This window comes from Exiguobacterium sp. s191 (assembly GCF_018618955.1).
Taxonomy (GTDB): Bacteria; Bacillota; Bacilli; order Exiguobacteriales; family Exiguobacteriaceae; genus Exiguobacterium_A; species Exiguobacterium_A abrahamii.
In genome coordinates, this window is the sequence record NZ_JACSNC010000001.1 from 1,423,333 (window position 1) to 1,480,557 (window position 57,225).

Here is a 57,225-nt window from a genome sequence, read left to right on the forward strand (position 1 = left end):
TTTCAATCCTCTTGTGTTTGTACGAATGTCAAAACATCTTCAACGAACGTCCGGCTCCCTGCTAGCACACTCGTTTGTTCGAGAAATGACATCGATTCACCTGTGATCGTTCCGACACGCCCACCGACCTCTTCAATCAATAACTGACCGGCTGCGTAATCCCAAGGCATATTACGCATCGTGATATACCCGTCAACACGCCCTGCAGCTGTCCATGCGAGTTCAAGTGATGCTGCACCGATTGCTCGTACACCTACTGCGTGTCGTACGAGTGGCGCAAGACGATCCGTATTGATTCGACGATTTGGTGTCACCCAGGTCGCGTTCATACAGATGATTGCTTCTTTAACACTCCGCTCCTCAATTTGTGGTAGTCGTATGCCGTTTTGATAAGCACCATGCCCTTTGATGACATGGAACAACTCGTCCGCCATGACATCGTAGACGAAACCATAGCGTAACTCACCATCCACCATAATCGCGATCGAGATGGCAAACATTCGTTTTTGACGAATGAAGTTCATCGTTCCATCGATCGGATCAACGAACCAGATCGTGCCTTCGAGTGTATCGGGTCGAGCGATTCGCCCTTCTTCCCCATAAATATGATGATTCGGATAGCGATCTAAAATACCTTGGATCAATAAATCCTCGACGGCTTGATCAATCTCTGTCACTAAATCGCTTTTTCCGGTTTTTTGTTCGACGTGATACGAACCATCAATTTTTTCGCGAATGTACTTTCCCGCTCGTTTGATCAAATCTATCGCATCCAACTCAATCTGCATTTGAGTTCACTCCTTCATCGTTGTTTCCAGCTTCTTCTATAGTAACAAAAAAAGAAAACCAGCGAACAGTTCGCTGGTTGAAGAGTTGATATTTTATTATAAGGTAGAGATCGGAACGTTGAAATCAAGCTTCAAGACGTACCATCTCTTGACGATATTTTTCGAGGCGCTCTTTACTTGCGCCAACAGCTTCTGCGTCACTTGCCACCATCGCATCGTGTAATGTAGCAAGCTCATAATCGATTTCGAGACGCAATACAGGAATGCGTTTTTCTGCATCTTTTCTCTTGTATGCTTCTATCACTTGTTTCACAGTAACCACACTCCTTCGCGGGATAAACAGAGGTTTAATTTGTCAGACAATTGCGACTTATTAGTGGATTGAATCTATAATAGTACGATTCAACTTAGATGTAAAGCATCTAATTTTAAAAAATACAGTTTCACATATTTGTAAGACCAACGTCTTGTATGTAGTATATAGCCGCTTCCTTTCCACTTTAAACAAATGTTGATCATTTCCCGCACATTTCCAGTCGGATTAAAAGATAAGACTCCTATACGATCGCATAGAAGTCTTATCTTCATGATCCAATTATTTCTTCATACGAACAATCGGTTCTTCCTGACGTTTCGCTTGTTGCATCGTCCGATAACTCGAGCAACCGGTCTCTTCCATATAAAACTGATCCCACTGTTTTTCCTCGGATTTCGAGGTGACGATTTGCTTGAATTCACGATACGCTTCGAGCAATCGTTGTCTTTCAACACCTGTCTCATACGCTTGCTCGACTAAATTAAAGAAGTCGATGACTTTCACGATTTCTTCAGTCGACCAATCGGAATTGAGCGGATAATTCAATGCCATCATTCCCACTTCCTTTCTGCACTTTTCTATTTTACACGGAAAAGAAGCATAAAACAGTTGCAACCGTACGAAAACTTGTTATAGTTAGCTTGTTTGATTGTATTTTTATTCGGTTTTAAGGGGGGAAATCTGGTGCAAACAAAAAGCTTAACACAGCTCGATACACCTTTATTCGATGCGCTACTTGCGCATGCGAAACGTCAACCAATTCAATTTCATATTCCCGGTCATAAAAATGGTCAAGGAATGGATCCAGCCTTTCGATCGTTCATCGGTCAGAATGCGCTCGATATCGATTTAATCAATATCGCTCCCCTTGATGATCTCCATCATCCAAAGGCAATCATTAAGGAAGCTCATCAATTGGCAGCTCAAGCCTTCCATGCCGACGAAACGTTCTTTTCCGTACAAGGAACTTCAACGGCCATCATGGCGATGATCATGAGTGTCGTCGGTCCTGATGATAAAATTCTCGTTCCTCGGAACGTGCATAAATCGGTGATGTCAGCTATCGTTCTTTCTGGTGCGCATCCGATTTTCATTCATCCTGAATTCGATGAGACATTCGGAATCGCACACGGTATCACACCAAGCGCGGTAGAACGTGCCCTTGCACTTCATCCCGATACAAAAGCAGTTCTCGTCATCAACCCGACCTATTTCGGCGTTGCTGGTGACTTAGAGAGCATCGTCAAGCTTTCCCATAGTAAAGGTATTCCGGTACTCGTCGACGAAGCACACGGCGTCCATATCGCATTCCACGAAGATATGCCGTTGTCAGCGATGCAAGCAGGAGCTGATCTTGCCGCAACCAGCGTGCATAAACTCGGTGGCTCACTTACAGGAAGCTCTGTCCTGAACGTTCGTCGCGGACTTGTCTCTCCAGATAAAGTTCAAGCAGTGCTCTCGATGTTGACGACGACATCGACATCTTACCTGTTGCTCGCTTCTCTTGACTGCGCTCGGCGTCATCTTGCGATCAACGGTGAAGCGATGAATCGTCGGGCCCTTGAACTTGCGACACGGATGCGCTTTGGATTAGCGAAGCTTCCTTATCTCGCCGTTTTCGGTGAATCCGATCTGCATTCGAGTGCTACGTTCGCTTTTGATCCAACGAAAGTGCTTGTTTCCGTCAAAGGACTTGGTATTTCTGGTCACCTCGTCGAAGAGTTCTTACGCGAAGAACATCGGATCGAGGTTGAACTTTCTGATTTGAATAACATTCTTGTCATCATCACGTCTGGTGATTCGGAAGAGACGATTGACGCCTTCTTACATGCGATGTCATTACTTGTCGCACGTTATCAAAATAATGGCGCCGAAACAACTGATCATTCGATTGTTCTTCCAGATATCCCAGCGCTTGCTCTCAGTCCTCGTGATGCGTTCTATGAAGAGACAGAGACGATTCCGTTGGTCGATGCGGTCGGACGGATTTCAGCTGAATTCATGATGGTATATCCACCTGGTATTCCTATCTTCATCCCAGGGGAGATGATCACGGCAGACAACCTTGCTTATATTAAAGAAAACATCGAAGCCGGTCTTCCGGTTCAAGGTCTCGAGGATCATTCGCTCGAGACAATCAAAGTCATTCAACAATCGAATGCGATTCGTTAAAAATGCAAAAGCAGCCATCCTCATTACTCAGGATGGCTGCTTTTTTGAACCTTTCATTCGCCGTATTCATCGTTTGGTGAACAAGGAATGAATGCTGCAAGTGCTTCACCGATTACTGCGACATCCTCTCGTTCAATCGCAAATGTACGAATTAAGACCTCTCCATTCAACACATCCTGTTGATCGAGTAACGCTGACTGACCACCGGTTAAACTGACGACGAGTACTTTCCCGAAGAATTGTCCCGTACAGACGACAGCAAAATCATAGCGGGCGAGTGCAGTCGTCCAGCCGACAAAACGAACCTTATCCATTTCCGATACGTAATACAGCTCCTCTAAGGTAGTCACGGATTCCATGTGCGTCCACCCTCTCCGATTTTTACTTTTTCTTTTCCTTTTTTGTATCAAGACCAAACAAAAAAACACCTCATACACGGTCGGCTCCCCGTGTATGAGGTGTTTCGATATTATTTAATGATGTGGATTGGGCTACCGATTGCAACTTCAGCAGTTTCCATTGCGATTTCACCGAGTGATGGATGTGCATGGATTGTGAGTGCGATATCTTCAGCTGTCATACCAGACTCGATTGCGAGTCCCATTTCAGCGATCATATCAGATGCGCCTGTACCAGCGATTTGCGCGCCGATCAAGAGACCATCTGATTTACGAGTGATCATTTTCAAGAAGCCGTCTGGCTCGTTGAGTGCAAGTGCACGACCATTCGCAGCGTAAGGGAATTTAGACGCGATGTAATCGAGTCCTTCTTCTTTCGCTTGTGCTTCCGTGTAACCGACTGTAGCGAGTTCTGGATCTGTGAAGACGACCGCTGGAATCGCGCTGTAGTCGAGGTATGCAGGGTGTCCTGCAGCTGCTTCAGCAGCAATTTTAGCTTCGAACGAAGCTTTGTGTGCAAGTGGTGGTCCTGGAACGATATCACCGATTGCGTAGATGTTTTCGTTTGAAGTACGGCACTGATCGTCGATTTCGACAAGACCACGGTCGCTGACTTTGACTTCTGCCATTTCAAGACCAAGATCACCAGTGTTCGGACGACGACCGACAGTGACGAGGACGTAGTCCGCTTCAACTGTTTGTGCTTCACCGTTGACTTCAAATGTTACTTTAACGCCATCTTCCGACTCTTCTACACTTTGAGCAAGTGCTTCGTTGTGGATTGTGATGTTACCTTTTTGTTTGAGCTTTTTCTTAACGACTTGCGTCATAGCAGGCTCGAAACCAGAAAGGATGTCTTTTGTTCCTTCAAGAATGACGACTTCTGTATCGAAGTTCGCATACGCTGTACCAAGCTCCATCCCGATGTATCCGCCACCGATGACGATTAGTTTTTTCGGGATTTCAGGAAGGTTCAATGCGCCTGTTGAAGAAAGGACGCGTTTTGACCATTTGAAAGCTGGAAGTTCGATTGGAGTCGAACCTGTCGCGATGATACATTTCTTGAATTTGTAAGGAGTCGAAGAATCTTCGTTGATGATACGGACTGTATCTTCTGATTGGAAGTAAGCTTCCCCAACGACAGTCTCGACTTTGTTCCCTTTAAGAAGACCACTAACGCCGCCAGTCAATTTGTTGACGACAGATTGTTTCCAAGATTGAACTTTCGAGAAATCGACAGTTGCATTCTCAGAAGTGATCCCCATATCGCTTGCACCTTTAGCATGCTGGAAGTTATGTCCTGCAGTGATCAAGGCTTTTGATGGGATACATCCAACGTTTAAGCAAACACCGCCGACGTTTTCACGTTCAACGATTGTTACTTTCATACCGAGTTGCGCGCCGCGGATTGCAGCAACGTAACCACCAGGGCCAGCCCCGATTACGAGTAAATCTGTTTCTTGTGCGAATTCACCTACTACCATTGCTTATCCCTCCATGATGAGAAGTTGTGGGTCGTTCAATAGGCGTTTAACTAAGTTAAGCGCGTTTTGTGCAGTTGCACCATCGATGAGACGGTGGTCGAAGCTGAATGAAAGTGCAAGAACTGGTGCAGCAACGATTTCGCCGTTTTTGACGACTGCTTTTTCAGCGATACGGCCGATACCGAGGATTGCAACTTCTGGGTGGTTGATGACTGGTGTGAACCACTGACCGCCAGCAGAACCGATGTTAGTGATCGTGATTGATCCACCTTTCATCTCTTCGCCAGAAAGTTTACCTTCGCGTGCTTTACCAGCAAGATCGTTGATGTCGTCAGCGAGTGAGAAGATCGATTTACGATCTGCATCTTTAACGACTGGTACGACAAGACCGTTGTCTGTATCTGCAGCGATACCGATGTTGAAGTAGTTTTTGTAGACGATTTCTTCGTTTACATCGTCGATTGATGCGTTGATTGCTGGGTATTTTTTAGCAGCAGCAGTCAATGCTTTTACGACGAACGGAAGGTAAGTCAATTTCGTACCTTGAGCAGCCGCAACTTCTTTGAAGTTTTTACGGAGTGCTACGAGGTTCGTAACATCGACTTCGTCCATGAGTGTTACGTGTGGAGCTGTATGTTTCGAGTTAACCATTGCTTTCGAAATCGCTTTACGGATTCCTTTGATTTTCTCGCGTGTTTCAAGTTCAGGTTGAGCAGCAACGTATGGCTTAACTTCTGTTTTTGGTGCAGAAGCAGCTGCAGCTGGTGCTTTTTCTTCTGTTGCTGGTGCTTCAGAAGTTTGACCACCGTTTGCGAATGCATCGATGTCTTCTTTGACGACACGACCGTTGTCTCCAGAACCTTGGACTTCACGGATGTCGACACCTTTTTCACGTGCATATTTACGGACAGATGGCATCGCGATAACGCGTTCTGATTTATGGATTTGAACCTCGTTTGGTTTGTCTTCCACTTTTTGATCCGTATCTTGAACGTCTTTCGCGTTGTCTTCAGCTTTTGGTTGCTCTGCTTCTTCAGAAGGAGCAGAACCTTCGCCTTCGACTTCGAAAGTGATGAGGACGTCGCCAACAACAGCTACGACACCTTCGTCAACTTTAACTTCTTTAACAGTACCATCAACTGGTGATGGGATTTCAACGACTGCTTTATCGTTTTGTACTTCAAGAAGAACGTCGTCTTCCTTGACAGTGTCGCCCGCTTTTACGAACCACTTTACGATTTCACCTTCATGAATACCCTCACCGATATCCGGCAATTTGAATTCAAATAAACCCATTTGAATATGCCTCCTTTTAGTTCACTCTTCTAGTCGATTGTTATCTGTAAAAACGGAAGCAAGGAGAGAATGGACCCCTCTCCTTATTTTCCGAAATGCTCTTAGAAATTGTAGACAGTTTTGACTTTCTCAACGATATCTTTGTGATCTGGGATCCAGACGTCTTCACCTTGTGCGAATGGGAAGATTGTATCTGGAGCAGCAACACGAAGAATTGGCGCTTCGAGGTCAAGGATTGCACGTTCTTGGATTTCAGTTGCAACCATTGCAGCGATACCCGCTTGTTTTTGTGCTTCTTGAACGACGACGACACGGTTTGTTTTCTTGACAGAAGCAAGAATCGTATCGATATCGATTGGGCTGATTGTCATCAAGTCGATGATTTCGACGCTGATGTTTTCTTTTTCGAGCTCTTCAGCTGCTTTAAGTGAAGCGTGTACCATCGCACCGTAAGTGACGATTGTTACATCTGTACCTTCACGTTTTACATCAGCTTTTCCAAGTTCGATCGTGTAATCGCCCTCTGGCACTTCACCGCGGAATGAACGGTAGAGTTTCATGTGCTCGAGGAATACGACTGGGTCGTTGTCGCGGATTGACGCGATCAAAAGACCTTTTGCATCGTAAGGTGTTGAAGGAATGACAACTTTAAGTCCTGGTGACTGAGCCATGAGTCCTTCGAGGTTATCTGCGTGAAGTTCCGGTGTTTTAACACCGCCACCGAATGGTGAACGGATTGTAACAGGTGCACTGTATGTGCCGCCTGAACGGTAACGGAGACGCGCAAGTTGTGCTGCGACTGAATCGAATACTTCGAATACGAATCCGAAGAATTGGATTTCCATGATTGGACGGAATCCTGTCAGACTGAATCCGACAGCAAGACCACCAATACCTGATTCCGCAAGTGGTGTATCGAAGACGCGGTCTTCGCCGAGCTCATCTTGAAGACCTTCTGTCGCACGGAATACCCCACCGTTTTTACCGACGTCTTCACCGAACAAGAGAACTTGTTCGTCGCGTTTCATCTCGACGCGCATTGCGTCAGTGATCGCTTGGATCATCGTCATTTGTGCCATGGGTTATTTCGACTCCTTTGCTGTATACTCATCAAGCTGCTCTTGCAGGTTTTGTGGAAGCTTTTCAGCCATCACGTTGATGAAATCTGTAACTTTTTGTTTTGGTTCTTTGTCAGCTTGTGCAAGTGCTTCCTTAACGTCAGCTTTTGCTTGCTCGATGACTTCATTCTCTTTATCTTCGTTCCAAAGACCTTTTGCTTCCATGAAAGCACGGAAACGGACGAGTGGATCTTGTGCTTGATACTCATCATCCATGTCTTTTGTACGGTAACGTGTTGGATCATCACCAGCGAGTGTGTGTGGTCCATAACGGTAAGTCAATGTTTCGATCAATGTCGGAACACCGTTGAGTGCTTCAACACGCGCTTGTTTCGTAGCTGCGTATACAGCAAGAACGTCCATACCGTCGACTTGGATACCATTGATCCCAGCAGCGACAGCTTTTTGAGCGATTGTTTTCGCCATAGATTGTTTTTCAACAGGTGTCGAGATTGCGAAACGGTTGTTTTGAACGACGAAGATTGCAGGTGCTTTGAAAGCTCCAGCGAAGTTCATACCTTCATAGAAGTCACCTTGTGAAGAACCACCATCACCTGTGTAAGTGATTGCGACTTGTTCTTTACCGCTTTTCTTAAGACCGAGAGCAACACCAGCCGCTTGAACGATCTGCGCACCGATGATGATTTGTGGCATTAAGACGTTAACACCCTCAGGGATCTTACCACCTGTGATGTGACCGCGTGAGAACAAGAATGCTTTGTAAAGTGGGAAGCCATGGAAGACCATTTGTGGAATATCACGGTATCCAGGAAGAATCCAGTCATCTTTATCCAAAGCGAATTGTGTACCGATCATTGACGCTTCTTGTCCAGCTACTGGAGCGTAGAAACCAAGACGTCCTTGACGGTTAAGTGAGATTGCACGTTGGTCCCAGATACGTGTGTATACGAGACGGCGCATTAATTCCGTAAGCTCTTCATCCGAGAGGTCTGGCATAGCGTCTTTATTGACGACTTCACCTTTCTCGTCAAGAATGCGGAACGTTTCAAAGTTTTCTTCCACGTTTTTAAACATGTTTACGTTCATCTTTTCACCTCATCCTTTCACTGCGTTCAGCGAAATATTCCTCTGACTGATTTGCCCACATGACAATAGTGTCCAAAAAACGAAGTCCCGTGTGACTATCCTTTGAACATGTGTCTGTGTACCTATTCAGTTGAGTAAACTGTATTATCATGAATCGACACGTTATAGTGTCTTGTTCATTACGTTACAAGTATAAATCTGTAACACCTTAAAATCAAAGGAAATGTTTTATTTTTTTCGCGTTTCACATTGTGAATTCAATCACAAAACTAGAATATTCCATCTTCTGTATCATTCGATATTTTCCTACTGTGTTAGTTGTCATCATTCCCCACTTTCCTATGCTATACTTTTTGTAGACGAAAGGAGTGTTGTTCATGATCACCATGAATGAAATCGTACGCGAAGACGTTCCTGCTCTTCACGAACGGTCAGTAGAAGTGACCTTCCCTCTCAGCGATGAGGATAAGGAAACGATGCGACTCATGCGCGAGTTCCTCGCCAACAGTCAAGATGATGAAATTGCGAAGAAATACGATTTACGAAGCGGCATTGGACTTGCAGCACCACAAATCGGTGTCAACAAGCGCATGTTCGCGATCCGCTTACCGGATGGTGATGATTTATTGGAATTTGGTATCTATAATCCAAAAATCATCAGTCATTCCGTCGAGCAGACCTATTTAACAGGCGGCGAAGGATGTCTGTCCGTCGATCGTGAAGTCGAAGGACATGTACCGCGCTATATGCGTATTACCCTAACTGGCATCGATCATAACGGAAATCCTATAAAATTACGTTTAAAAGGGATGAAAGCAATCGTCTGCCAGCATGAATACGATCATCTAGATGGCGTCATGTTCTATGATCGGATTGATAAAAAAGAACCGTTCAAGGAATACGGTCCTGCCACGTAATAAAAAAATCCTCGTTTCCGTTTTCGGAGACGAGGATTTTTTTGAATCAGACTTCCATGATGATCGGCATGACCATTGGATGACGTTGTGTTTTTTCTGTTAAATACGGTGTGAGCGTATCATTGATGACTTGTTTGATGTCCGTCCATTTCGTATTACGGTTCGCAAGCGATTGATCAAGCGAACGCTTGAGAAGACGTTCAGCATCTTTAATCAAGTTACCCGACTCCCGCATGTAGACGAAACCACGCGAGATGATGTCCGGTCCAGAGACGAGACGATTCGTCTTCGAGTCAAGCGTCACGACGACGACGACGAGTCCCTCTTCTGAGAGAATACGGCGATCGCGTAAAACGATGTTTCCGATGTCTCCGATTCCTTTTCCGTCGACATAAACGGCATTCGCTTGAATCTTCCCAGTGATAGCGGCTGCATTCGCATCTAATGCGAGTACTTCACCGTTATCCATGACGAAACAGTTCTCTTCCGGTACACCAGCATCCATCGCAAGCGACATATGCTTCTTCAGCATCCGGTATTCCCCGTGAATCGGCATGAAGTATTTTGGATTCAATAGACGTAACATGAGCAACTGCTCTTGTTGACTACCATGACCTGATGTATGGATATCATTCAGTTTACCGTACATGACATCTGCACCAGCTTTATATAGCTGATTGATCGTCTTTCCGACAGAAACGACGTTTCCTGGGATTGGTGACGAAGAGAAGATGACGAGATCATCCGGAATGATCGAGATTTGACGATGTGTTCCGTTTGCGATGCGGCTAAGTGCAGCCATCGGTTCTCCTTGTGAACCAGTACAAAGGATCGTCAACTCATTTGATTTATAACGTTTCATCTCGTTCGGCTCAATGATCGTACCCTTCGGCGCTTTGATGAAATCAAGTTCTTGACCAATCATCATGACCTTGTCCATGCTACGTCCGAAGACGACGATTTTCCGTCCTGCTTCTACAGAAGCATTGACGACTTGTTGCAGACGATAGATATTCGACGCAAACGTCGCGAAGATGATCCGTCCTTCCGCTTTACGGAAGATGTCTGAGATCGTTTCCCCAACGACACGTTCACTCATCGTAAACCCTTCCACTTCTGCGTTCGTTGAGTCCGATAGAAGACACAATACGCCTTCTTTACCGAGTTCAGCCATTTTCGCTAAATCAGCCGGCTCTCCGACTGGCGTGAAATCGAACTTGAAGTCTCCTGTATGCACGATGTTCCCTTGTGGTGTTTTGACGACGACACCGAACGAATTCGGAATCGAGTGTGTCGTACGGAAGAACGAGATGCTTGTCTTCCGGAACTTGATGACCGAATCTTCATCGATCTCATGCAGTTCCGCGTTGCGAAGCAAACCATGCTCTTCTAACTTCACCTTGATGAGACCCATCGCAATCTTCCCAGCGTAAATCGGTAAGTTCACTTGTTTAAGCAAGAAAGGCAGACCACCAATGTGATCTTCATGACCGTGTGTGATGAAGACGCCTTTGACCTTATCCTTGTTCTTGATCAAGTACGTGTAATCTGGAATGACATAGTCGATTCCAAGTAATTCATCTTCTGGGAACATGACACCCGCGTCAATGACGATGATCTCATCTTGGAATTGAACGACATACGTGTTCTTCCCGATTTCCCCGAGTCCACCGAGTGCGAAAACGGCGGCCTGATGGTTTTTGACGAACTTCATTCGAACGTCGCAACCTTGAAATCAGGATGTTGTTGTTCGTATGTCAAAAATTCTCCGCTGACTTCGCGGATGAACTCGATGTTGATATCTTTGAGGTGGTCAATCGTTGATCGCACGTCACGAATGCTTTCCCCTTCTACATACATTGTTTCTGTCCGTTCACGAACAGGTGCTTCCGAACGAAGCGGTTGGTAAAATACTTTAAAAATCATGCCTAGCAACTCCTTATCAGTACATTGTTTTTTGTCCTTAGTACAGTATACACGATACATGGACTATTTTTCATCCTTATTCGGCATGTTCCCTTCCGGCAACACGCTTTTGGTTATGCTATACTTTCACATGAACAGGTCATTTCGACCAATTAAAAAGAGAAGGTGAAACCATGGCAAATCAGAAAGTAGTCTTTTTCGATATCGACGGAACCTTATTGCATGATGGTCATTTTGTTCCGGAATCAACAAAACAGGCAATTCGTAAGCTTCAAGAAAATGGTGTCTATGTAGCCCTTGCAACTGGACGCGGACCTGCGATGTTGTCTGGAATCCGTGAACTACTCAACATCGATACGATTATCGGCTATAACGGGCAAATCGTCGTTCATCAAAATGAAATCATCTACAAACGTCCACAACCTAAAGCCGATTTGACACACCTGACGCAACAAGCAAAAGAAAACGGACATACACTCGTTTATCTCGGTGAAACAAAAGGCTTCACGACGAAATCAAATGATTTTCATGTCGTTGATTCGCTCGGCGATCTCGACATGCCGCTACCAATTCACGATGAAGAAGCGTTCTTATCGCATGATGTTTTCCAAACGCTCGTCTACTGTACGGCCGAAGAAGAAGCGGATTATGTTAAACGGTATGATGCCTTCGATTTCATTCGTTGGCACCCACACGCAATGGATGTCATCAATGTCGGTTCCTCGAAAGCAGAAGGGATCAAACAATTCCTGAAATTGACGAATATTCGCCGCGAAGATACCTTTGCATTCGGTGATGCCTTAAACGATTTAGAGATGCTCCGCTACGTTGGAACCGGTATTGCGATGGGCAACGGACTTCCGGAAACGAAAGCTGCTGCTGATTATGTCACGAAACCAATTCTTGAGGACGGTATCGCACACGGATTAAAAGAATTCCAACTCATTTAATTAGGTATAAGTAAATGTAAAGCTGAGGCGCGCCTCAGCTTTTTTTAGTTCTTCACTTTATGAATCGCACGCTCTAGACGGTCGAGGTCCTCATTTTCACCAATGACGACGAGATAGTCCCCTTTTTCAATCATTTCATCCGCTTGTAAAGAAATCAGAACGTTTTCCCCACGTTTAATGGCGACGACGTTCGCTCCGTATTTGCTCCGTAGATCCAGGTCAATCAATGTTTGTTTTGCCATCCGGTCACTGACTTTAATTTCAACGATCGAAAATTCTTGAGATAAATCGAGATAGTCAAGAATATTGGAACTCATTAAACCATTCGCAATCCGCACTCCCATATCCCGTTCGGGGTGAACGATGAAATCTGCTCCGATTTTTCGTAATACTTTTTCGTGGTAATCGTTCGTCGCTTTGACAGTAATTGATTGTACCCCGAGCTCTTTTAAGATCAATGTCGTCAAGATGGACGCTTGAATATTTTCCCCGATGGCAACGATGACATGATCGAAGTTTCGGATTCCTAGACTCTTTAAGACGTTCTCATCCGTCGTATCCGCGATGACGGAATGCGTCGCAATTCCCATGAATTCATTTACGCGCTCCTCGTCGGAGTCAATCGCTAAGACATCATAGCCATTTTTCGATAATTCACGGACAATCGAGCCACCAAAGCGCCCTAGTCCAATTACTGCAAACTCTCCATTCATTTTCACAACTCTCCTTCACAATCGCTCTTCCTTAGTAGTGTACCCGATTCAATTTAAAAATACTATAAACGCCCCTGCGATTCGCAGAGGCGTTTATTCATCCATTATTTTGAGGATTTCCCACGTACATAATCGTTATCGAACAGGAAGAGTCGTAAAATCAAGTACAACGCCGGAATCAAGAGTAAGAGTCCGAAGATGAAGACAACGACGAGTGCGGAAGCCATTGTTTCGTTAACGACCGCTTTGTTGATATCGATATATGGATACAAGATGTATGGTAAGTGCGTATAACCGTAACCAAACCATGCCACTCCATACTGTAGCATGACCGCGACGAAAGCAATTCCGTAATTCTTTTTCATGTAGACGAGTGTCACCGCAACGAGGAAGAAGATGAAACTAGCAGCGAACCACCACCAGTTCCCGTTTAAGATGTTCTCATAGTGCCATGCCGCTTGATTTTTCAATCCAAAGAAGACGAGTGCACAGACAAGAATCGTCGGACCACTCCAGAAGAGTGCCCATTTACGAATTAGCGGAGTAGCCCCTTCATCCTTCGCTTTATCTGCGTAGAACAAGAGGAACATCGCACTGATATAGAGGACGGATACGATAGCGAGTGCTACGACCGACCAAGAGTAAAAGTTCGTAAATAATTTTGTTCCTAAAAACTCGACTGTTTCATTCGTTTTACGAATGAAACCACCTTGACTGATCGTCAATGTCGTTGACATCGCCGCCGGAATCAATAGACCAGTTGCTCCATATAAGAACGTATAGAACATGCTGTCGTTTGATCCATAATTGGCAAATGCATAGAAGCTACCACGAATCGCAATCAATACGAGAACGATCGAGGCTGGCACGAGCAGTGCCGTACCGAAATAGTAAGCGGTATCCGGGAAGAACCCGACTAGTCCGACGAAGAAGAATACGAAGAAGACATTCGTTACCTCCCACACTGGTGAGAGATAACGAAGAATCAATCGATTCGTTAAATGATCCCGCTTCGTATATTTTGAATAAAAGGCGTAAAATCCAGCACCGAAGTCAATTGAGGCAACGATGAGATATCCGTACAGGAAAGTCCAGAGGACCGTAATTCCTAGTGTTTGAACGTCCAAATCGTTCCCTCCTTACTTGTTATCATCCACGAACATAGCTTCCCCACGTGCGTGGTGGTTTTCAGCAAGTTCTTGAAGTTCTTTTCCAACCGGGTTTTTCTTGAACATCCGTAATAATACGACTGTACAAATCGTACCGAGCATCAAGTACAAGGCACTGAATAGAATCAACATCGGACCGACGGCAGTTGATGTCGTCGCCGCATCTGCTGTCCGCATGATGCCGTAAAGTGTCCAAGGTTGGCGACCAATTTCAGCATACATCCAACCTGCTTCAATGGAAATCATCGCCAGAGGTCCACCGATGAAGACACCTCTTAAAATCCATTTGTTATAAGGATTTAATTTTTTCAAACGGAATGCCAAGATGAACAAGGCAGAGATGGCAGCCAAATACATACCAATCGAAACCATGATATCGAAGAAATAGTGAACGATCAGCGGTGCTTGATCTTCTTTTGCGAACTCATTTAGACCAATGACTTCTGTATCTGGGGCTCCACCCGCAAGAATCGAGAGTGCATATGGGATTTTGACGGCTCCCTTGATTTCATAACTGCCGTCTTCTTGCTGATCAAGTATCCCACCAAAAATCAATTCTGCTTCACTTGTCGTTTCAAAATGCCATTCAGCAGCCGCGAGTTTCTCTGGCTGATATTTCGCCAAGTATTTCCCTGAGAAGTCCCCGACAAGTGCAGTCGAGAAGGCAAAAATCAATCCAGCCATAACCGTTAAGCGAAGTGCTTTTTTGTGATACGCTGTTTCCGCTGCTGAGAGTGTTTTTTTGCGGAGTAAGTGGAACGCCGCGATTGCCGCCAAGATGAAGGCGACTGTCAAATAAGCCGATACGATGACGTGTGTTGCTTTTGTAGGTGTTGCTGTATTGAACATTGCTTTTAATGGTTCAATTTGCGTTAGCGTTCCGTTGACGATCTTAAATCCTTCTGGTGAGTTCATGAAGGAGTTGACCGTCGTAATGAAGAATGCTGATGCTGTCGCACCGATGACGACTGGAATCCCGATCAACCAGTGTAACCATGGGTTTTTGAATCGATCCCATGTATACAGGTAAATACCGAGGAAAATCGCTTCAAAGAAGAATGCGAATGTTTCCATGAACAGTGGTAATGCGATCGTTTGACCAGCCACTTGCATGAGTGACGGCCAAAGTAGTGATAATTGCAATCCGATGGCCGTCCCTGTCACGACACCGACTGCGACGGTAACGACGTATCCACGCGTCCACCGTCTTGCTAATAAAATATAATCCGGATCTTTGCGTTTCAGACCGATGAATTCAGCAGCGAGTACCATGAGTGGTACCCCGACGCCAATCGTCGCGAATATAATATGAAACGCTAATGTGAGCCCTGTCAACAATCGACTGAGCAATACGGGATCATTGAACATGTATATAGCCCCCTCTTCCTAAAACATACTTCTCTATATGGTCTATAACCGTATCATAGAGAACATAATCCTTTATGTCTGTTTATAATGTTTGATGTAACAAATTGTTCACATGTGCACGTGATTTTTTTCACAAAATGTTCGAAAACTCCTATTCTTACATATATAAAAAGCTCTCCCATTCTTGATTTCGAAAGGGAAAGCTTAATGTCCTTCATTATTTCATAAAACTTTTTAAACATATTCTCGGAAATAATGATCGAGTAAATCAATCACAAATGGAATCGCGGATTCATCCGGATTCAAGGTTGGTTGGTGAAGTCCAGATGTCGGATTGTCGACTCCGAGCCAAAACATCATCCCTGGAATTTCCTTCAACATGAATCCGAAGTCTTCTCCTGTCATTGCTGCATCACATTCAATGTAGTTCGCATTCATCTTGACGAATGATGAAAATTTATCAACGATGTGTCGGTCATTGACGACCTCGTAATAACGATTTCCGAATTGTAGATCAATCTTGACGCCAAAGGAAGCTTCGATTCCTCGAATGATGTCACGAACGCGTCGTTCCAGTTTTTCCATGTCTTCTCCATTGAGTGCGCGCATCGTACCGTCAAGAACAGCTCTACCGGCGATGACGTTTTCCCGAATCCCGGCATCGACCTTTCCGATCGTAATGACGCTACAGTTCATCGGATTGATGGATCGACTGACGATTGTTTGCAATTGCATGATTAAGGCTGCTTGCGCAACGACCGTATCAATCGTCAAATGAGGAAAGGCCGCATGACCACTTTGACCATAGATCGTGATATGGACTTCTCGAGCACTCGCGAACAAGACGCCGGGACGGCTCGCAATCGTACCGACTGGATATTCCGGTGCGACGTGAAGACCATACATCTCACTTGGACGATATTTTTCAAACAACGGACTTTTAATCATCGGTTCTGCCCCGCCCGGACCTTCTTCCGCTGGTTGGAATAAAAAGACGACATCATCCATGACCGGCAATTCAATGATTCGTTTCATCAATCCCAACGCAATCGACGTGTGCATATCGTGACCACAGGCATGCATGAAGCCTGGATGTTCCGAACAAAATGGAAGACCTGTCGCTTCTTCGATCGGTAACCCATCAATGTCTGCACGGTACCCAATTGTCCGATTTCCAGTCAATCCTTTCACTCGAACGAAAACTCCCGTTTCAAACGTGTCATACGTGACACGATCTGGTGGATAGGCACGAATTTGTTCCAATATAAAAGCTTGCGTCTTAAATTCCTTGAACCCTGGTTCTGGTATTTTATGAAGCGCGCGCCGCATTTCAATGGCGTATTCCATCTGACTGACTTCCTCCTTCTTCTTTTACGATATCCCAAAATGCTTGAACTTGTTTTAGTTCAAGCATCGATTCCGTAGACAAAATCCATGTATCTCGCTTTAATATTTTTCCAGACGATGTTTTTAAAGGAAGCTGCATGACTTCATTTGATTGCTGAATCGTCGACTCGGGTAAAATCGCAAATCCAATTCCATGTAGAGCCATCTGCTTACATGTCTCGATTTGATCGACGACCAACGTCCGAGATGGTGGACTTGCGAACCGATCTTGCCACCATTCTAAAATTTCCTGATAGTACGTTGAGTCACTCTTGAACTGGATGAATGGTCGATCCGTCACGCGTAACTGTTCGATTGACGTCAACTCACTATCGACTAAATAGAGCGGATCCGAGAAAAGACGTTCTTTGACACCTTTCCAGTCCGGGTTTCCACGAATGATCCCAATATGAAAATGTTCCTCTAACATGTGACGCATCATCTCACTGGACCATCCCGTGACAAGCTGAACACGGACATGCGGATAACGCTCAACGAATCGTTTTAAGACACGCGGGAGCCAATATTGCCCCATGATGGAAGCGACGGCAATCCGAAGCGTTCCATAAACGGCACCCTCTTCTGCTGTCAATTCACTTTTTAACTCAAGTTCCTTCCGATTCATCTCTTTTGCGAGACCGATTACTTTTTCTCCTTGTGGTGTGATGCTTAACCCACGCGATGAACGAATGAATAATTTTGTTCCCCAGCGTCTTTCAATCGCAACGAGACGTTGACTAAGCGCAGGTTGCGAGACGAATAATCGTTCAGCAGCGCGCCTCATATTCAATTCTTCCGATAAGGTGATCAACATTTCCATTTCCGACACTTGCAATGTGAGATTCGACTCCTCATGATATAAGATGGCATTAGTTTAACACGTTAGAAAGGACGATACATATGACACGCTATCATTTTATGTTCATCATCTCAACGATTGCAACGCTTGGCAGTCTCTATTTCAGTGAAATTCGCGGATTCATCCCCTGCCCTCTCTGTTGGTGGCAACGACTATTCATGTATACGACTGCCTTTTATTTGCTCATCTCGCTATTCCGGTCGAAAACGATTGATCCGCTCTTCGTCCGCCTGTATGTGCTTGCCGGCTTTGGTGTCGCCTTGTACCACGTCATCCTTGAGCGCTTACCCGATGGCGAAGCGTTATGTACGAGTGGCTGTCTCATCAAATGGGTCAACTATTTTGGTTTCTTGACGATTCCGATGATGAGTCTCATTGCCTTTACATTACTCTTGGTTCTAGCATTCTATCCAGCACGTTCGAACAATGAAGCGTAAGACACAAAAAAGAGAAGTCGATTCGACTTCTCTTTTTTGTCGTTTGACATCACGTCCATCGATTGAAAACGCTCACGGCACTTGAGAACGCAAGCTCTGAGAGTTGTCCCGTACCTTCACACCAGTCCCCGACGAAAGCGACACCTGCATGATCCGGAATGTGAGTCGCAAGCGGCGTTTGCCCCATTTTCCATTTGATTTCTTGTACGACTGCTCGTTTGATCGTTCGTTCTGCGACGATACGTTGTCGCCAATCTGTAAAATGAACGTCAAGCATCTGTTCGATTCCTGTTCGGACATGTCCAATATAATCATGATCCTCAAGTCGATCGTGTTCAAGATAGGCGATTGCTTGAAGGACTTGACCATCCTTCGGTGCAAGACTTGCATCATAATGTGATAAATCCGTGATGAACGCTCGATGCGAACGGTCGTAGATGTATGAATACGGTGTTTGGATATACGGATGAAGTCCAAGATCATACACGAATACTTCTACCGGTTCATGACTTGCATACGGTGTAACAAATCGTTGAATGGCAGTGGGAGTCGCCATTTTTAAGATTTCACGCGGTGGTACAGCAAAGATGATCCGTTCGACGTTCCATTCTTGTTTCTTTCGATCACGTACTAAGAATCCTGTCGTAGTCGATTCGACTGCTGTTATTTTTGTTTTTTTCAGGATCTCTCCGCGGTTCTCTAGAATGATCCGTTCCAACTCCTGTACTAACCCTTGCCATCCTCCTTCGATGTATGAGACAGGCTTTCGCGTCCGAAAAAGTTTTTGATAATACTCGAAATAGACGTCTGACGGAATTTTTTCGGGTTCTGCCGTAAAAAAGTTCGTTGATGCCAAATCAAGCATCAACTGTGCCACTTGTTCATCGACTCGTTCTGTTTTTAACCATTGCCCGATCGATTGTTGCGGATCCCCTCGTTCGACTCGTAAAATCGTTTTAATGATTTCCCATGTGAAACGTACTTTGTTCGTTCCTTCGATGACTTCTGTTTTCAATAATCCCCAGGCATTCGCAGGAACTGCCGTCAAATGACCTGAAAACTCATATTTCGCACGACTCGCTGAGAAATCCAGCCACGTCACTTCGATACCGAGCTGTTTCGTTAGTTTGCGAAGAATCGATTGATCGCGTCCATAAATCGCATGAGCACCGTAATTAAACGTAAATCCTTTTACGGTTTGAGAGGTGGCACGTCCTCCAAGTAATCCCGCATCCCAAAGCATGACCGGCGTTCCTTGTTTTGCGAATAATGCAGCTGCCGTCAAGCCGGATAACCCTCCACCTATAATCCCAATCGTCATACTCTCGCCTCCTCAATCATCGTTTCTCTTCTTTTCCCATAACAATTGAAGAAGAATCGAAGAACATGAAAAAAGACGTGATTTCACGATTGAAATCACGTCTCCTTATTTTGGATTAGGCTTTCCACCATTCATCGAGTGGTGAGACCGGCATATGATGCTTATGCCCAACACGTTTATACTGCGTCTCTAACTTTTCTTGACTTGCTTCTGAAATCGTCTTTCCTTCCAAGTAGTCATCGATTTCTTCATATGTCATACCAAGTGCCACTTCGTCTGGTAATGCCGGACGATTTTCTTCAAGATCTGCTGTCGGAACTTTTTCAATCAAGACTTCTGGTGCGTTCAAGTAACGTAAGAGTTGTTTCCCTTGCCGTTTATTCAGTCCTGTCAATGGCGTCAAATCACATGCACCATCACCATGTTTCGTGTAGAATCCCGTCACGAATTCAGCTGCATGATCCGTTCCAACGACTAAACAGCCATAATGAGCGGCTAAATCATACTGGCTTTTCATTCGCTCCCGCGCTTTCGTATTTCCTTTACTAAAGTCGGAAAGTTCTGCACCTGTCGCTTCTTTGAACGCCTGCATCGATGCTTCGACTGCTGGTTTAATGTTCACACGAAGCGAATGATCCGGTTGAATGAACGTCAAGGCTGTCTGTGCGTCTGCTTCATCTTGTTGTTCCCCGTAAGGCAAGCGGACCGCATAAAATGCGACATCTTTTCCCTCTTCTTTTCGTAACTCTTCAACTGCCAGTTGGCACAGACGACCGGCGAGCGAAGAATCTTGTCCCCCTGAGATGCCCAGTACGAATCCTTTTGCACTTGTATGCTTGAGATACGCCTTCAAGAAGGATACCCGCTCGTTTACTTCTTGTGCTGGGTCAATGACAGGCTTTACTCCTGTTACTTGGATGATTTCTTGTTGCATGAATCGCTTCACTCCTTCACATTATGTTGATCGTCATTTCGAATCAATCATTTGTTGGTCCGTCGTTTGTTTCGCACTTGCTCCTTTAAACTGACGGATTGTCGATACGCGAACTTCCGTGCTATCACCTAAAGAGGAGATCGGTAATTCAACTGTATACTGTTTCGTTTCACGTTTCGTGAACGTATCCTTTTCAATCGCTTGCGTGAATACTTGCTCTTTCTCAAAATCATACGTTACGTGTTGTTTCGCATCAATTAATTGAGCCTGAAAACGTTGTGAGGAAGGATACGTCACGTTCACACTGTGATCATTTGGATTCGTTAAAGAAATGTTTAATTGCATCATGTCGTCCTGCTTTGTCGTTTTGACTGCAATCTGAATCGGTTCGTTCGTGGTTGTTGTTGCCTGTTGTTTCTTTTCTTGGCAACCTGCTAAACAAACAGTAAGCAGTAGCAGAATGAAAACGAGACGTTTCATCTCATCCCTCCTTTTATCTCTAATAATTTTATCACAAAAAAAAGCGAGAGAGGATTCTCCTCTCTCGCATGTTTATCCACTTATGCCACAGGTAAAGTCGATGGATTCATCTTGAATGAAAACAATTGCTCTAATCCTGTCGCAAACAGTTCGTCACAAATATCCTCTGCCGCGTTTGCTGGCGCGACTAATGTAATCGTACGACTGTCGATTGTTTCGATCGTTACATATACCCCTGTTTTTGTCCGTTCCTTGTATCCTACTGCTAAATCTGTTTCAGCGAAAAGTAACATATCCCCGATTCTCCCCTTTTCTCATTCATAATGCCCAGCCAAGAGATGACCTACATGATTCGAATTCGTTATTGTAGATTAACTGTACCAAAGGGCAGGAAAAAGAAGAAAATTGTCATTCGACATTTCATTTCAAAACAATATTTCAATTTCATCAGGGATATTTTGGAATGCTTGATTTAGTTGTTAGATGCAAGCGTTTTAATAAGCATTTCCAACACATTTCATTTCGATTTCAAAAAGATGACAACATAATTTTGATTATTTTACCAGCGTTTTTAGACAACAGGGAAAATATACCTAGACAATTGGTGACTCATTTTGTCGAATGATTCTCTTAAGCAATTATTTTTTAAGTTCTTATGAACTTTCATCTATCATTCGATTCATTTGCTGCCAAACCGTTCCTAGGGCTTCTTCCCCACTTTCGATCCGAGTTAATGCGAGTTCGGCTTGTAGAGCCACTTCATATTCTCGGTCTCGAATGGCTTCACGCAGTCTTGGAATTGATTGTTCCGTTCCGACATCAAACAGGAAGCGAGCAGCTCGCCAGCGTACTAATTTATTTTTATCCGCTAGCGCTTCCATCATCATTGGTTCAGCTTCCGGCATCGCCCAATCTGAAATCGTATCGCCTGCTGTCCGGCGAACGATCCCTGACGGATCATGCAGTGCACTCGTCAAATACTCTAACAGTTCTTCACGGTGATCTTCGAACATCCCAAGCTTTACGATCGCTTGACGTCGAATTTGCATCTTCTCATCCTGTAACAGGCGAGCATAAGCTGGAACCCATTCCATCTCAACAGGTAGTTCATCGAGCGCCGCGAATCGTTCTTTCCAATCGGATGATTGAATCGCTTGACCGCTAAACGTAATATCTTCTCCTGCTGCGAGCGACTTGAGACGTTCGAGACGTTCGACTGGATAGGCAATCTCAATCTCATTCGCTACTTCACGCAAGCTTTCGTCAAGGTCACCGTATCGAGGTGCTTGTTCTACCCAGCGTCGATCGCTAATGACATTTTGAACGAATGGTTGGACGAATAGCGCTGCTTCTCGGAAACGTTCCGACAGCCCTTCTCGTTTTTCTTCTAATCCTTTCACACCTTTGATTTGCATCGGTACGCCTAAAATGAATTGCACGAATAGATGGACAGGCTCATACTCAGCATCTGTCTCGTGTTGTTCAACGTCATTTAACGTTTCACCGAACGCACGTCGTATATCGATGACAAGCGAGCGCCAATCATATTTTGGATAACGCTCGATCGATAAAAAGTCACTGACCTGATAAACGAACTTAACGCCAGGTATTTCAAGTAATCGCTGAATGTGTTCCGGTGCGCCAAAGGCATGCTCGAATGTCTGCCCCTTTTCCGAAAAGACCTCATCAACGATGACTTTCATGTTATTTGGACTTGGTGTTGGTTCAATTGCTACGATTTTCATGTGTATCCCCTCCACTTCTATCATTTCAGATATCTCATCTGAAATGCAAAGCAAATGCCCTACAGACATGACCGTAGGGCAAAAACTTACTTGAATGCTTCTTCGATGATTGCAACGAAAGCATCCGGTGTCTCAAGCATCCCCATGTGTCCACTGTCTGTTGACCGATGTATGAGATGATCATTCTTTGGTGCAAATGCGCTTTCCTCTGAAATCAGTTGATCTTTCGTGCCGTGAATGATGACACCCTTCACGCTTGCTTTCGTCAAGACCTTCGTCATATCTCGCCGATCTCGCATCGCAGAGAGCGCACGGATAGCTCCTTCGACCGTCATCATGTACCCGATCTCAAGTGCTTCAGCGACAGCGAACTCATCTGCCCCTTCAGCGAATAAGGATGGAACAAGACCATTGACGAATTCTCTAACACCGACTTCTTCAACGCGCGTGATGTTTTGATTTCGTTTTTGTTTCGCTTGTTCATCATCTGCTTTAGCTGTCGAGTACACCAGACCGTATCCACTGATTTGATCCGCATACCCTTCTACGATTGCAGCTGTGATGTATCCACCAAATGAATGCCCGATGATGATCGGCTTTTCGATACCACGTCGATCAAGTTCATGCATGACCCATTCGGCAAAGCCTTCAATCGTATCCGGACCAACATCAAGTCCCTCATGCCCCGGTAAACTTAGTGGTAATACATCAAAGGAATGTCGTAAATTTGCCTCTACCCGATTAAAATAATCTGTTCCTCCTGTAAATCCGTGCAGGAGTACGAGTGTTTGTTTTTCCATTGACTACCTCATCCCTTCCATTCAGATGCGAGCATACGATACATCGTCAAATCCATGAAACGACCATGACTGTATGCATAATCTTCTAGTAATCCTTCTGCTTTGAATCCTAATTTTTGAACCAATGCGTTAGAAGCGAGGTTTTCAGGTGCGACGAGGGCGCTGATTCGATGGAGAGCAAATTCTTCAAAGCCATATGTCAGAACAGCTCTTGCCGCTTCCGAAGCGACACCACGTTGCCAATAATCTTGACTAACTTCAAAACCAATTTCAGCCCGATGGTATTGAGACAGCCAGTTATGAAAACCGATCGTACCGATCAATTGATTCGTTTGTGCATCAGCAATTGCCCAGCGAATCGCTTTACCTTGCGTGAACTGTTCTTTAAAGTAACTGATGACATTTTTAGCTTCATAGACCGTCACGAGCGGATCTGATCCGTAATAATACATGACTTTATCGTCCGATAGGATTTTAAACAATTCGCGTGCGTCACGGTTTTCGAGCTCACGTAATATGAAGCGCTCGGTCCGCAATTCCGGGAAAGGCTTTCGCAAGCCCCACATGCTCCATCACCTCTCTTTATGCTTCTCTATGTAGTATGCCCGTTTTCAGAAGTAAATATCCTTTCAGGCAATTCGAAGTTTTGCTACTATTAAATTATGAAGTAGTTAGTCATGGAAAGGAAGCGAAGTGGTATGTCGAGTGCGTTACTTTACTTATATGAGGACGAGGAAAATCAACGATTGACGATGTCAGGAGTACATTTCTCTGATTTCGCCGCAGCCGTCGATTTGAAACGTCCTTTACTCATTTCAGGAAGTGATTTCAAACAGACGAAACAATCATTTCGAACGATGCTTCATTACATCGAAGCGCATGAGATCGAACAGTTTTCACAATCAACGGATGTCCAGCGTCATCCTTTGACTGCTATTGATATTCGCTCCTCCCATTCGCTCGATGTATTGACGGATGTCGAAATCGCGGAGTTATTATTTTTAATGCATATGAAACGAGGAACACCGCTTCCTTTCCTTGACTCGATCGAGAATGAACTGGTCTATTTTAGCGAACACGATGGTCTTCATGCTTCTGTTTACTTGAAGGATTGGTCACGGGTAGAACAACTCATCTCTGACCTCGTGCAACGGAAATTTCGTCAGCATGCACGATCCGTCGCCTCGATCGCCTTAACAGCTGAAATCATGATTCATATCCGCCATCTCCTCAAAGAAGGGGTATTGATTGATTTCGAAAGTGCAAAACGGTCTGTTTTCTCAAGAAACATCACGATTCCCGTTTATGTAGCAGGACGATATGAAGACATGAGCGTACTACATGAAGATTTTGAAGCGGAGAAAGAATCGATCCTTCGACGAGGAACGCTTGTTTGTCGCAAGAAGAAATGGAGTTTTGAGTTAGATTGACCTTTAGCATCTTTTTCTTTTAGAAAAGGATGCTTTTGTTCTATTTGAATTTCACATGACGATTCCCTCTTAAGAGGTATTCCTATCCATATGACAATATTGTTAAAAAATTTTTCGAATTTTCACACAAAATAAGACTAGCATCTTGTGAAGACTTCGCTATAATGAGGATAACCTTTTCAAGATAGAAGTTAGACCCGTTTTTTTATAGGGATAGTACTGGAATCAACAGAAGGAGGAATTCAATATGGATCAGTTAAAAGTGAACGGAATCGGCTCATTCACGAAATTTGCGACAAATGGGAACATCCTGAAATTAAAGGATGCGACACTCGGTGAAGTGAAATTGTCGCTGAATGAGGCGAGTTCAATGACCATCGCCCCTGTCGATGAAGAAAATGGACTTTTCATCATTAAAGGGCAACAGCAGGAATCGCTTGTTGAACTGACGTTACCACGTCAATCCTGTGAGGTCGTTCACGCTTGGCTCCTCCATAAATTGAAACGCCACAAAAAAACGCGCTCGATTGCAACGAGCTGATGTGTAACGTAAAACGTCTTGAGTAGAGACCCTTATCTCTCCTCAAGACGTTATTTGTTTTCAAAAATTCGGCGGTGAATTTTCAGAAAATATTGTTTTATTAATTTCTTCATGTTATCCTTAGAAAAATTCAAACAGGAGGTTTTAAACATGACACACGCAACGCTCATCCAAGAACGACTGATTGTGATTAAGAGTAGGGACTGAAGATTCATTTCTCGTTTGAGAAAATGAAGATCCAGGCCCTTTTCGTCATTTCGACAAGGCGTCTGAGCAAACGACGCCTATCCACAAATTTAGTGGATGAGGCTTTTTTTATGAAATTAGGATGAATGGAGGACAACACATGTTTAAGACAAAAGATACATTTGCTCTAGGATTTATGATTTTTGCTTTATTTTTCGGTGCGGGTAACCTGATCTTCCCACCGGAACTCGGTGCGCTTGCGGGTTCACAGTTCCTTCCTGCCATCCTTGGTTTTATCGTAACGGGTGTCGGTCTTCCTTTGCTCGGCTTACTTGCAGTTGCCTCTATCGGAGGTGGCATCAAAACACTTGCTGCACCACTCCCTCGTTTTGTAGGTGCTGCCTTGACGTTCGCACTCTATGTTGCGATCGGTCCCTTTTTCGGGATTCCGCGAACATCGGTTGTCACGTATGAGCTCGGAGTCGTACCATTCCTTGGTGCTCCCTCACAAATGACGTTGATCATCTCATCGAGTCTCTTTTTCCTTGCCACACTTTATCTTGTACTACGACCAGGAAGATTACTTGAGATCATCGGGCGTTTCATCACACCATTATTACTGATTGCTCTTGCAGCATTAAGCATCAGTAGCATCATTTCGCCACTTTCGAGTGTCTCTTCACCAAACGAAGCGTATGAGACGACTGGACAGGCATTCATTCAAGGTTTCCTTCAAGGATACTTAACACTTGATGCACTCGGTGCCTTGGTATTTGGTGTCGTCGTACTGCATACATTGAAAAGCCGAGGCGTTCATGAACGAAAAGCACAATTTAAAGTCGTCACTCGTGCCGGAATCATCGCTGCCACTGCTTTGACTCTCGTCTATGTCGGACTTGGAATGATCGGACGTAACACATTTGCCGCCATCGGAAAAGTTGATGGTCCAGCACTTCTTCAGCATTATGCAAATACTGCCTTCGGCTCAATCGGTTTAGCTGTACTTGGTCTTGCGATCTTGCTTGCATGTTTGACGACATCAGTTGGTCTCGTCACCGCATTTGCAGAATATATGATGACGATTTCCAACCGTGTATCTTTAAAAGCGGCAAGTATCTTCACGACTGCTCTTGGTCTTACGGTATCCATCGTCGGATTGCAGACATTGTTATCCATCGCTGTTCCGGTATTGATGTTCCTTTATCCAATCGTCATCGTCTTGATCGCATTGACATTCATGCGTCACCTGTTCCGTCGTAAGTCGGTTGTTTATCAATCAACTCTTGGTGTAACGATTTTCTTTTCATTCTGTAGTGCGTTGAATCAACTTTCGCTTTTCCCGGGAAATCTTAAAACGTTCTATCAATCTTTACCTTTAGTGGATCAAAGTTTAGAATGGTTATTCCCAGCACTCATCGCCTTCGGTATCAGTTCATGGTTTGGACACGTTTCCAGTGCTTCTATTACACAAAAACGCGCTAGCTAGTGATTCCGCTTTCATCGCTATGGTATGATGAACAAAATGGTTCTATTAATGGAGGCGTCATATACATGGATAAGATTGCTTGGATTACCGACAGCATGGCTTTTTTTGAGCCAGGAGAGGCTGAAAAAATCGGAGTCCATGTGATACCGACTTTACTCATCTTAAACGGAGAGTCTTACCGGGAGTATGTCGATATCTCGATTGAACAGCTTGATCAAAAAATGCGAGAAGATGCTCACGCTTCACCGACGACTTCTCAACCGTCATTCGGTGACTTCGTGACCTTGTATGAACAATTACTTGAAGATGGCTATGATTACGGGTATGCGATTCATATCACGAGTGGATTGAGCGGAACGTATTCGAGTTCCGTCGCTGCAGCTGAAGCTGTCGGTTTCCCTTTATACGCGATTGATTCGTATACAGGTGCTGCGAATCAGCAAGAACTTGTCCGAATCGCACAACGACTCGTTGCTGCTGGTAAAGGTCCCGATGAAGTCATGTCTACGCTTGAAACATTCAAGCACAAATCGCATTTTTATCTGATCATCGGAAATATGGAGACGATGCGACGGAGCGGACGTGTCTCTGGAAGTCAGTTTTTATTAGCAAACATGCTCAATATTAAACCAATCGCTCAATTTAATGAGGAAGGACGGCTTGTCCCATTTAAAAAGGTCCGTTCCATCAAAAAAGCTTTTAAAGAAATGGTCAGTGAAATTTCATCAAAAGTCAGTGCTCATGGTGTATATGATCGGACGCTTTATGTCAGTCACACGCTCGCTCATGCCGCTGCTGAAGAATTACGGCGCTTGATTTCTACAGAACATCCGGAGCTTCAAGTACGCATTACCCAATTTGGTCCTTCCATCTTGGCACATGCTGGCGCTGAGACGGTCGGTGTGTACTGGTTCGATGAGATTCCTTTACCAACAACTTGATAGCTTGCACGAAACGATGAAAACCGGACGGTCTGCTTGAGACCGTCCGGTTTTTTCATGTCGTTTCATACTTACGAAATAGTTCTTCTAATAATACGGCTTCGTCCGTCGTCCGTTGAATCGGCTCATGTGGAAGCGTGATTACACTGGATAACGTCTCAGAAGGATATACATCAATCGAAACTTGTTCCATTTCGATGAGATACTCAAGGATGGAATCAAGTGATGTCTCCTTATTGAATTGACGAAGCCAATTTCCATATCGACGATCCACTTTTCCTTCTTTAAGCAAAATCTTTCCACCGTCAATGATCGCCCACTTCGGTGGCGCATCGATTTGAAAGAGTTCCAACTGCTGGTACTCTTCCATCGTTCGTTTCGTCACCGGAACAACACCGTTAATTGACACTAACCGTTTTAATCTAAGATGCGCTCGCATCGTCATGAAACGAGGTCGCCCAGCGACTCGCTCGACAAGCAACGTCGGCTTGTCGATGGAGCGCATCGTCTCTTCATCAAATAATAAACTATGATCAACATCTAACAGTAACATCAAGCCACTCCTTTTTTTCTACGGGAGACGATGAATGCATAGGAGCTACATAAAAGAATCGCAGCAAAACAATATCCACCGATGACATCTGAGAAATAGTGAACGTTTAAAATGATTCGAGAAGCTCCCATGGCGAGAAATAAACCAATCGTCACGATCGATACAAGTACCTTCCCACCTGTTTTCAAATGACGAAACGCAACGACGAGAAATCCAGCATATACGGCAAAAGCCATCGCTGAGTGACCACTCGGAAAACTGTATCCTACGCCACCAACCAATTCATTTAACGAGGGGCGCTCTCGGACAAAAGCGAATTTAACGACTTGATTCAATACACCTACTGATATTGCCATGATCACATACCAGATACTTGCGATACGATCTCGCCACAAAACATAACTCAGTATTCCAAGTAACACCGTCATCGTCATCGCCCCTGGACCCGATCCGAGTTGAGTAAACCAAGAAACGTAATCCCCTGGGACGTGTTGCGACATATATGACGATAATTGGGCATCAAATAAAAAATAGCCTGTCATCCGAATGGAGACAGCGATGATCACGAACAAGACGACAGCGATGGATGCACCAATCCATGCCGCTCTCGCACCCCGCATCAGTATGTCCCCTTACGTTCTTCTAATTCTTCTGCTGAATAGTCTTCCTTATCTCGCAAACGATGCGCTAGTCGTCCGGATGCGTTTGCTGCGATGGCCGCGACGATATCATCCATGAACGTGTTGACTTTTCCGTCCCCAAGCTTCGTATCGAGTTCTTTGATGATACCGACCTTTGCTTTATCCAAATAGCCGAACGTCGTAACCGCAATCGAACCATACGTGTTGACGGCACCAATCGCAATCGTCTCATCTACGCCAAATAGCCCTTCATCGCTTTGGATGATGGACAGGAGGGGTTCTGATAATAACCCTTTTTCCGCCAAGATGTCTAGTTCTGCTCCGACGAGAATCGCATGTTGTAATTCACGTTTTTCAAGAACACGTTCTACTGAACTGACACATGTTTCAATTGTCAGATCCACCGTGTAGGGGGCCTGCATTTGGTACACGATCTCAGCGATTGCATGAATCGTCACCCCTCGTTCATGTAACTTATCGATAGCTGCCTGTTTGACCTCTTTTGAATGTGTTTTCTTCATGACTATATCCACCTCTCCAACAAAGTACCTCATTAGTATACACGGATTCTGAACCTCCTCTCAAACTTCTTTGACATCGACGCCAGAATCCGTCATGATTATTTTGTAAAGCGTTATCATTTCAGGGGAAAGTAGGGGATTTTCGATGAACATCGGGGTTGTATTGTTTCCATCGAAACGCGTTCAAGATTTTGCAAATTCATACCGAAAGAGATATGACTCGAAGTATGCACTGATCACACCTCATATCACGCTACGGGAGCGGATGGAAGTCGATGAGACAGAATTAGACCACATCGTGACGGAGTTGAATCGAATCGCGTCCGAAACGAAGCCTGTCAATTTGCACATCCAAGGAGCTCGTTCGTTCCATCCGACGAACAATGTCTTGTTCCTTAAAGTAATGCCGACGGATGAGTTAGAACAATTACATCGCGCTTTGCATACAGGACCACTCGAACATAAGCCGAAATACGATTTCTTGCCACACATCACAATCGGTCAAGAACTGTCGGATGTCGAACTGTTCGATGTACTAGAACGTCTCAAGATGGAAGATATCCGTTTCCAAGAGGACGTCACGAAAATGGCTTTATTGTATGAACTGGAGAACGGTGCTTGGAGTGTCTATGAGACATTCCGCTTCACAGGTCAATGAATGATTAAACTTCCCGGTCGAAGCTTCGACCGGGAAGTTTTAGTTCTGGTAATACACCGTATGCATTTGCCTGTTCTTCTAAAAAGTCGTCCGCTTCGTGTTCGCGGTAAGGGTCAGTTGGGCGTATCGGTTGAACTCGAGCGACTGGTTCAGTCTTTAGCTGTGGATCGACACGTACTTGACGATTGACATATTGTACGACTGTAAAATCGATTGCGTTCATCCTCTGCACTTCCTCTCTCCTTCAACATGTTCATATTTGACACTTCCCCGATCCAGCACAAAAAAAACCAAGCCCCCTTCTCAGGAAAGCTTGGTTCAATCTGTTATCTATTAAAGAATGTGGAATCCACTATCGACGTGAAGGATTTCTCCTGTCACCCCACTCGACATTTGTGAAAGCAAGAACAGTCCACTTTGACCAATTTGTTCTGTCGTCACGTTACGATGAAGTGGCGCACGTTCTTCGATACTATCAAGAATCGAATTGAAATCGCCGACACCTTTTGCGGATACTGTCCGAATTGGACCAGCTGAGATCGCATTGACACGAACGCCTTGCTGACCGTATTCAGCAGCGAGATAACGAACGCTTGCATCTAATGCGGCTTTCGCAACACCCATGACGTTGTAGTTCGGAACCATCTTCTCACCACCGAGGTACGTCAACGTGATGACGGATGCATCTTCCGTAAAGAAATCTTTCGCCGCCTTGACGACTGCTGTTAAGCTGTAAGCTGAAATATCAAGTGCTTGCGCAAACTGTTCACGCGTTACCCCAGAAAATTCACCACGAAGCGCTTCTTTATCCGCGAATGCGATCGAGTGAGCAATCCCTGAAATCTTCCCGTGATCCGCATGAATCGTTTGGAAGACCTGTTCGATTTCTTCATCGCTCGTGACATCACACGTATAATAAGAAGCCGGACGTGATAATTCTTGTCCTAATTTTTCAAGTGGTGCCTTAAAACGCTCCCCGACATATGTAAATGCGAGGCTTGCTCCAGCAGCGTCGAGCGCACGTGCGATGCCCCATGCAATCGAACGTTGGTTGATGACGCCCATGACGACGTACGTCTTGCCTTCGAGTGAAGGATAAATATTCATGATAAAGTCCCCCTTAAATTAGTACCTGGTAATAAAACCTATCTTCAGGTTACAAAAACGTAACGCTTCTGTCAACCATCGCTCTTGATATTGCGGATTTGATAAATTACGGTAATATAGAGAATGATAGAAAGTAGGGATGAAATGAATCGATTCAAATCATTTACACAACGTTATGATCATACGTTGCTTTTTTTACTCGCCTGTCTGATGGTCATCAGTATTATCGCCATCTATACAGCACAACCTTCGCTTAAAGGTGCGATCAGTGCCATCAACTTCTCTGCCAAACAAATTCAATGGTACGTCATCGGCTTCATGGCGTTATCGGTCGTCATTTTCATCGATTATGAACAGTTGAAGCGATTCCACTGGTTTTTATATGGAGCAGGTATCGTATCATTGATCGGTCTTGTCATTTTCCGTGGTACACCAATCGTCACTGAAATCAAAGGGGCATACGGTTGGTATCAATTCCCCGTTATCGGTACGGTTCAACCGGCTGAGTTCATGAAGTTCTTTTTGATCGTGACGCTCGCTGCCGTCATTACCGAGCACAATGCGCGTTATGTTCAACATGAAAGAGATCTCTTGTTACTTATCAAGTTAGTCGCGGTTACAGCCTTGCCGCTCGGTCTTATCATCATTCAGCCCGATTTAGGGATCGGTTTGATTCTATGCGTCATCTTAGCATGTGCGATGTTGTTATCCGGACTAAACTGGAAATGGCTTTTGACGATGTTCGGTCTGTTCGCAGGAGCCGTCATCATTTTCTTTTACCTGTTCTTTTTCCAAAATGATTTACTCGCAACCTTTTTCCCAGGTCACGCGATGAACCGGATCATGGCTTGGTTGCAACCGTTCGAATATGCGGATGATCTGTCGTACCAGCTCGTCCAAGCAATCAACGCTACAGGTTCAGGGCAAATGTTCGGCGTTGGATACGGGAAACTGCAAGTGTTCGTTCCGGAATTGCATACAGACTTCATCTTTACGACGATTGCCTCTCACTACGGTTTCATCGGGGCTGCCATCGTCTTGATCGTCTTGTTCCTGTTCGTCTATCGCTTGATTCAGATTGCTCTCGAGACAGCTGATCCATTTGGTACCTATATCGTGACAGGATACGTAGCGATGTTTACGTTCCAAATTTTCCAAAACATCGGGATGACGATTGGTGTCTTACCGATCACAGGTCTTCCCCTACCGTTCATCAGTTATGGTGGATCAACGATGATCGTAAACCTCGTCGGTCTAGGATTGATCATGGCAATCGCCTCTCAATCTCGGATTTCCATGTTTGATGAAGACTAAACACAAATAAAAGGCAGTGGACCAAGTCCATTGCCTTTTATTTGTGTACTTTATCATTCCAGTCGGAGATCCTCAGGAAGTGGTGCTTCAAAACGAACCTGTTCTCCCGTCGCAGGATGAAGGAACGTTGCTGACGCACTATGAAGCGCCTGACGCGGAAGTAACGGGTTCCCTTGATACATCGTATCGCCAATCAAAGGATGCCCAAGAAAAGCAAGATGGACACGAATTTGGTGTGTCCGACCTGTCTCTAGTCGGATATCGAGTAATGAGATTTCTTGGTCAAAGGCTCGAACTAGACGGCTATTTAAGATATGCGTAATGGCTCGTTGACCATCTGGTCGTACCATCCGTTCCATGAAGGAATGATCGGTTTGACCAATCGGTTGATCAATTGTTTGTACCGGTACGTTTCCCGGTGCATACGCTAAATAATGTCGTTCTAATTCATTGGATCGTTGCATGAGACTCATCCGGTGATGGGCAAGCCCATGTTTCGCGAACAAGACAAGACCACTCGTATCACGATCGAGCCGATTAACGATATGGATTGCATACGGAATTCCTTGTTTTCGGTAATAACCAAGGACATAGTTCGATAATGAGCGTTCCGGATGCAGTCGAGACGGAATCGATGCCATGCCCGGCGGTTTATTGACGACGAGCAACCAATCATCTTCAAACAAAATATCAAGTTCCCCTTCTGTCGCCACCATATCCGGTGCTGGTGTCTCTTCCGGGAAGAAGACATGGACATGATCACCCGCGTGTAAGACGTCGTGGACGTTAACATGCTGACCATTACGCGTGATATCCCCATGATTTTTAATCGATACTAACATTTTTCGCGAAATCCCTAAGCGGGTCGTACAAAAATGACTGACACGCCAGCCATCCTCGATGTCAGTCACCATCTGTTGTAGCTGAAATCCATTCATGTTTCCATTTCCTTTACTTTAACGTCTTTCGTCTGCCAGGAAAGATTCCCGCACCCGTTGCCAGAACGGGAAAGAACGAAAACGAGCAAATTTCACTTTTTTATCAGAGACCCGGCATCGAATCGATGTCACGTTTTGATGAATGATTGAAGCATAGTGGTCATAGGTCATCTGAAAATCAATCGGATTGACGGGACGAATTTCGACATCATGATGTTTCGGTAACAACATCGGTGAGCCGATCGTCCGGTAAACACGATTGTTGATGGAAGCCATCTCTGTAATTTGAATTGCTTCGAGCGCCGGGTGAACGATCGCTCCGCCGAGTGCCTTATTGTACGCTGTCGAACCAGACGGTGTTGATACACACAACCCGTCCCCTCGAAATGTTTCGAAGTAGTCGCCTCGAATCGATAAATCGCAAACGAGCGTCTGATTAAAACTTTTAATCGTACATTCATTCAAGGCAAGCAGTTGGTTGTGTGAACCGTCCGCATAATCAATCGAGAGTTCAAGCAACGGGTATTGAACCGTCGCTAAATCCTGCTTCGCGATATGATCAATCAGTTCATCCATTTCTTCAGGGCGCCAATCCGCATAAAAACCAAGATGTCCCGTATGAATCCCAACAAGCGTAATTGTCTCTACTTGATCGAGATACGAATGAAACGCCTGTAACATCGTTCCGTCTCCACCAATCGAGACGACGATTTCCGGCTGGCTGACATCAAGAATACATCCCCGATCCGTCAATGCCTGCTCGAGTTGCTGTTTCAGCGCATGAGATCGCTCATCATCACGAGCCGTGATTGCAAAACGCATGGTCATCCCCCTACTCTTTTAATCGTTCAGACGCCTTAGCGTCGCGTTGAAAGACGAGTTGTGCATCTTGGATTTCTACTTTCAGCTGGCTCATCTCCGCATCAAGCAAAAATGCTGCCTCTGCTGCACGACGCAGACGCTCACGCGTCTCTTCCGGAATATTTCCTTGGTACTTATAATTCAACGAGTGTTCAATCGTTGCCCAGAAGTTCATCGCAAGCGTTCGAATTTGAATCTCGACTAACGTCGGAACTTCACCTTCGATCGTCTGTACCGGATAGGCAATGATGACGTGATACGATCGATAGCCACTATCCTTTTTTTGCGTAATGTAGTTCCGTTCTTCGACGATTTTAAAATCTCCGCGCGAGCGCAGCAGCTCAAGGACATGAATGATATCATCGACGAATTGACACATGATACGTAATCCGGCGATATCCTGCATGTCTTGTTCTAATGACTCACGCGCAATTGCTTTTCGTTCCGCTTTTTGAAGAATGCTCTTTACAGGTTTGACCCGTCCTGTGACAAATTCAATCGGTGAATGTTCTCCCCGTTGCTGAAATTGTTTACGAATCGCTTTTAGCTTAACTTTCAACTCATCGACCGCGATTTGATACGGTGCAAGAAATAAATCCCAATTTTCTTTTGTCATCTGATTTGTCACCACTTTTAATCGAATAGTATTGGTTCACTGCCTGTTCCTACCTCATTCATGTTATCATATTTTCAGACATTCAACTAGAAAGGCGTGATTCCGATTAGACAAGAATTGGAAATCGAATTCAAGAACTTATTGTCTGAACAAGAATATCTATCGTTATTTACCCATTATGCGTCAGCTAAACAACCCATTTGGCAAGCAAATGATTATTTTGATACGCCTGATTTTGAACTTCGAAAAAAAGGTGCTGCTTTACGGATTCGTGAGAAAAAACAAGGGCTCGTACTGACTTTAAAACAACCCCATGAGGAGGGGTTGCTTGAAACGCATGTCACGTTATCATCAACTGAAGCAGAAGATCTATTCAAATACGGTCTAATTCATTCCGAAGAGATGAACGAACAGCTAAAGTCATTTGATTTACAGGGATCTTTGGAGCATTTAGGTCGATTAGAGACAGAACGAATCGAAACCGTGCTCCCGGAAGGATTGCTTGTCCTTGATAAAAGTCGCTATCTCGGACATACCGATTATGAGTTAGAGTTTGAGGTCAGCAACTTCGAACAAGGGCAAAAGGATTTCGAGCGAATTCTTTCAGAACACGACATTCCACAGCGCAAAACAAAAAATAAAATCGTTCGCTTCATGGAACGTAAAGCGCTTTCTTGATTTTTCGTGTAAGAATGAACAAGCAAAACCTTTGCTCTTTCTTTTTTTTCGTTGCTAAAATAGGGTAACGATAACAACAGGAAGGGGTGAACGGATGGAACACGCACAATGTAACGGATCTTATTGTTCATTGGACGAACCATCGATTCAACAACCGACGAAACCTCTGGAAATCTATCATTTTCTAGATGTGACACAAACGGATGGTTTACGGTTGATACCCGTCCTCAAGAAGCTAGAGCTAGAATATGGTCATCTGTTCCGTCTTCGGACGATTGCAACGATTCCATGTGCTCCATCACGATCTGCATGCGATATGTCACCACTCGTCATTCTAAAAGCAATTGAGCTTCAAGGAAAGACGTTTGGTATGCGATTCATGCGACGCCTTCGAATGCTTCATAACGTCGAAGGAGAAAGTGCTTATAGTCGGCCATCATTGATGCGGCTAGCAGAGGCTTTAACGGAGTATGGTTTGGATTTAGAAGAGTTTCATCGTGATGTCTCGTCGGATACGATTCAGCAAATGCTCGAGAAAGAAACCGAACTAGTCACCGAATGGGATGTTCGGATTCTTCCAACCCTCGCTTTTGTCGGAGACGAAGAAGCGATCAAAGCAGAAGGACCTTATGAGTATTTGGTGTATGTCTCGATCTTAAGTGAATTACTAGATCATACGATCGAAAAACAACCGAAGCCACCACTCGAACAATTCTTGAGACGGTATGAAACAGCAACAACGGCTGAAATCGCCTTTATTTATGACGCTCCTGAATCCCAGATTGAACACGAATTAAAAAAACTGGTCTTGCAACAAAAATGTGCTTCTCTATCGTACTGTGATGGAAAAGTATGGCGTCATTTAAAAGATTCGGCACACGCATGATAAAAACAATAAAAAGGACAGTTCAGCGTGCTGAACTGTCCTTTTTGTGTTCAATCATAGACAAAAGAAAAAGTCCCTCCTGACGAGAAGGACTTTTTCTTTTGACCACTGGATGGGGGAAAAAGAGAATCGACTGGGGAATGTGACCCTCTTCACAATATAAGTATATCGTGGACTTCGCCTCTTTTCCACTCTTTGTTCACTTTGTCACAAAGATGTCACTCTGCTAACAAAGCTTCAAATTCATCTAGGACACGTTCAAATTGACGCAGTGCTGCTTCAACTGGTGCTTTTGTTGTCATATCGACACCCGCAGCTTTTAGTACTTCGATTGGATAATCACTTGATCCCGCTTTTAAGAAATTGTTGATGTATCGCTCCACAGCAGGTTGTCCTTCTTCTAGAATCTGATCCGTCAAGGCAGCAGCAGCAGAAATGCCCGTTGCATACTGATAGACATAATAATTGTAATAGAAGTGTGGAATCCGAGCCCATTCTAGACCGATTTCTTCATCTAAGACAATTTCTTCTCCGAAGTATTTTTGATTCAACGCATAATACGTTGACGTTAGGAATTCCGGTGTCAGCGATTGTCCAAGACGAGCCGCATCATGAATTGCATGTTCGAACTCGGCGAACATCGTTTGTCGGAACAATGTTCCGCGGAAGGTTTCGAGTTGATTGTTTAATAGATAGAGTTTTTCTTTACGATCCGTTACTTTCTTCAATAAATAGTCGTTCAACAATGCTTCATTCGTCGTTGAGGCGACTTCTGCGACGAAGATTGAATAATCACCATACGGATACGGTTGAGATTTCCGCGTGTAATAACTATGGACGGAATGTCCGAATTCATGTGCGAGTGTAAAGAGGTTGTTGATGTTGTCTTGCCAGTTCATCAAAATGAACGGCTGTGTATCATAAGCACCAGAAGAGTAGGCTCCACTCCGTTTACCACGCGTCTCCCGGACATCAACCCAACGTTCAGACAATCCTTCTTCGAGGATGTGCTTATACTCTGCTCCGAGCGGCGCGAGCCCTTCGACCATCAATTGTTTCGCTTCCTCGTAAGAGACTTTCATCTCCACCTCAGAAACGAGCGGTGTGTACATATCATACACGTGTAGTTCATCGAGTCCGAGCACTCGCTTACGTAGGGCGACGTAACGATGGAGCAATGGTAAATGCTCATGTACCGCTTCAACTAATCCATCATAGACGGACTCAGGAATCGCATTACCGTGTAAAGCTGCTGCGCGTGCCGATGGGAACTTCCGGACATCCGCATAGAAGTTGTCTTTCTTAACTGACCCAGCAAGTGTCGAAGCGAGCGTATTCGTGTACTTTGCATATGTTCCATACATCGCTTTAAATGCGGCTTCACGGACCGAACGATCAGATGATTCCAGGAATGTGATGAAGCGACCATGTGTCAACTCTGTCTCTTCTCCGTCTTCCCCTTTGATTTTCGGGAATGTCAGATCTGCATTGTTCAACATACCGAACGTCGTACCGGATTGACCGAGTACTTCTCCTGCCTTTGCAAGAATCGCTTCTTCCGCTTCCGTCAGGACGTGTTCACGCTCTTGATTCAATTCATCAAATGCATGACGATACATTGCAAGATCTGGATTCTCATTAAGATACGTCTCAATCGTTGACTCAGGTACAGCTAACAATTCTGGTGTCATGAAAGCAAGCGTTGCCCCGATTTGCGACGCGAGCGTTCGAGCACGGTCGTTCATGGCTTGGTAGAAGCTGTCTGCTGTATTTTCGTCATAACGCATGTGCGCGTATGTATAAAGCTTATAAAGGCGTCTTGAGACTTCGTCGCGTAACTGTAACCCTTCATAGAGTGTTTCTGCACTCTGTCCAAGACGACCCTTATACTCGACGAGTAATGGAAGCATCGCTTTCACCGATTCGAATTCTTCTTCCCACGCTTCGTTCGTTGCGTAAATCGACTCTAGATTCCATGTTTCTGTAACGTCAACATCTTGACGTGTTAATACTTCTGCCATTTCCCTCACTCCTTTAATTCAGTTATACCTGTTTTCTTTTCGACAAACAATCGAAGTGCTCCTGCTAAAACAGCTTATTCGCCTCCTCAATCCGCTCCATCCATTCCCTGACGAGAGCACCAATCAAATCTCTTTCAATCGATAGATTCAATTTGTGAAGCAGTTGATTTATGACATATTCCAGACGGCTCAAAGTGTACCGCCCTTTTATCTCTAAAAAGACGACGATTTGAAATTCAAAGGGATGGACGGGTAGAAATAATAGACGTGTGATGGGGAGAAAGGCAAAAGAGGGAAGATTTTGTAGATGGAAACCTGATTGATACAGTGGGATCTTGAGGATGCGTGGAGGTAATGAAGGATAAAAAGGACGTCGACGATAGCGATGAACTATTCCTTGCCATCGAGCGATTGAAAATTTCCGAGGAAATGATGAAGGTTCTTTCGAAAGAAAATCAGATAATGAGAGCGGTTGAACCGTACAATAGACATGATGTTTTGCAAAAGGAACCGGATGTCGAAATCTCCGGATTTGATTCTCGACGATCAGATCCAAGTAATCATGTTGTAAAAATGCTTGTCGCATCCAACCTTGCAATCGCAACGTGACACCATGTGAAGGATGAAATCCGATCCACCGAACCGTTTGTTCTTGTTTCGCATCAAGTCTGGCTCGTCTGATCCATTCCTCTGCTGACATCGGAGAACGTTGAATTTCAATCCCGATTTTCTTTTCTGGTATCCACAGATCAAAACGTCTCTCCCCAGTCATCCATTCAATTTCGACTTGGACACCTGCGTTTATTAAAGAATCCGCAATCCGCTTTTTCCAAGACATATGCACGTTGCTTTCTCCTGAACAAGCTGAGATATGTGAAAAGTGTGGTCGTCGTCCTTGCCTGACGCGCAATGGCTTCAGGCAATACGGACAACGTAAGGACATCGTTTTTAATTCATGGATGGGAAATCTGTGAATCATGATGCGTTTACCAGAAGCATCAATGGCTTCAAACATCTGAATCGTCCCCTTTTACTAGAGTAACGGTGAGAATAAACGTGAAATCGATTCAATTAATCGACGGCGTAATGGACGCCGATGGAACATATCAGCATCAACTTGTGTCGAATGGCTAAAATCTTCATAAAAATCACGTGTCAGTTCATGGACAGAGTTCGTTCCATATAAGAAAGCATTCACTTCGAAATTCAAATGAAAACTACGTAAATCCATGTTCGCTGTCCCAATCGTTGCGATGGCGTCATCAACGACGATAACTTTCGAGTGCATGAATCCTTTATTGTACTCGTAAATTTTTACACCAGCTTGTAGCAAATCATCAAAATAAGAACGGCTCGCATAAAATACGATTTTATGGTCCGGGAAGCTCGGTAGTAGAATACGGACGTCAATCCCTGCCATTGCAGCTGTCTTCAGCGCTGTCATGAGATCTTCGTCCGGTATCAAATACGGGGAAGCAATATAGACCGATTCACGCGCTTCCGTGATGAGCCCGAAGTAAAGTGATTTCATTGCCTCATATGGCTCATCAGGACCGCTCGCAATGATTTGAACACCTCCTGTTGCTTCTTCAACGTACTCAAGTGGCTCCATGTAAAACGGTGTAAACAGCCGTTCACCGGTCATGTAATACCAGTCTTGCAAAAAAATCAGTTGGAGTTCAGAGACAGCCTCTCCCCTTACGAGAAGATGGGTATCACGCCAAAAACCAAAATGTTGATCACGACCGATATACTCGTCGCCAATGTTTATTCCACCCGTAAATGCAACCGTTCCATCGATGACGACGATTTTCCGATGATTCCGGTAGTTTGATTTACTCGAAATAAACGGTAAGACGACGGGGAAAAACGCACGAACCTCAACACCAGCTGCCTGCATCTTCTTGAAATAATGTTTATCCGTCGAAAAACAACCGACGGCATCATAAAGAAAGCGGACCTCGATTCCTTGCTTAGCCTTTTCAATCAACGCTTCCTGTAGCTGAAGCGCAAGTTGATCATCGCGTACGATATAGTACTCCAAATGAATATGATGCTGTGCTTGACGAATCTCTTCTAAAAGAATCGGAAACTTTTCCTGACCATTCGTCAAGATTCTTGTATGTGTATTATACGAAATCGGAAGACGACTGATTGAATCGATAAGTGTCACAACTTTTCCATAACGCCCTTCTTGGAACACTGATTGGTGTACCCCTGCCTTAAACTGGGTACGATATTTAATGTAAGACTCCTCATCAAGCATTGCCTTCAGTCGAAACATTCGTTTTCGGCGGTAGTTCTGACCAAATGTGAAATACACGAATACGCCAACGACAGGCAATGCCATCATGACGAGTGCCCAGACGAGCGTTCGTTCTGGGTTTCGATTTTCGAGTAGAATGATGACGAACACGCTCATGACGACCAAAATGATGACGATGGACAGCCATCCTACCATATAGACACTCCAATAGTAGGATAAAAAGGCAATCAAGCCGATGGTCAAGATGAGGGTCATGAGAAGTTGTACACGTCGTAGCATGAATCCCCCTCCTTTTATGTAAGTAGTACAAATCGTATTTAAACTGATGACAGAAAGGAAGCGTTTAAATGGGTACGTATATCATTACTGGTGCAACAAGTGGAATTGGTGAGGCAACTGCCCTTCAACTCATCCGAGAGGGACATACTGTCCTTGCGATTGGTCGTAATGAAGAAAAAGGATCCTCGCTTGAATCAAATGGAGAAGGACGTTTATATTTCTTCCCTGTCGACTTAACTGATTCCTCTGCAATCGATGCGTTCTTTGAAGAAACACAAGAAGATTTCCCAGAAATCGATGGTATTTTCAACAATGCAGGTACTTTCGGTAAACCCGTTGCACCTGAACGTGTCTCCGATCAACAAAAAGAAGTATTCCAAGTGAACTATCACGCACCCGAACGAATCATCCAGCTCGCGACGAAACGCTTTTCAAAAGGTGCTTCCATCGTCAATAATAGCGCCATCGTAGGTCATGTTAAGTTTCCAGCAATGCTACTGCCTTACGCTTCGTCTAAAAGTGCTTTACTGACGCTAACAAAGACATACGCCGCCCGCTTCCATGGTAAGTACCGATTTAATGCTATTTGCCCGGGACCAGTCGATACAGCGCTCAGTCATGCGTTATATGGCGGGAAAGATAAATTTGACCTCGCAATGAAACATCACCTTCGAGGTGAGCCTGCACAACCTTCTGAAATCGCGGAGGTCGTTTGTTTCTTACTATCAAACAAAGCAAGTTACATTAACGGTCAAGCGCTCATCGTAGATGGAGGCTATACCCTCACTTAATACCAGAACAAAAGGAGGTATCACGATATGTGATCCTCCTTTTCCTCGCGCTTTTTCTGACCTTAGTTCGGAAAATGTTTCCGAATGAACGGAAAGACATCTGAAGCAATGATCTGTTTCCCGTATTCAGCTACAGGATGTATCGTTTGTTCGCTGAACTGGAGATACTCTGCGATTAAACTCATGACGTTTTCTTGCGCTTCTACGTTCACATCATCTTCGAAATGAACATGCAGTAAATAGAGTCCATCTTTCTGATAAAGCGCTGTTTCAAGTTCTGCGAATACAGGAGCATTCGCATATTGGCTGAGCGCGATGATATGTTCGAAATCGCGAGTTTCAAATAAAACATCTTGGCTTAACTCTGTATCTTTATCTTCTGTCTCAGACATCGCTGATCGTAAAAGTGAATCGAGTTCGTCTTCATCGACTTGCTCACCATCAACTGCATTTTTCGCGATCGTTACAGTGACTTCAAGACCTTTTTCAAATGCTTGCACTTGTATCCATAGTGGACCTTCGAAGGAGATGGACTCTTTTTCATTCGCTTCGTCCATCATCTGCCAGAATAACTGTTCTCCCCGTTCCCGGTTATACCAAATCTCATCTCGGGCAAAACCACGGCGTTCGATGTCGGTGTACGTGATGAAGAACTTGACCGTATTGTCATTGACGCGTTCGATTTTCAAACTGTCCACTCCTTTCTTCTCGTTCCTTATCTAGAATACGAACGAGGACATGACTTGGATTCATAGTTTTGAATCCGAAGGATATATTTCTATTCCTTTGTTATCTTTATTTTAACCTTTTTTATCGGTAACAAAAAGCACACTGCTCACGAAGCAGCGTGCTTTTTAAAATTACTCGTTTACGAGACGCTGTGCTTCCAAAAGTTGGAATGTACGCACCTTGCGCGGTAAGAATCGACGGATTTCGTCCTCGTTGTATCCCACTTGAAGGCGTTTTTCATCAATCAAGATTGGGCGACGCAATAATCCCGGATATTCTTGAATCAAATCGTATAGATGCTGCAACGATAAGTTTTCAACGGAAACATCGAGTTTCGAGAAGACTTTTGAACGTGTTGAGATGATCTCGTCCGTTCCATCTTCCGTCATACGAAGAATTTGCTTGATTTCATCGAGCGATAATGGTTCTGAAAAAATATTACGTTCAACGAACGGGATTTCATGTTCTTCAAGCCACGCGCGTGCTTTCCGACAAGAAGTACAACTTGGTGAAGTATAGAGTGTTACCATTGAAAAACATCCTCCCCCTGATTTAACATCATTCGATACCTATGTGAATAAGCAGATATTGATGATGGTTCTATTACTTGACAGTTTACATCTAATAAAGCAGAAAACCTAGCTTTTTTATAAAGATGAAAGAACTTTTCGTAAAAAAGCTTGTTAAAGCCACCACGTGGCTTTAACAAGCTGGCGTGTGATCAAATGGCTGAGAAATCGTCTCTTTTGCTTTAGGAAGTTTCATTTCTTTCAGTTTTTTCTCTAAAATATCCCGCAAAAGGCGCTTCTTCAGCTTTTTCTTCTTGTCACGTTCTTTCATATTCCGACACCCCAATCGGCCCGAAACAGAACTAACAACCATACGAAAGCAAAATAATCATCTTCTACATTAGTAAGTATACCACGTAAACTAAAAATCTATTCCTACTTTAAGCAATTAAATATGTGAGATTGTCGATTGAGGAATGAAAAACAGTTGCAATTTCTTTCAAATTTCTGTAGAGTGTATAGAAATATCAACGCTCAGAAAGGAGTTTTTCATTCATGGCATTAACACTTGTCACGATTCTTGATCATCCGATCGCTCAAAAATATTTATCTCGTTCTGGCTTGAATCATGCGATTTCAGTAGCGGAACGCGCACTGACGCTTGCTACGAAACGCGGCTTAGATGCAGACACTGCTACGAAGGCAGCACTCTTACATGATATCGGTCATTACGAATGGTATACTGATGGCACTTGGAACTATGATTTATATCGCCAAAATGATATTCATGCCATTAAAGGAGCTGAACGTGCTCACAAACTACTGATTCGCCTTGGTGAAGAACCAGCACGCGCAAAAGAAATTGCTCTCGCCGTTCTTTTGCACACGGATTCTTATCTTCCACCAGGTGCGATCAATCGAACACCTCTTCAACAACTTGTCCATGATGCGGATACGCTAGAAGAACAGCCGGGCGGACTTCATCATTACGAAAAAATTGACTTTGAAGAAGCCATGCGTCGTCTTGATGCAATCGATGCAGTCGTCCATCGATTTGCTCATCTACCGCGTATCGCATCAGAAAATTAAAAGGCATTTCCACGATCAACGTGGAAATGCCTTTTTGCTTTAACAATTATACGAGTTGCGCTTGGTACGCTTCAAGTTCTGCATCCGTCATCGAAACGAAGTGACCAGGCTCGATTTCACGAAGAGGTGGAATGCTCGAATCTTCATCCGATTTACCAACCGGTCCACTCGTCGGACGATCGAAGATGATCCGTTTACGTGTCCGCTCGTGCTCTGGATCCGGAAGTGGAATCGCAGATAAAAGTGACTTCGTATAAGCATGAACAGGATTCTCATACAGACGATCCGCATCACACAATTCAACAAGGTGACCCTGATACATAACACCAATCCGGTCTGAGATATACTTGACCATCGATAAATCGTGGGCGATGAACAAGTATGTCAAACTGCGATCACGTTGTAGTTTTTTCATCAAGTTGACAACTTGGGCTTGAATCGATACGTCGAGTGCTGAAATCGGCTCATCCGCAATGATGAAGTCCGGCTCTACAGCAAGTGCACGTGCGATACCAATCCGTTGACGCTGACCACCTGAGAACTCGTGCGGGTAACGACTCGCGTGTTCTTTCGTCAAACCAACAGTTTCAAGCAAATCATATACACGGTTATTGCGCTCTTCTTTTGAGTTCGCTAAACCATGGATATCGATTCCTTCAGCGATGATATCGCCAACCGTCATCCGTGGATTTAACGATGCATACGGATCTTGGAAGATCATTTGCATTGCACGGTTGAATTTCAATTTGTCTTTACGTGATTTCTTACCATGAACGTTTTCACCTTTGAAGATGACTTCGCCGTCTGTCGCTTCGTATAAACCAATGATCGAGCGACCAGTCGTAGACTTACCACAGCCTGACTCTCCAACGAGACCAAGTACTTCGCCTTCGTAGATATCAAATGAAAGTCCATCAACCGCTTTAACGACGCGTCCACGTCCAATATTGAAATGTTGCTTCAAGTTTTTTACTTCAAGTAATTTATTACGGTTTTCCATTATTTCAGACCGCCTTTCAGAAGCGATTTTGAGAACACGCTGTCCGGACGGTATTTTAACGCCAAGTCACGGATTGCAGCAGGTGGTTCGACGTATGGAGCTTGTGGATGTAGCAACCACGTCGCCGCTTCGTGTGTATCTGAGATTTTGAAGAAAGGTGGTTCTTTCTCGAAATCAATCTTCATCGCATATTTGTTACGCGGTGCAAACGCATCACCGACTGGTGGATGCATCAAGTTCGGTGGAGTTCCTGGAATCGCAGGAAGATCTTGTGAACGGTCATCAGATGGACGTGGCATTGAACCTAGTAGTCCCCAAGTATATGGATGACGCGGCTCATAGAAGATCTCATCTACTGTACCTTTTTCAATCAATTTACCAGCATACATGACGGCTACACGGTCAGCCATGTTCGCTACGACACCTAAGTCGTGCGTAATGAAGATGATTGCTGTACCCGTTTTTTGCTGAATGTCTTTCAATAACTCAAGGATCTGAGCTTGAATCGTAACATCGAGTGCAGTCGTCGGCTCATCGGCAATCAACACTTTCGGATTACATGCAAGCGCGATTGCGATGACGATCCGTTGACGCATCCCACCCGATAATTGGTGCGGATATTGTTTCAGACGCGCTTCTGGATTCGGAATTCCTACGAGTGTCAAAAGTTCGAGTGTACGCTTTTTCGCTGCGTCGCCTGTTAAGCCTTGGTGACGTTTTAATCCTTCAGCGATTTGTTTATAAATCGTCATCGTCGGGTTAAGTGATGTCATCGGATCTTGGAAAATCATTGCGATATCACGACCGCGAACTTTTTGCATTTCTTTATCCGAAAGCTTAACGAGGTCACGACCTTCAAATAAGATTTCACCTTGTGTGATTTCACCTGGTGGGTTTGGAATCAAACGCATGATCGCTTTTGAAGTAACCGATTTACCAGAACCAGACTCACCAACGATTGCGAGTGTCTCGCCTTTTTTCAAATCAAACGATACACCGCGGACGGCTTGTACCGTCCCGGCATACGTATGGAAAGCGACATTCAGGTCGCGAACAGATAAAATAGTTTCCATTGTGAATGAGCTCCTCTCTAGTTTCCGTTAGCGTCGTAAACGTGGGTCGAACGCATCACGCAGTCCATCTGCCAACATATTGAAGCTGACCATGAGGAGTACGATGACCGTCGATGGAACAACGAGCAAGAATGGGAACGTTTTGAGTTCTTTGTACCCTTCGTTGATCAATGTACCGAGTGACGGTTGTGGTGGTGCAAGTCCTAAACCGATGAAGCTTAAGAACGCTTCGAAGAAGATCGCACTTGGAATCGTGAACATAAGTGAGATGATGATCGTTCCCAAGGTATTTGGAATCAAGTGTTTAAAGATCAATCGTGCGCTAGAAGCACCAAGTGTCCGTGCTGCAAGAACGAATTCTTGGTTCTTTAGTTTCAGGATTTGACCACGAACAAGTCGGCTCATCCCGATCCAGCCGGTAATCGTCATCGCAAGGATGATCGTCGTGATCCCTGGTTCAAGAATCAAGATGAACAAGATGATCAAGATTAAGTTTGGTACACCTGTTAAAATTTCAGCAATCCGTTGCATGATGTTATCGACACGCCCACCGTAATAAGCAGAAATTCCGCCGTATGTGACACCAACGAGAACATCGATGAGTGCTGCCATCAAACCGATGAACAACGAGATCTTCGTTCCTTCCCAGACACGTGACCAAAGATCACGACCAAGGTGGTCCGTTCCGAACCAGAAGTTCTCCGTCACTTGTTTTTGTTTATAAAAATCAATCGGCGTATCACCAAGTGTCGCCATACCGTCAAAACCAGCCCACTCTAAACCAGTAACTTTAGGTGGAAGTTTAGCTTGTGTGATTGTTTGGGTATAAGGGTCATTACCAGACAACGCAGGTCCGACCAATGACATGATTGCGATGATGATGATGACAGCAAGTGAGAGAATTGCCGCTTTGTTCTTGCGTAGACGCATCCAAGCATCTTGCCAGAAGTTTAAACTTTTACCAGCAAGACGTTCCCCTGCTTGTTCATTGAACTCAACGTGTTGGAACAGCGATGAATCAAACTGTTCTGCTTTTGCATTTGAATTTTGTTCAGCCATTATTTGTTACCCCCCAAACGGATCCGTGGATCAACGACACCGTACAGCAAATCGACGATCAAAATCATGAGAATGAAGACTGCTGAGAAGAACAACGTCGTACCCATGATGACTGTGTAGTCATTTTGTGTGATTGATGATACGAAGAGTTCACCAAGACCAGGAACAGAGAAAATCCGCTCAATGACGAGTGTTCCTGTAATTAACGCGGCAGTCATTGGTCCAAGAATCGTGATCGCCGGAATCAAGGCGTTCCGAACCATGTGTTTCCAAGTAATCGACTGACCATCTAGGCCTTTTGCTTTAGCTAACGTGACATAATCCTGGTTCGTAACTTCTAGCATCTCTGTTCGGACGAATCGAGCAATTGAGGCTGTAACCCCAAGTGATAACGATATGGTCGGCAAGATGGTATGCGCCGGGCTTTCCCAGAACGCGACTGGCAAAACGCCCCATTTCACGCCAACATAGTATTGAAGGAGTGAGGCGAATACGAAGGACGGTACCGAGATTCCGATAACCGATACGAACATCGCACCGTAATCGATCACTGTGTTGTGACGAAGTGCCGCGACAACACCTAAGACGAGTCCTAACAGTACTCCGAGTACTAATGCTTGAACTCCTAATTGAGCCGATGGTCCAATTCGTTCAGAGATTAAATCCGTTACCGGACGGCTATCATATTTGAATGAAATACCGAGATCTCCTTGGAACAAGTTAACCATATACGCTGCATAGCGTTGTGGCAGTGGATCATTCAAGTTGTACTTATCCCGAAGGATGTTCAACTGTTCAGGAGAAAGTTTCTCCTGGTTTTGGAACGGTGAACCTGGTAGCAGATCCATCAGGAAGAAAGTGAACGAAGCGATGAGTAAAAACGTCAGTACGCCGTAAACCAGGCGTTGAGCTAAATAACGGCCCATAAGATGGCACCCCCTATAAAGATTTTCTGTTTTTTTCGAAACATCAATAAAATCAGTATGACCCACAATTGTCGGAACATTCAAGAATTTTGTCATAAAAATTTAAAAATTCTTTTTTTATTGTGCTTTGATTTGATGTTCGCTTGGATGTTTTTCTAATTTCATCCAATAGTCAGAATTTTTCGTTTGATTCCATTATACTTTGCTAACAAAGTAATTAGAACTACTTTTTTACGAAACTTTCACATTTTCGATAAAAATGAGTTTCCATTCATAAAAAGTAGTATAAAACAGGAGCGTACCCGAACTGATCAGGGGACGCTCCCATTCTCGATTACTTAATATCAACGTATTTGTATTGGAAATCTGCTCCGAACACTTGACGGTTGAAATCTTTAACCGTCGGACGGCTCAAGTATGCAGAACCAGCTTGATAGATTGGCGCGATGGCTTGATCTTTCTCAATCAATTGTGCTTCCGCTTGTTTGAAGAGATCGAGACGTTTGTTTAAGTCAGACTCTTCATTCGCTGCGTTCAACAATTTATCATAAGCTGCAGACTTGTACTTGACGTCGTTTTGGCTATTCGTTGATTCGAAGATAGAAAGGTTAGACATTGGATCCTGATAATCCGGGCCCCAAAGTGAGTATGAAACCTGGTAGTCGCCTTTTGTTTCAAGGTCGAGTTTATTCTTGAACGGTTGTTGTTTGATTGAAACAGTGACGTTCGGAAGATTTTTCTCGATTTGACCTTTCATGTACTCACTGATCTTCTTCGCATCTTCATTGTCGAATGAAAGAAGTTCAATCGTCGTTTTCTTATCGCCGTTTGCTTTTTTCCAAAGATCTGCTGCTTCTTTTCCATCACGATCGAACCAGTTGATGTCGCTCGTATAGTCTTTACCAGATGCATCTTTGATGAATTCTTTTGGAATGAAGCTTGTTGTTGGAATCGAACCGTTCGCAAGAAGCGTATCTGTGATTCCTTTTGGATCGATGGCACGAGCAATTGCTTTACGTGCATCAACATTTTTCATCGTTGCATCTTCGTTATTGAACTTCAGATAAGCGATTGAAGAACGAAGTGCTGTCTTGAATTCAGGCTTCGATTTGTAAGCTTCAACTTGCTCTGAAGTCAAACCAGCGTAATCGATATCGTTTGAATCATAGAGGTTTACTACTGTTGACGTATCCTTGACGACACTGACCGTAACTTCGTCGAGTTTGACAGCGTCTTTATCCCAGTAGTTATCGTTTTTCTTCAGCACTCGTTTTGAATCCGTTTTCCAAGATTCCCAAACGAAAGGACCGTTATAGAGTAATTTATCTGGTTTGAGCGAGAAGTCTTTTTCATTCTTTTTGTAGAAGTCTTCACTGATCGGTGAGTACGTACCAAACGATGTCAGTGAGAGGAAATACGGCGCTGGACGCTCAAGTTTTACTTCTAACGTTTTGTCGTCAAGTGCTTTAACACCGAGTTCGTCGACAGCTTTTTTACCCTGTGTAACATCAGCGCCGTTTTTTAACGTGTCAAAGATGTACGAGTAACTAGATGCTGTTTTCGGATCAGCAGCACGTTTCCAAGCGAATTCGAAATCTTGTGCTTTGACGGGTGAACCATCAGACCATTTTGAATCACGAAGTGTGAACGTATACGTCAAGTTATCACTTGAGATATCTGTTTTTTCTGCAAGTGCTGGAATCGCTTTGCCGTCTTTATCGAGACGGTAAAGACCTTCCATCGTATTCCCGATCATGTTGAAAGCGACAGAATCCGTAGCTTTCGCTGGATCCACTGTCGTGATATCCGAAGAGTCTGTTAAGCGTAGATTTTTCTTTCCGTCTGTAGAACCTGAATCACTGTCTCCGCCACCTGTTGAACATCCAGCAAGCACTGCGCTTCCTGCAAGCATGACTGATAATGCGAGACCGACTGTTTTTTTCTTCATCGGTAAGTCATCTCCTTTTCAATTTCCAAGTTGCCATAATGCCTATGACATCAATAACGTCCCGTCGAAACTGCAATGTATTCCCCAAAATGCATTGACCTAGTTTCAAAAACTTAAACGAAGTGATAAATTGATTTTATGTGAGAATAGCATTAACGTCAAGTAAATAGTCACACTATTTGCTATTTTGCATCATTCGTTTGTTACCGATTCGTAACAGGATTAAAAATTTCGTATACTAAGGTTATCAATGCATTTAAGGGGGATTTTCATGCGATCGACCTATTTCCGACCGGTCATCATTGCGGTCATTCTAGTCTTACTTTATACGATATGGGCGACTATCACCGATTCGACGCACGGTATTTTATACCATCTATCTGGTGGGTTGTTCATTGGAGGCTTTTTGCTTATGGCAATCGGATTCTTTTCCAATATGTCGGCTAACGGCTTCTTCCGTGGAATGACAGCTGGATTTAAAAAACAACGGGAGGCGAAGCTTCGAGAGATTGATGGTGATTACTACGAAGATGATGACGAAGAGGAAGAAGTCCTCCGTAAAAAGCAAAATCGGGCTTCTGCCCGAACGAAACCCTATGTTTCTAGTGGTATTATCTTCATCATCGTATCGCTGATCATCTCTTACTTTTAATCGAAATCACCGTGACGTACCTTCTATCGTATGGTAAACTTAAGTGAATTAAACAAGAAAACACGACGACAAAGAGTAGTAACTTAGGTACATCCCTTTCAGAGAGTCCATGGTGCTGGAAATGGACAGGTGATGCCTACGTGAATGGACTTTCGAGTGGCTGATTCGAATCAAGTAGAGTCAGATGGGTTTGCCCATTACAGCAAATTGAGCGGCTATGCGAATAGCAACTTGGGTGGCAACGCGATGACTCGTCCCTTGATTTTCAAGGGGCGTTTTTTATTTTGATTTTATTATTTGGAGGGATTTCATTATGAAAACGATTTTCTCAGGTATCAAACCAACAGGAACAGTGACGCTCGGAAATTACTTAGGTGCGATGAAACACTTCGTGAACTTACAGGACGGTCATGATGCGTATTATTGTGTCGTCGACTTGCACTCGATCACGGTCGATATCGATCGTGTTGAACTGATGAACAATACACGTGCCCTTGCTGCACTTTATATCGCAAGTGGTCTGAACCCAGAAAAATCAACGATCTTCGTTCAATCAGAAGTCAAAGCCCATGCGCAACTCGGCTGGATGTTGACGTGTCTCTCCGGGATGGGTGAGCTCGAGCGTATGACACAGTATAAAGATAAATCACAAGGAAAAGAGCGGATTGGAGCAGGGTTGTTCGTCTACCCCACACTCATGGCAGCTGACATCCTACTCTATGATGCGGAACTCGTTCCGGTCGGTGATGACCAAAAACAACATATTGAGTTAACGCGTGACTTGGCTCAACGTTTTAATAGTCGTTACTATGAGACGTTTACATTACCAGAACCAATCATCGCTGAGTCAGGAGCTCGAATCATGAGCCTGACGACGCCAGATAAAAAGATGTCAAAATCTGATCAGAATCCGAAGGGCTTCATCTCGATGCTTGACGCACCAGAAGTCATTCGTAAAAAAGTAAAATCAGCCGTCACGGACTCAGAAGGGATTGTCAAATTCGATCGGGAAAATAAACCAGGTGTGTCGAATTTGCTTGAGATTTACTCACTACTCGCTGGCATCTCGATTCCAGATCTCGAAACCAAATACGAAGGTTCGAACTACGGAACATTTAAAGCAGATGTCGCGGAAGCGATCATTTCGGAACTCGAACCGATTCAACAACGCTACTATGAGTTGATTGATTCTGAAGAGCTCGATCAGATTCTCGACGCTGGACGAAACCGTGCTGAAGCCGTTGCTGCTAAAAAACTCGCGAAAATCGAGAAGGCAATGGGACTACAACGGAAGCGTGCCAAAGTAAAAAAATAAGTCTTACTCCAAAAGAGATCGGAATGCTCCGGTCTTTTTTATTGCCGCAAACAAAAAACTGCTTCCGAATTAAATCGGAAGCAGTTTTTATTTTGCTTATTTTCCTTCGATTGAAGCCCATTTGTACGAGAAGTCTGCGCCGAAGTTATGCTCGACGACTCCTTTGACGTATGGTTTAACGAGGAATGCACGTCCACGCTGATAAACAGGTGAGATCGCTGCAGAGTCGAGAAGGATTTTCTCAGCTTCTTGCAATTCAGACCAGCGTTTTGCTGCATCTGTTTGTGTTTGAGCATCTTTGATGAGTTTATCGTACTCTTCATTTGACCACTTACCACGGTTGTATGGTCCGTCTGTCAAGAAGAGATCGAGGAACGTCATCGGATCTTGATAGTCAGGTCCCCAGCCCGCGAATGAAAACTGGAAGTCCCCTTTGTTTTCAAGATCAAGTTTGTTTTTGAATGGCTGTTGTTTGATCGTAACCTTCATACCTGGAAGGTTTTTCTCAAGTTCACCTTTCAAGAACTCACCGATTTTCTTAGCATCGTCGCTATCGTAGTTCAAGAGTTCAAGATCAACCGATTTTTGACCGATTTCCTTAAGTCCCTCTTCCCAGAGTTTTTTCGCTTCGTCTGCATTGTATTCGTTGAATGCTGGATACTTATCACGGAAGTCTTTTCCGTCAGCATCTTTCGCGAAATCTTTTGGTACGAGATAGTTCGCTGGAAGTGATCCGTTTGCGAGGATGACATCCGTGATCCCTTTTTTATCGTAACCCATGTCGATTGCGCGACGGATTTTTTCGTTATCAAGCGCTTTTACCTTCGTGTTGAGGTAGAGGTAGAAGATTGTTGATTCGCCTTTTGTTTTGAATTCTTTATTATCTTTGAACTGGGCAACGAACTCAGATGTTAAACCTGTGCGATCGATGTCACCTTTTTCGTAAAGGTTAACACCAGTTGCAACTTCTTTAACGACCTTAACGTTGATCGTTTTAAGTTTAACGGCATCTTTATCCCAGTAGTTATCGTTTTTGACCATTTTCCAGCCTTGCTCACGTGTCCACTCTGTTAATTTGAATGGTCCGTTATAGAGCGCTTTGTCTGCAGTCGAACCGAAGTCTTTTCCGATTTTCTTCGAGAGTTCTTCTGATTTCGGCATGAATGGTCCGAATCCAGTGAGTCCGAGGAAGTAATCTGCAGGTGCTTTTAATTTAACTTCAAACGTTTTGTCGTCGATTGCTTTGACGCCGACAGCATCACGCTCACCTTTTTTCGTGTTGTACTCTTCTGCACCTTCGATGTTGTAGAAGACGTATGCATACTGTGAAGCGTTCTCTGGATTAAGAACTTCTTTCCATGCATATTCGAAGTCTTTAGCTGTGATTGGAGTACCGTCGGACCATTTCGCATCACGTAATTTGAACGTGTATGTCTTTTTGTCTTCTGATACTTCATGACTTTCAGCGATACCTGGTGTTGGTTGCTGTTTGTCATCAAGACGGTAAAGACCTTCCATCGTGTTGTTCAGCACGTTGAATGAAACTGCATCTGTTGAAGTCGTCGGGTTAAGTGTCGGGATATCCGAACCTTCAATCAAGTTAAGCGTTTGATCACTAGATTTTTTGTCTGAACCTGTGTCGCCCGATTTGTCGCCTGAATCCGTTGTCGAACAAGCTGCGAGGAACGCACTTGATACGAGAGCTACCGATGTAGCTAAAGCAAAACTTTTCTTCTTCATGTTACGATGACCCCCCTAGGTTTCTAAAAATGATACTGTCAGGTTTTTGACCGAAAAAAAAAGAATTACTATATTCGAATCAAACCCTTCGTTACAAATAGTTTACAATGTTCTGATAATTTTGCAAACCTTTTATCCGATTTTTCTAAATATTTTTTCAAAAAAGACTGGGACCTCATGAAAAAATGGTCCCAGCTCAGTGATTATTTTAGAATTTTCATTGCACGAAGTAGGTATTCCGGTCCATAAATCGGTACTTCGATTCCTTGAATCGTATCAGAAACATATAATTTCTCTGTCGTCTGATACAAAGGAACGATGACGGCATCTTGATTGATCAACTGCCTTTCAGCTTGATGATACAATGCTTGTTTTTTCTTCATATCTCGTACCTGCCGTGCTTTTTCGATCAGTTGATCGTACGTGTCGGATTGATAGTTTACGGAATTCAACGGATTATCTGAGACGAACTGGTTCAAATATGCAAGTGGACCTGGATAATCCGGCATCCATCCCGTTAACGTCATCGCATACTGAGCCGACTGTTCTTTATCGATCTTCTCTTCAATCGCAACTGGTTTAAGAACGATATCAATATCAGGCAACTGTCTCTCAAGATACGTCTCAAGTTGTTGGCCAATCCGCTTCGCCTGTGGGTCCTCGAAGTTCAGCATCTCGATTCGTTGTTTCTTCTGTTGTTTACCATTTTCTTTTTTTACTTGTACCGGTTCTGTCATTAATACATTCGTATCTGTGACGACGAATCGATTCGTCGGAATGCCTGCATATCCTAAAGGAAGTTGAACGGACTCTTTTTCCATCAAGGCGTAAGCAATTCGTTTTCGGAGTGTCTTTTCGCGGAAGGCTTCATTTTTTTGATTAAATGCGATATAAAAGACACCGCTCCGCTTTTTTTGATAGGTTGGTCGAGAGACTTGATCTTCTTGTGTCTCGACACTCTCTTGTAACGGAAGAATCGCTGCTTTACTGTTCTCATACGTACTCCATTGCGTCTGATGATCAGAAATGATGCGGCTTTTCACTTCCTCGACTGTGACAACATTTTGTTGATGATACTGGTTGTTTTTCTTAAGCTTATATCCGTTTTTAGACATCTGTTCTAGTGTAAACGCACCATTACCCATGAGGTCTTGCCACTTCTTGGATTCGGGTTGTGGATAAAAGACGGACATCGCGAGTAATTCTTTTAGATTCGAAACCGGCTGATTCAGCGTGATGACAAGTTGATCGCGTCCTTTCGCCTTTACACCTAAACGCTCTGGCTTCATTTTTCCGTCATTGACAGCACGTCCATTTTCAAACACTTCAAATAAAAAACCATAAGGAGAATTTGTTTTATTAGCTGCGACACGTCGGAAACTATCGACAAAGTCTTGTGCCGTGATCGGCTGACCCTGCGCATTTTTCGTTTGTTTGAGTTGAATCGTATACGTCAGACGATCTTTTGAGACTGACATATCCTGAGCTAATCCTCTACGGACGGATGTCCCAGAAGTAAAAACATATAATCCTTCATAAAGTTGTGCCAATAGCGTCTGAGAACGGCTATCCGTCGCTAACGCAATATCGGATGTCTTCGGAAGTGATGATTCAATTAATTCAACCTTCACTGCTTGTGACTCCTGATCTGTTTTCGTTTTTTGAGATGATGATAGACGGTATATGAGCGTACCACTGAGACCAATCAATAAAAATAGGATCAGTATCATGATTGATGTTTTTCTTGTGATGTTAGTCATAAACGACTCCTTTCTGCGTCAAACACGCATTTCTTTATTGAATCAGAAAATCAGTAAAAAAGCGACCCCCTCGTTTTTCCAAGGGAATCGCTTAAGCTTAAGCTTCGTATCGTTTGAAGACGAGTGATGCGTTGTGTCCACCGAACCCAAGCGAATTGCTCAGGGCGTAATTCAATTCAACGCTCCGTGCACCTTCCGTCACGTAATCAAGATCACAGCCTTCACTCGGCTGTTTGAGATGAATCGTTGGGTGAACGGTTTGTTCTTGTAACGATTTGATCGTCGCAATCGCCTCGACGCCACCAGCGCCACCAAGTAAGTGACCAATCATCGATTTCGTTGAGTTGACGACAAGTTGTTTTGCCTGTTCACCGAAGACACTATGGATTGCTTTTGTTTCAAGAATGTCGTTCATCGGTGTGCTCGTTCCGTGTGCATTGATGTATCCGACTGCTTCTGGTGCGATACCTGCATCTTGGATTGCCATTGCCATCGCACGCGCTCCACCGTCTCCATCTGGATCTGGAGCTGTGATGTGGTAGGCGTCAGCTGTTAATCCATACCCACTGACTTCAGCATAGATTTTTGCGCCACGTGCTACCGCATGCTCGTACTCTTCAAGAATCAAGATGCCTGCCCCTTCTCCCATGACGAATCCATCACGTCCTTCGTCAAACGGACGGCTTGCTGTCTCAGGATCATGATTCGTTGACATCGCTTTGTTGGAACAAAAACCAGCAAACGCTAAGTTCGTGATTGGCGCTTCCGCTCCACCAGCGATCATGACATCTGCATCGCCTCGTTCGATGACACGAAGTGCTTCCCCGATGGCATTCGTTCCTGAAGCACATGCTGTGACAGAACAATTATTCGGCCCCTTGGCTCCGGTATAGATCGATACCTGACCGCTTGCCATGTTCGGAATCATCATCGGAATGAAGAACGGGCTGACACGACGGTGTCCACGCTCGAAGTAAATCTTCGCTTGTTTCTCGATTGTCTCCACGCCACCGATCCCTGATCCAATCCAGACACCTGCACGTTCAGCAATCGACTTGATATCAATTTCAGCATCTTTTACAGCTTC

The 57,225-nt window shown here is 44.2% G+C and carries 60 protein-coding genes and 1 other annotated feature (1 of these 61 only partly in view); of the genes, 16 read left to right on the forward strand and 44 right to left on the reverse strand.

The genetic code is table 11. From position 1 onward, the window contains the following. Window positions 1–2: 2 nt before the first annotated feature. The 3 genes from KNQ09_RS07685 to KNQ09_RS07695 form a co-directional block, all read right to left on the reverse strand. On the reverse strand, window positions 3–788 hold the full coding sequence (locus tag KNQ09_RS07685) for an inositol monophosphatase family protein (protein ID WP_214858063.1): 786 nt from the start codon (window positions 786–788) through the stop codon (window positions 3–5). 124 nt (window positions 789–912) lie between these two features. Then, the gene (locus KNQ09_RS07690; RefSeq protein WP_023468845.1) at window positions 913–1,101 is read right to left on the reverse strand and encodes a hypothetical protein; all 189 of its coding nucleotides are present in this window, start codon (window positions 1,099–1,101) and stop codon (window positions 913–915) included. Between the two features lie 282 nt (window positions 1,102–1,383). After that, window positions 1,384–1,656, reverse strand: a complete 273-nt coding sequence (locus KNQ09_RS07695) for a UPF0223 family protein (protein ID WP_023468846.1) — start codon at window positions 1,654–1,656, stop codon at window positions 1,384–1,386. 132 nt (window positions 1,657–1,788) lie between these two features. Between KNQ09_RS07695 and KNQ09_RS07700 the strand changes: the two genes are divergently transcribed. Further along, window positions 1,789–3,276, forward strand: a complete 1,488-nt coding sequence (locus KNQ09_RS07700; RefSeq protein ID WP_035406702.1) for an aminotransferase class I/II-fold pyridoxal phosphate-dependent enzyme — start codon at window positions 1,789–1,791, stop codon at window positions 3,274–3,276. A gap of 53 nt (window positions 3,277–3,329) precedes the next feature. On the opposite strand, the gene KNQ09_RS07705 is transcribed toward KNQ09_RS07700, so the two are convergent. From KNQ09_RS07705 to pdhA, 5 genes are all read right to left on the reverse strand, one after another. Then, on the reverse strand, window positions 3,330–3,635 hold the full coding sequence (locus tag KNQ09_RS07705) for an SAV0927 family protein (RefSeq protein WP_214858064.1): 306 nt from the start codon (window positions 3,633–3,635) through the stop codon (window positions 3,330–3,332). Between the two features lie 110 nt (window positions 3,636–3,745). Continuing rightward, window positions 3,746–5,158, reverse strand: coding sequence for a dihydrolipoyl dehydrogenase (lpdA, locus tag KNQ09_RS07710; protein ID WP_064299598.1), 1,413 nt, complete (start codon window positions 5,156–5,158; stop codon window positions 3,746–3,748). A 3-nt stretch (window positions 5,159–5,161) separates the two neighbouring features. Then, window positions 5,162–6,454 (reverse strand): dihydrolipoamide acetyltransferase family protein, encoded by a 1,293-nt coding sequence (locus KNQ09_RS07715; RefSeq protein WP_023468850.1) that lies wholly within the window; start codon window positions 6,452–6,454, stop codon window positions 5,162–5,164. Between the two features lie 101 nt (window positions 6,455–6,555). Then, entirely contained in the window at window positions 6,556–7,533 is a 978-nt protein-coding gene (locus tag KNQ09_RS07720) for an alpha-ketoacid dehydrogenase subunit beta (RefSeq protein WP_023468851.1), read from the reverse strand. A gap of 3 nt (window positions 7,534–7,536) precedes the next feature. Then, window positions 7,537–8,619 carry a pyruvate dehydrogenase (acetyl-transferring) E1 component subunit alpha gene (gene pdhA, locus KNQ09_RS07725; RefSeq protein WP_023468852.1) on the reverse strand — a complete coding sequence of 361 codons (1,083 nt, stop codon included), beginning with the start codon at window positions 8,617–8,619 and terminating at the stop codon, window positions 7,537–7,539. Between the two features lie 377 nt (window positions 8,620–8,996). Here pdhA and def point away from each other — a divergent pair, with 377 nt between their 5' ends. After that, window positions 8,997–9,536, forward strand: coding sequence for a peptide deformylase (gene def / locus KNQ09_RS07730; protein WP_029342180.1), 540 nt, complete (start codon window positions 8,997–8,999; stop codon window positions 9,534–9,536). 46 nt (window positions 9,537–9,582) lie between these two features. Here def and rnjA read toward each other — a convergent pair whose 3' ends face one another. Together rnjA and KNQ09_RS07740 are read right to left on the reverse strand one after the other, a co-directional pair. Beyond that, window positions 9,583–11,250: a ribonuclease J1 gene (gene rnjA, locus KNQ09_RS07735; protein ID WP_035396693.1), complete on the reverse strand. Its 1,668-nt coding sequence runs from the start codon at window positions 11,248–11,250 to the stop codon at window positions 9,583–9,585. Further along, window positions 11,247–11,462 carry a DNA-dependent RNA polymerase subunit epsilon gene (locus KNQ09_RS07740; protein WP_023468855.1) on the reverse strand — a complete coding sequence of 72 codons (216 nt, stop codon included), beginning with the start codon at window positions 11,460–11,462 and terminating at the stop codon, window positions 11,247–11,249. The genes rnjA and KNQ09_RS07740 overlap by 4 nt, the downstream gene beginning before the upstream one ends. A 173-nt stretch (window positions 11,463–11,635) precedes the next feature. On the opposite strand from KNQ09_RS07740, the gene KNQ09_RS07745 reads away from it, so the two are divergent. Then, window positions 11,636–12,412, forward strand: coding sequence for a Cof-type HAD-IIB family hydrolase (locus tag KNQ09_RS07745; protein ID WP_214858065.1), 777 nt, complete (start codon window positions 11,636–11,638; stop codon window positions 12,410–12,412). Between the two features lie 44 nt (window positions 12,413–12,456). Here the strand turns inward: KNQ09_RS07745 and KNQ09_RS07750 are convergent, their stop codons facing one another. From KNQ09_RS07750 to KNQ09_RS07770, 5 genes are all read right to left on the reverse strand, one after another. Continuing rightward, window positions 12,457–13,125 carry a potassium channel family protein gene (locus tag KNQ09_RS07750; protein ID WP_023468857.1) on the reverse strand — a complete coding sequence of 223 codons (669 nt, stop codon included), beginning with the start codon at window positions 13,123–13,125 and terminating at the stop codon, window positions 12,457–12,459. Window positions 13,126–13,229: 104 nt separating this feature from the next. Continuing rightward, window positions 13,230–14,252 carry a cytochrome d ubiquinol oxidase subunit II gene (locus tag KNQ09_RS07755; RefSeq protein ID WP_023468858.1) on the reverse strand — a complete coding sequence of 341 codons (1,023 nt, stop codon included), beginning with the start codon at window positions 14,250–14,252 and terminating at the stop codon, window positions 13,230–13,232. Between the two features lie 12 nt (window positions 14,253–14,264). Continuing rightward, window positions 14,265–15,662, reverse strand: coding sequence for a cytochrome ubiquinol oxidase subunit I (locus tag KNQ09_RS07760; RefSeq protein WP_023468859.1), 1,398 nt, complete (start codon window positions 15,660–15,662; stop codon window positions 14,265–14,267). Between the two features lie 234 nt (window positions 15,663–15,896). Continuing rightward, window positions 15,897–17,009, reverse strand: coding sequence for an N-acetyldiaminopimelate deacetylase (locus KNQ09_RS07765; RefSeq protein WP_023468860.1), 1,113 nt, complete (start codon window positions 17,007–17,009; stop codon window positions 15,897–15,899). Then, entirely contained in the window at window positions 16,993–17,883 is an 891-nt protein-coding gene (locus KNQ09_RS07770; RefSeq protein ID WP_029342184.1) for a transcriptional regulator CcpC, read from the reverse strand. The genes KNQ09_RS07765 and KNQ09_RS07770 overlap by 17 nt, the downstream gene beginning before the upstream one ends. A gap of 65 nt (window positions 17,884–17,948) precedes the next feature. Here KNQ09_RS07770 and KNQ09_RS07775 point away from each other — a divergent pair, with 65 nt between their 5' ends. After that, window positions 17,949–18,344 (forward strand): disulfide bond formation protein B, encoded by a 396-nt coding sequence (locus KNQ09_RS07775; RefSeq protein WP_029342185.1) that lies wholly within the window; start codon window positions 17,949–17,951, stop codon window positions 18,342–18,344. 49 nt (window positions 18,345–18,393) lie between these two features. On the opposite strand, the gene KNQ09_RS07780 is transcribed toward KNQ09_RS07775, so the two are convergent. The 7 genes from KNQ09_RS07780 to KNQ09_RS07810 all read right to left on the reverse strand — a co-directional run bounded on the left by KNQ09_RS07780 (window position 18,394) and on the right by KNQ09_RS07810 (window position 24,190). Continuing rightward, complete coding sequence (locus KNQ09_RS07780; protein ID WP_214858067.1) at window positions 18,394–19,665, reverse strand: FAD-dependent oxidoreductase; 1,272 nt, start codon at window positions 19,663–19,665, stop codon at window positions 18,394–18,396. A gap of 115 nt (window positions 19,666–19,780) precedes the next feature. Further along, complete coding sequence (gene nadE / locus KNQ09_RS07785) at window positions 19,781–20,599, reverse strand: ammonia-dependent NAD(+) synthetase (protein ID WP_149427639.1); 819 nt, start codon at window positions 20,597–20,599, stop codon at window positions 19,781–19,783. Window positions 20,600–20,632: 33 nt separating this feature from the next. After that, the gene (locus KNQ09_RS07790) at window positions 20,633–21,079 is read right to left on the reverse strand and encodes a BsuPI-related putative proteinase inhibitor (RefSeq protein ID WP_149427640.1); all 447 of its coding nucleotides are present in this window, start codon (window positions 21,077–21,079) and stop codon (window positions 20,633–20,635) included. Between the two features lie 80 nt (window positions 21,080–21,159). Continuing rightward, a complete protein-coding gene (locus tag KNQ09_RS07795) occupies window positions 21,160–21,372 on the reverse strand; it encodes a hypothetical protein (RefSeq protein WP_023468866.1) in 213 nt (70 codons plus the stop codon). 360 nt (window positions 21,373–21,732) lie between these two features. Then, a complete protein-coding gene (locus tag KNQ09_RS07800; protein ID WP_214723676.1) occupies window positions 21,733–22,824 on the reverse strand; it encodes a conserved virulence factor C family protein in 1,092 nt (363 codons plus the stop codon). A gap of 86 nt (window positions 22,825–22,910) precedes the next feature. Continuing rightward, a complete protein-coding gene (locus tag KNQ09_RS07805) occupies window positions 22,911–23,624 on the reverse strand; it encodes an alpha/beta fold hydrolase (RefSeq protein WP_214858068.1) in 714 nt (237 codons plus the stop codon). 8 nt (window positions 23,625–23,632) lie between these two features. Continuing rightward, window positions 23,633–24,190: a GNAT family N-acetyltransferase gene (locus tag KNQ09_RS07810; RefSeq protein WP_023468869.1), complete on the reverse strand. Its 558-nt coding sequence runs from the start codon at window positions 24,188–24,190 to the stop codon at window positions 23,633–23,635. Window positions 24,191–24,301: 111 nt separating this feature from the next. Here KNQ09_RS07810 and KNQ09_RS07815 point away from each other — a divergent pair, with 111 nt between their 5' ends. The 4 genes from KNQ09_RS07815 (at window position 24,302) to KNQ09_RS07830 (ending at window position 28,208) form a co-directional block, all read left to right on the forward strand. After that, on the forward strand, window positions 24,302–25,054 hold the full coding sequence (locus tag KNQ09_RS07815) for a hypothetical protein (protein WP_231681739.1): 753 nt from the start codon (window positions 24,302–24,304) through the stop codon (window positions 25,052–25,054). 247 nt (window positions 25,055–25,301) lie between these two features. Further along, on the forward strand, window positions 25,302–25,595 hold the full coding sequence (locus KNQ09_RS07820) for a hypothetical protein (RefSeq protein ID WP_050677561.1): 294 nt from the start codon (window positions 25,302–25,304) through the stop codon (window positions 25,593–25,595). Between the two features lie 346 nt (window positions 25,596–25,941). Beyond that, entirely contained in the window at window positions 25,942–27,267 is a 1,326-nt protein-coding gene (brnQ, locus tag KNQ09_RS07825) for a branched-chain amino acid transport system II carrier protein (protein ID WP_214858069.1), read from the forward strand. A gap of 65 nt (window positions 27,268–27,332) precedes the next feature. Beyond that, window positions 27,333–28,208: a DegV family protein gene (locus tag KNQ09_RS07830; protein WP_214805206.1), complete on the forward strand. Its 876-nt coding sequence runs from the start codon at window positions 27,333–27,335 to the stop codon at window positions 28,206–28,208. A gap of 55 nt (window positions 28,209–28,263) precedes the next feature. Here KNQ09_RS07830 and KNQ09_RS07835 read toward each other — a convergent pair whose 3' ends face one another. The 3 genes from KNQ09_RS07835 to KNQ09_RS07845 are packed head-to-tail and all read right to left on the reverse strand — an operon-like array spanning window position 28,264 to window position 29,923. Then, on the reverse strand, window positions 28,264–28,761 hold the full coding sequence (locus KNQ09_RS07835) for a hypothetical protein (protein WP_214858070.1): 498 nt from the start codon (window positions 28,759–28,761) through the stop codon (window positions 28,264–28,266). Beyond that, window positions 28,761–29,381 carry a phosphatase PAP2 family protein gene (locus KNQ09_RS07840; RefSeq protein ID WP_133207554.1) on the reverse strand — a complete coding sequence of 207 codons (621 nt, stop codon included), beginning with the start codon at window positions 29,379–29,381 and terminating at the stop codon, window positions 28,761–28,763. Before KNQ09_RS07840 ends, KNQ09_RS07835 begins: the two co-directional genes overlap by 1 nt. Next, window positions 29,381–29,923 carry a phosphatidylglycerophosphatase A family protein gene (locus KNQ09_RS07845; protein WP_034786059.1) on the reverse strand — a complete coding sequence of 181 codons (543 nt, stop codon included), beginning with the start codon at window positions 29,921–29,923 and terminating at the stop codon, window positions 29,381–29,383. The genes KNQ09_RS07840 and KNQ09_RS07845 overlap by 1 nt, the downstream gene beginning before the upstream one ends. A 145-nt stretch (window positions 29,924–30,068) precedes the next feature. Between KNQ09_RS07845 and KNQ09_RS07850 the strand changes: the two genes are divergently transcribed. Beyond that, window positions 30,069–30,581: a YjcG family protein gene (locus KNQ09_RS07850; RefSeq protein WP_023468877.1), complete on the forward strand. Its 513-nt coding sequence runs from the start codon at window positions 30,069–30,071 to the stop codon at window positions 30,579–30,581. Window positions 30,582–30,585: 4 nt separating this feature from the next. On the opposite strand, the gene KNQ09_RS07855 is transcribed toward KNQ09_RS07850, so the two are convergent. Together KNQ09_RS07855 and fabI are read right to left on the reverse strand one after the other, a co-directional pair. Continuing rightward, entirely contained in the window at window positions 30,586–30,804 is a 219-nt protein-coding gene (locus KNQ09_RS07855) for a hypothetical protein (protein ID WP_023468878.1), read from the reverse strand. A gap of 110 nt (window positions 30,805–30,914) precedes the next feature. After that, window positions 30,915–31,688 carry an enoyl-ACP reductase FabI gene (gene fabI, locus KNQ09_RS07860; protein WP_029342212.1) on the reverse strand — a complete coding sequence of 258 codons (774 nt, stop codon included), beginning with the start codon at window positions 31,686–31,688 and terminating at the stop codon, window positions 30,915–30,917. A gap of 144 nt (window positions 31,689–31,832) precedes the next feature. On the opposite strand from fabI, the gene KNQ09_RS07865 reads away from it, so the two are divergent. Further along, window positions 31,833–33,002, forward strand: coding sequence for an FtsW/RodA/SpoVE family cell cycle protein (locus KNQ09_RS07865; RefSeq protein ID WP_029342211.1), 1,170 nt, complete (start codon window positions 31,833–31,835; stop codon window positions 33,000–33,002). A gap of 53 nt (window positions 33,003–33,055) precedes the next feature. Here the strand turns inward: KNQ09_RS07865 and KNQ09_RS07870 are convergent, their stop codons facing one another. From KNQ09_RS07870 to yjbM, 3 genes are read right to left on the reverse strand one after another with little or no spacing between them, the layout of a single operon-like run. Next, window positions 33,056–33,940: an RluA family pseudouridine synthase gene (locus tag KNQ09_RS07870; protein ID WP_214858071.1), complete on the reverse strand. Its 885-nt coding sequence runs from the start codon at window positions 33,938–33,940 to the stop codon at window positions 33,056–33,058. A gap of 18 nt (window positions 33,941–33,958) precedes the next feature. Continuing rightward, window positions 33,959–34,762, reverse strand: coding sequence for an NAD kinase (locus KNQ09_RS07875; RefSeq protein WP_023468882.1), 804 nt, complete (start codon window positions 34,760–34,762; stop codon window positions 33,959–33,961). A gap of 10 nt (window positions 34,763–34,772) precedes the next feature. Further along, window positions 34,773–35,417, reverse strand: a complete 645-nt coding sequence (yjbM, locus tag KNQ09_RS07880; protein WP_035396676.1) for a GTP diphosphokinase — start codon at window positions 35,415–35,417, stop codon at window positions 34,773–34,775. Between the two features lie 117 nt (window positions 35,418–35,534). Here yjbM and KNQ09_RS07885 point away from each other — a divergent pair, with 117 nt between their 5' ends. Beyond that, window positions 35,535–36,095, forward strand: coding sequence for a CYTH domain-containing protein (locus tag KNQ09_RS07885; RefSeq protein ID WP_050677669.1), 561 nt, complete (start codon window positions 35,535–35,537; stop codon window positions 36,093–36,095). Between the two features lie 94 nt (window positions 36,096–36,189). Then, a complete protein-coding gene (locus tag KNQ09_RS07890; protein WP_029342209.1) occupies window positions 36,190–36,981 on the forward strand; it encodes a DsbA family protein in 792 nt (263 codons plus the stop codon). Between the two features lie 218 nt (window positions 36,982–37,199). Here the strand turns inward: KNQ09_RS07890 and pepF are convergent, their stop codons facing one another. The 3 genes from pepF to cls all read right to left on the reverse strand — a co-directional run bounded on the left by pepF (window position 37,200) and on the right by cls (window position 41,547). Further along, window positions 37,200–39,002, reverse strand: coding sequence for an oligoendopeptidase F (gene pepF, locus KNQ09_RS07895; protein WP_050677569.1), 1,803 nt, complete (start codon window positions 39,000–39,002; stop codon window positions 37,200–37,202). 64 nt (window positions 39,003–39,066) lie between these two features. After that, entirely contained in the window at window positions 39,067–40,017 is a 951-nt protein-coding gene (locus KNQ09_RS07900) for a competence protein CoiA family protein (protein ID WP_214858072.1), read from the reverse strand. Window positions 40,018–40,035: 18 nt separating this feature from the next. Then, entirely contained in the window at window positions 40,036–41,547 is a 1,512-nt protein-coding gene (cls, locus tag KNQ09_RS07905; RefSeq protein WP_214858073.1) for a cardiolipin synthase, read from the reverse strand. Window positions 41,548–41,615: 68 nt separating this feature from the next. Here cls and KNQ09_RS07910 point away from each other — a divergent pair, with 68 nt between their 5' ends. Then, window positions 41,616–42,338, forward strand: a complete 723-nt coding sequence (locus KNQ09_RS07910) for an SDR family NAD(P)-dependent oxidoreductase (RefSeq protein WP_174316456.1) — start codon at window positions 41,616–41,618, stop codon at window positions 42,336–42,338. Between the two features lie 62 nt (window positions 42,339–42,400). On the opposite strand, the gene mecA is transcribed toward KNQ09_RS07910, so the two are convergent. The 3 genes from mecA to KNQ09_RS07925 form a co-directional block, all read right to left on the reverse strand. Then, window positions 42,401–43,027, reverse strand: a complete 627-nt coding sequence (gene mecA, locus KNQ09_RS07915; protein ID WP_023468889.1) for an adaptor protein MecA — start codon at window positions 43,025–43,027, stop codon at window positions 42,401–42,403. Between the two features lie 171 nt (window positions 43,028–43,198). Beyond that, window positions 43,199–43,597, reverse strand: coding sequence for a transcriptional regulator SpxA (gene spxA / locus KNQ09_RS07920; RefSeq protein ID WP_012370920.1), 399 nt, complete (start codon window positions 43,595–43,597; stop codon window positions 43,199–43,201). Window positions 43,598–43,769: 172 nt separating this feature from the next. After that, the gene (locus KNQ09_RS07925; protein ID WP_023468890.1) at window positions 43,770–43,907 is read right to left on the reverse strand and encodes a hypothetical protein; all 138 of its coding nucleotides are present in this window, start codon (window positions 43,905–43,907) and stop codon (window positions 43,770–43,772) included. Between the two features lie 224 nt (window positions 43,908–44,131). Here KNQ09_RS07925 and KNQ09_RS07930 point away from each other — a divergent pair, with 224 nt between their 5' ends. After that, on the forward strand, window positions 44,132–44,665 hold the full coding sequence (locus tag KNQ09_RS07930; RefSeq protein WP_029342203.1) for an HD domain-containing protein: 534 nt from the start codon (window positions 44,132–44,134) through the stop codon (window positions 44,663–44,665). Between the two features lie 46 nt (window positions 44,666–44,711). On the opposite strand, the gene KNQ09_RS07935 is transcribed toward KNQ09_RS07930, so the two are convergent. The 5 genes from KNQ09_RS07935 to KNQ09_RS07955 all read right to left on the reverse strand — a co-directional run bounded on the left by KNQ09_RS07935 (window position 44,712) and on the right by KNQ09_RS07955 (window position 50,671). Continuing rightward, window positions 44,712–45,665, reverse strand: coding sequence for an ABC transporter ATP-binding protein (locus KNQ09_RS07935; RefSeq protein WP_029342202.1), 954 nt, complete (start codon window positions 45,663–45,665; stop codon window positions 44,712–44,714). Continuing rightward, entirely contained in the window at window positions 45,665–46,738 is a 1,074-nt protein-coding gene (locus KNQ09_RS07940; protein WP_029342201.1) for an ABC transporter ATP-binding protein, read from the reverse strand. The genes KNQ09_RS07935 and KNQ09_RS07940 overlap by 1 nt, the downstream gene beginning before the upstream one ends. 27 nt (window positions 46,739–46,765) lie before the next feature. Further along, complete coding sequence (gene opp3C, locus KNQ09_RS07945; protein ID WP_029342200.1) at window positions 46,766–47,797, reverse strand: oligopeptide ABC transporter permease; 1,032 nt, start codon at window positions 47,795–47,797, stop codon at window positions 46,766–46,768. Beyond that, a complete protein-coding gene (gene opp3b, locus KNQ09_RS07950; RefSeq protein ID WP_029342199.1) occupies window positions 47,797–48,723 on the reverse strand; it encodes an oligopeptide ABC transporter permease in 927 nt (308 codons plus the stop codon). The genes opp3C and opp3b overlap by 1 nt, the downstream gene beginning before the upstream one ends. Before the next feature lie 334 nt (window positions 48,724–49,057). After that, complete coding sequence (locus KNQ09_RS07955; protein WP_214723694.1) at window positions 49,058–50,671, reverse strand: peptide ABC transporter substrate-binding protein; 1,614 nt, start codon at window positions 50,669–50,671, stop codon at window positions 49,058–49,060. 271 nt (window positions 50,672–50,942) lie between these two features. Between KNQ09_RS07955 and KNQ09_RS07960 the strand changes: the two genes are divergently transcribed. Together KNQ09_RS07960 and trpS are read left to right on the forward strand one after the other, a co-directional pair. Further along, window positions 50,943–51,323, forward strand: coding sequence for a DUF3899 domain-containing protein (locus tag KNQ09_RS07960; protein ID WP_029342197.1), 381 nt, complete (start codon window positions 50,943–50,945; stop codon window positions 51,321–51,323). Between the two features lie 56 nt (window positions 51,324–51,379). Then, window positions 51,380–51,585, forward strand: a binding site (T-box leader). A gap of 51 nt (window positions 51,586–51,636) precedes the next feature. Then, window positions 51,637–52,638, forward strand: coding sequence for a tryptophan--tRNA ligase (gene trpS / locus KNQ09_RS07965; protein WP_214858074.1), 1,002 nt, complete (start codon window positions 51,637–51,639; stop codon window positions 52,636–52,638). Window positions 52,639–52,734: 96 nt separating this feature from the next. Here the strand turns inward: trpS and KNQ09_RS07970 are convergent, their stop codons facing one another. The 3 genes from KNQ09_RS07970 to fabF all read right to left on the reverse strand — a co-directional run. Next, complete coding sequence (locus tag KNQ09_RS07970) at window positions 52,735–54,378, reverse strand: peptide ABC transporter substrate-binding protein (protein ID WP_029342219.1); 1,644 nt, start codon at window positions 54,376–54,378, stop codon at window positions 52,735–52,737. A gap of 203 nt (window positions 54,379–54,581) precedes the next feature. Continuing rightward, window positions 54,582–56,009, reverse strand: coding sequence for a peptide ABC transporter substrate-binding protein (locus tag KNQ09_RS07975; protein ID WP_214858077.1), 1,428 nt, complete (start codon window positions 56,007–56,009; stop codon window positions 54,582–54,584). Between the two features lie 226 nt (window positions 56,010–56,235). Next, window positions 56,236–57,225, reverse strand: partial view of a beta-ketoacyl-ACP synthase II gene (fabF, locus tag KNQ09_RS07980; RefSeq protein ID WP_064299573.1) — the 3' portion only. 249 nt of this gene lie beyond the right edge of the window; only the last 990 of its 1,239 coding nucleotides appear in the window; its start codon lies beyond the right edge, outside the window; it ends in the stop codon at window positions 56,236–56,238.

Coding starts and splice junctions, on each gene's coding strand:
- opp3C (WP_029342200.1), bottom strand. CDS start 47,797: ATGGCTGAACAAAATTCAAATGCAAAAGCAGAACAGTTTGATTCATCG.
- lpdA (WP_064299598.1), bottom strand. CDS start 5,158: ATGGTAGTAGGTGAATTCGCACAAGAAACAGATTTACTCGTAATCGGG.
- spxA (WP_012370920.1), bottom strand. CDS start 43,597: ATGGTAACACTCTATACTTCACCAAGTTGTACTTCTTGTCGGAAAGCA.
- KNQ09_RS07765 (WP_023468860.1), bottom strand. CDS start 17,009: ATGGAATACGCCATTGAAATGCGGCGCGCGCTTCATAAAATACCAGAA.
- trpS (WP_214858074.1), top strand. CDS start 51,637: ATGAAAACGATTTTCTCAGGTATCAAACCAACAGGAACAGTGACGCTC.
- KNQ09_RS07855 (WP_023468878.1), bottom strand. CDS start 30,804: ATGAACGCAATCGATTTTACAGTCGTACAATATGTCAATCGTCAAGTA.
- cls (WP_214858073.1), bottom strand. CDS start 41,547: ATGCTACGACGTGTACAACTTCTCATGACCCTCATCTTGACCATCGGC.
- KNQ09_RS07820 (WP_050677561.1), top strand. CDS start 25,302: ATGGATCAGTTAAAAGTGAACGGAATCGGCTCATTCACGAAATTTGCG.
- KNQ09_RS07890 (WP_029342209.1), top strand. CDS start 36,190: ATGGAACACGCACAATGTAACGGATCTTATTGTTCATTGGACGAACCA.
- KNQ09_RS07750 (WP_023468857.1), bottom strand. CDS start 13,125: ATGAATGGAGAGTTTGCAGTAATTGGACTAGGGCGCTTTGGTGGCTCG.
- KNQ09_RS07910 (WP_174316456.1), top strand. CDS start 41,616: ATGGGTACGTATATCATTACTGGTGCAACAAGTGGAATTGGTGAGGCA.
- KNQ09_RS07870 (WP_214858071.1), bottom strand. CDS start 33,940: ATGAATGGATTTCAGCTACAACAGATGGTGACTGACATCGAGGATGGC.
- KNQ09_RS07835 (WP_214858070.1), bottom strand. CDS start 28,761: ATGTTACTGTTAGATGTTGATCATAGTTTATTATTTGATGAAGAGACG.
- KNQ09_RS07875 (WP_023468882.1), bottom strand. CDS start 34,762: ATGCGTTTTGCAATCACGGCTCGTGATGATGAGCGATCTCATGCGCTG.
- brnQ (WP_214858069.1), top strand. CDS start 25,942: ATGTTTAAGACAAAAGATACATTTGCTCTAGGATTTATGATTTTTGCT.
- KNQ09_RS07830 (WP_214805206.1), top strand. CDS start 27,333: ATGGATAAGATTGCTTGGATTACCGACAGCATGGCTTTTTTTGAGCCA.
- KNQ09_RS07925 (WP_023468890.1), bottom strand. CDS start 43,907: ATGAAAGAACGTGACAAGAAGAAAAAGCTGAAGAAGCGCCTTTTGCGG.
- KNQ09_RS07760 (WP_023468859.1), bottom strand. CDS start 15,662: ATGTTCAATGATCCCGTATTGCTCAGTCGATTGTTGACAGGGCTCACA.
- KNQ09_RS07850 (WP_023468877.1), top strand. CDS start 30,069: ATGAACATCGGGGTTGTATTGTTTCCATCGAAACGCGTTCAAGATTTT.
- KNQ09_RS07745 (WP_214858065.1), top strand. CDS start 11,636: ATGGCAAATCAGAAAGTAGTCTTTTTCGATATCGACGGAACCTTATTG.
- KNQ09_RS07940 (WP_029342201.1), bottom strand. CDS start 46,738: ATGGAAACTATTTTATCTGTTCGCGACCTGAATGTCGCTTTCCATACG.
- KNQ09_RS07930 (WP_029342203.1), top strand. CDS start 44,132: ATGGCATTAACACTTGTCACGATTCTTGATCATCCGATCGCTCAAAAA.
- KNQ09_RS07695 (WP_023468846.1), bottom strand. CDS start 1,656: ATGGCATTGAATTATCCGCTCAATTCCGATTGGTCGACTGAAGAAATC.
- KNQ09_RS07715 (WP_023468850.1), bottom strand. CDS start 6,454: ATGGGTTTATTTGAATTCAAATTGCCGGATATCGGTGAGGGTATTCAT.
- KNQ09_RS07815 (WP_231681739.1), top strand. CDS start 24,302: ATGGAAAGGAAGCGAAGTGGTATGTCGAGTGCGTTACTTTACTTATAT.
- KNQ09_RS07720 (WP_023468851.1), bottom strand. CDS start 7,533: ATGGCACAAATGACGATGATCCAAGCGATCACTGACGCAATGCGCGTC.
- KNQ09_RS07795 (WP_023468866.1), bottom strand. CDS start 21,372: ATGTTACTTTTCGCTGAAACAGATTTAGCAGTAGGATACAAGGAACGG.
- KNQ09_RS07840 (WP_133207554.1), bottom strand. CDS start 29,381: ATGCGGGGTGCGAGAGCGGCATGGATTGGTGCATCCATCGCTGTCGTC.
- KNQ09_RS07970 (WP_029342219.1), bottom strand. CDS start 54,378: ATGAAGAAGAAAAGTTTTGCTTTAGCTACATCGGTAGCTCTCGTATCA.
- KNQ09_RS07810 (WP_023468869.1), bottom strand. CDS start 24,190: ATGTGGGGCTTGCGAAAGCCTTTCCCGGAATTGCGGACCGAGCGCTTC.
- KNQ09_RS07935 (WP_029342202.1), bottom strand. CDS start 45,665: ATGGAAAACCGTAATAAATTACTTGAAGTAAAAAACTTGAAGCAACAT.
- KNQ09_RS07775 (WP_029342185.1), top strand. CDS start 17,949: ATGACACGCTATCATTTTATGTTCATCATCTCAACGATTGCAACGCTT.
- fabI (WP_029342212.1), bottom strand. CDS start 31,688: ATGAATATTTATCCTTCACTCGAAGGCAAGACGTACGTCGTCATGGGC.
- yjbM (WP_035396676.1), bottom strand. CDS start 35,417: ATGACAAAAGAAAATTGGGATTTATTTCTTGCACCGTATCAAATCGCG.
- opp3b (WP_029342199.1), bottom strand. CDS start 48,723: ATGGGCCGTTATTTAGCTCAACGCCTGGTTTACGGCGTACTGACGTTT.
- def (WP_029342180.1), top strand. CDS start 8,997: ATGATCACCATGAATGAAATCGTACGCGAAGACGTTCCTGCTCTTCAC.
- KNQ09_RS07960 (WP_029342197.1), top strand. CDS start 50,943: ATGCGATCGACCTATTTCCGACCGGTCATCATTGCGGTCATTCTAGTC.
- nadE (WP_149427639.1), bottom strand. CDS start 20,599: ATGCAACAAGAAATCATCCAAGTAACAGGAGTAAAGCCTGTCATTGAC.
- KNQ09_RS07740 (WP_023468855.1), bottom strand. CDS start 11,462: ATGATTTTTAAAGTATTTTACCAACCGCTTCGTTCGGAAGCACCTGTT.
- KNQ09_RS07685 (WP_214858063.1), bottom strand. CDS start 788: ATGCAGATTGAGTTGGATGCGATAGATTTGATCAAACGAGCGGGAAAG.
- KNQ09_RS07790 (WP_149427640.1), bottom strand. CDS start 21,079: ATGAAACGTCTCGTTTTCATTCTGCTACTGCTTACTGTTTGTTTAGCA.
- KNQ09_RS07845 (WP_034786059.1), bottom strand. CDS start 29,923: ATGAAGAAAACACATTCAAAAGAGGTCAAACAGGCAGCTATCGATAAG.
- KNQ09_RS07705 (WP_214858064.1), bottom strand. CDS start 3,635: ATGGAATCCGTGACTACCTTAGAGGAGCTGTATTACGTATCGGAAATG.
- rnjA (WP_035396693.1), bottom strand. CDS start 11,250: ATGAAGTTCGTCAAAAACCATCAGGCCGCCGTTTTCGCACTCGGTGGA.
- KNQ09_RS07955 (WP_214723694.1), bottom strand. CDS start 50,671: ATGAAGAAAAAAACAGTCGGTCTCGCATTATCAGTCATGCTTGCAGGA.
- KNQ09_RS07805 (WP_214858068.1), bottom strand. CDS start 23,624: ATGGAAAAACAAACACTCGTACTCCTGCACGGATTTACAGGAGGAACA.
- KNQ09_RS07800 (WP_214723676.1), bottom strand. CDS start 22,824: ATGAAAATCGTAGCAATTGAACCAACACCAAGTCCAAATAACATGAAA.
- KNQ09_RS07900 (WP_214858072.1), bottom strand. CDS start 40,017: ATGTTTGAAGCCATTGATGCTTCTGGTAAACGCATCATGATTCACAGA.
- KNQ09_RS07865 (WP_029342211.1), top strand. CDS start 31,833: ATGAATCGATTCAAATCATTTACACAACGTTATGATCATACGTTGCTT.
- KNQ09_RS07780 (WP_214858067.1), bottom strand. CDS start 19,665: ATGACGATTGGGATTATAGGTGGAGGGTTATCCGGCTTGACGGCAGCT.
- pepF (WP_050677569.1), bottom strand. CDS start 39,002: ATGGCAGAAGTATTAACACGTCAAGATGTTGACGTTACAGAAACATGG.
- pdhA (WP_023468852.1), bottom strand. CDS start 8,619: ATGAACGTAAACATGTTTAAAAACGTGGAAGAAAACTTTGAAACGTTC.